Here is a 41,442-nt window from a genome sequence, read left to right on the forward strand (position 1 = left end):
GGGTAGTATCTGTTACACGCTCTGTAAGCCTTACCGGCAGTATTTCTGAGAAACAACTACTGTTAATGGCAGGAACTATGCTGCGCGGGGTACTTTCATTGGCCGGCGGCTTGCTCATGACCTCCATACAGATAGAAGGTGCCGCCRGAGTTATCAGGGAAGGTGGGGATGAAATAAAAGCCCGTATTGAACTAACCTTCTCTTTAAATGTAAGCCTTGCCTTTATTATCAGTTATGATTTTACCGAAAAGTTTACTGATGATATTCCTTTTAACAAAATAATACCATGATGTTATGATGCCTCAATCAAAACTATTCGTATTGCCCTTCCCTCAGTTTTTAACTGTAGGGGCCAATTCCGTACTCACTATTAATGCCCTCATAACACCCGGTTTTAACCCGATTGACCCATTGGCTGTTGTGGCTGGTGTATCCTATGATCCTTTTGCTACCGCGGGCCTGCAATTGAATGCCTGGTTGGTAAAAGGAAATACCGATGAAGTGCCCAACCTGGACAGGACTAATGGCGAGTTCATCAAGAGCGATAACATCATAACCCTAAATACCGACCGATCCGCGATTTTCAATCAGGTTGGAGGCTTTTTCACCATTAATGATGCGAAAAATAGGCTGATGTCCATTACCCAGGTTAATAAATATTTACCACAGGCCTACCGCGATTCATTTAATTTCAACAACCCCAGAACAGGCAATGCCAAAACAGACGACAGCTATTTCTGCGCCTTAAAATCAACAACGTTTACGCCGGCCTCTATTGCACCAGATCATACCGTTAACTGGGCCCAGGTTTTTGGCTTTTGTTTGCAACAACCTTTGCTGGCCGAGCAGTTGGGGTTACTACATCGCAAGATCAATATCAATTTGCCTGAAGCAGATTTTTTTAAAGACGGCGGATGGATCTATCTTGAATTTGCGGCAACCGACAGCGCCAGCGCTTATGATAAACTTCCCAATGATCAGGTTCAGTTTTATGCCGCCCGGATACCACCTTCTCCCGTTACTACACATCTTTTTGCACCGGTATTGTTCCCCGTTGTAGAAGAATTAGCGCCTACACAACCCTTTGATGAGGTTTTTGCAGATCTTATTCGCTACGATGATGGGTATGCCAAAATAGTACATGCCAGTCAGGCAGTAAGTATCAATCACCTGGCCGAAACTCCTGATGGACGACCACCTGTTACGGATCAGGGTATCCGGTTGGGCTGGGATGATGAACAGCTATTGGTTTGGTTTAATAACAGCATCAAATTCATTAATGATCCGGCTGTACTGCCTGCCAGTATTTTAAGTGTAAGCCGCTACCGTATTGATGTAGCAACTGTGCCCAATGACAGCGATATAAAAGACCTGCAGGAAGCCCTGCTAAGTTGGGAATCGCAGGTAATTGTTTTTGCCGATGACCTGCAAACAGCAGGCATGCCCCTTGGTGAATTTCATGAAGAATTGGGTATCGAAGTTTCGCCCGTAAAACACAAAGGCCATCCTGATTTTTGGCTGCCGGTGTTTTTCATTAACTGGGCCGGTAATTCACTATGCCTGCCCGACCCGGTTAAGGAAGAGATCTTTTTACTGAAAGCCCAGGGTGATAAGGAAGCCGCCCGCTGGGAAGCCATTACCGGTCAGGCGCCACCTAAGGCAGACCTTGCAGGTGTTTATCGCCAAAAAGAAACAGATTATACCATTGAACTGCACTACGGCAATACCTACGCCTTTAGGGTGAGGCTTACTGATCTGAGCGGCGGCGGCCCTGCTTCTGATACCCTCTCCATTCATCCCGGCGAACATAAAATTGCCTTGTGCCCTTTTAAAAGGCATGTTGCGCCACAAGTACCGCAAACCAAACAAATTGATGTAACGCAACTTACCATAACCCGTCCGCGTTTAAATTATCCGGCTATATTGTATACCGCGTTAGATCAGGATACGGTTATTGCAGAGCTTAAGGCCGACCGCCTGCGCCTTACTGACCTGTATACCAATGCAACATCACAGGCTAACCCGGGTGATCCGGTTACGGTGACAGATCCGGCAGCTTTAAAAGAAGCATCAAGAGAAGTAAGCCTGCCCGATCCTGATGCGGATATGGTTTCAATTATTGTTGAAATAAAAACGCTGGATATGGACCGCGAAGACTCCTATCATGCCATACATGGCATTGACAGCAAGGAGCCTTATATCTTTTTATATGAAACCACCCGGCTATTCCCGGCTTACCAGTTGAATCATAATCCCGTAGCCGACCAGATCGACCTTCAATTTGATTTTCAGGACATTCCCGTGATTAATTTTGGCGCGGATTTGAATGAATTGGGTTTTGCAGGTGACCTTACCCTGGAAGAAGGTACGCTGATATTACCTACAGCAAGAGACATCAGGCTTACGCTGCGCACTTTTTGTAAGGGAGCCGACGAAAACTATTTTGCAGCCGGCGATTTCCGTTACAGCCTCCCCGTTACTATAAATCTCAGGAAAGATCCGGCAGCACTCGAAGAGCTTCCGCTTTTGTCGGCACCTGCAGATGGCCGTGACGATTTGGTCAGCATCTATTTCAGGCCTCAGCAAATTGCAACTCCTATGGTACGAAAAGCAAGCAGCGCCGCAGGTAAAGAAAACCAAACCGATACGGATATTATAGAGCGCCTTGCTAACGAAACCAAACTGGTATCAAAAAGCCTTTCCTTAAGCGGGGTTGATAACATAAGAACTTTGTTTGGATGTAGCCGGGTTATTGGGCATTCCCTGTCGCCCGATTACTCCTCCATAACTTTTGCCAGTCGGGACGATTTGGCCTATAAATGGATAAATGTATTGCAGCTTGACCTTAACCGCGACTGGACATGGGATATGCTGCTGCCCGTTGCGTTTAAAGTTAAACGTACCTGGCGTTTTGAAACAGAGCCCGACCTGCACGAATTGGAAGTTGGCGAAATTGACATATCCAGAGGGCTCAACTGGCAGCAGATGGATGAACCCGACAGGTCAAAAACCCGGTTGGTGTTTATTGACGCGCTTGATCCCAAACCTGCTATGGGGCAATTACCAGAGCCCATAGAGGTACATTACCAGCTCATTCCCCAATTTAAAAATATACCGGGGGCAAATGGGATGCCCGATTTTGAGTGGAACGAAGAGGATACAGAGATCATTGCAGATAATTATCTCCCTATTGCTACCGCTCCTACTCAGGTACCTGAAATTGTTTCGGTAGGTATTGCCCTCACACCCGAAGACGAAGAAGCTAACCTGTTTGATAACCAGTATTCCGAAACATCCTACAGGCGCAGCTATCTTTGGGTTGAATTTGCAAGCCCTGTTGAAGATTATAAGGACACTTATTTTGTACGTGAACTGGCATACTCGGCTGATCCTATGCTGGCCGTGATGCCCTTAAACCCTAACCCCGAAATTGGAAAACCGGAACCCGATATTAACCTGGAACCTGAGTTTATACGGGTGATCAGAAACCTGCAGCCTATCGATTTTTCGGGCCTTGAAGCTATGCAACAAATGATACCCACTGTTGATGGTATACAAAAATCAAGGCACTTTATATTGCCGCTGCCCAAGGGCCTAAATCCTGAATCAAAAGAACTGTTTGGGTTTTATACCTATGAATTCAGAGTAGGCCATTTGCTGAAATGGTCAAAAGCCCAGGATAGGTACGGCCGGTCTATTCCTGTTACGGGGATGCAACATCCAGCACCTTCTATGGCGGTCAGTATACGGCGGGAAAATGACGCTATATTGGTCACTTCTGTTCATGCGCAATCATATGCAGATGGAAAAGACTGTACCCCCAAACCACCGCGTACCGATATTTATGCATTGCTTTACGCGCAGGTTATCCAGGCCGATGGCGTACAATATCGCAACGTATTAATTGATGAACTGCATTTGCTGAAACCACAATATGAAGCAGATCCGCAAAGGCGGGAAGAATTGATCCGGCTTCAGCAACAGGCCTATCGCACTATAAATGCACCTCCCTTACCTTACGTATTAGCACCCGAAGACCCGCCTATGGGTTTCTCCTTCTGGAGAATGAACCGGATAAGAAATAAGTTAAGGCATATCGGGATTGACCAGAATGCTCCTTTAAGCATTTTAACCCTTGAGCTGTTGCCGCCAAACGACCACCCCGATTTTGCTAATCTTAACCGGGCAAGGGCACGTTTTGTGGGAGAACAAACCATAGCACTTGATAAAATAAGGATTTTACGGACATCCAGATTGTGCAAGGTCATGGATACCTGCGCCGTACTCTGAATTAACACCTAAAACTTATACTGCAAAGAGGCCGTATCATAAATCATGATCGGCCTCTTTTTTTTACAAGCTGCCCTAAAGTAGCTCCTTAAATATTAATAAGATATTACATGCTATTGGCGCCGGAGTATTGCAGCATCAGGTCAATTTTTCCATCCTTATTAAATTTCCATACCTCGTGTGTGCGCTGTTTAACTTGCTTCCCATTTTTATCAGTAAATTCTTCGGTGCCCCAAACGCAAACCACATTTTCATTCTTGTCTGTGCTTCTTACACTCATCCAGGCATCTAAAGTAACCTTATAGTTTTTTATTGAATTTCTGAATTCCTTTACGCTGGCTAAATTTTGTGCCTTTCCTTTTATCATAGGTCCGGTTGCAAACATTATGCTTACCGTATCCGCAAACATATCCAGATTCTTATCCAGGGTGTTATTTTCAAAATCTTTCCAAAGCATCAGGATTTTGTCCGAATAACTTGGATCGGCAATGGTGAAACTTGATGAATAGCTGGCAGTATAACCACTGTGTGCCTGGCTCATTGCCGCAAATGGCATGGCCAGTAAAACGAAAACAAAAAGCTTTTTCATGGTTTGGAGAGTTTAATTGCTTGTAACTGGTTTGTTACATTAAATATATAACTTAAATAGCTAATAATCAAAAAATTACAAACTATTATTATGAATATTCAAACACATTTTCAATAAAAGGAATAAAGATCATCAGAGCCATAAACACAAGGTTTCATCCAGTAGGTTGTAGTTAATCTAATTATTGTATAAATTACACCAGTAATGTGCTCTGGCTAATCTGTCAAAAGCGCCATCCGTGCCCCAAACTGTTTCTTCAGTTATGACAGGCCCGGGTAAACAACCGGTATGAAAGCCCCTGCTACCGGAAAAGGTAAAAAATACGAAGCATCTTCATGCTAAGCAATTTGCTTAGTGCGAATGGTAAAATAATATTTCAAATTGTATTAGTTTTTATGAAACATCTGTCAGCATTACTTATCCTTGCAATTTTCACACTACCCTTATCGGCACAACAAACGCAAAAACCCATGTTATATGGAAGCAGCTGGATGGCCGTTACCGGCAAACCTATGGCAGCAACCGCGGGCGCTATGATTTTTCAGCAGGGCGGCAATGCTGTTGACGCCGCCTGTGCCATGCTTGCCGCTACCTGCACCATGTGGGATACATTAAGCTGGGGAGGCGAAACCCAGGCGCTGATCTATGATCCTAAAACCCGCAAAGTAATTGCCATTAATGCAATGGGGGTTGCCCCTACCGGTGCAACAGTCGCGTTTTTTAAAAGTAAAGGATATAATTTTCCTCCTGAATATGGGCCATTGGCAGCAACCACTCCCGGCACACCAGGCGGGCTCATTTATATGCTTATTCATTACGGTACTATGAGCCTTGGGCAAGTGCTGGCGCCTGCAATGCATATGGCGGCCGGTTATGCCATAGAAGCACAGGCTGCTAACACCATTGAAAAAGATAAAACCATGCTGAAACAATGGCCTTACAGCAAAAAAGTATTCCTTACCCATCCGGGCGAACAGCGTGAGGCTCCTGAGGCCGGCGAAATTTTTGTACAAAAAGATCTACTGGCAACACTTACCAAAATGGTAGCTGCTGAAAAGGCAGCGCTAAAAAAAGGTAAAAGCCGTAAAGAAGCCCTGATGGCCGCTTATGATCGTTTTTACAAAGGCGATATTGCACAAGAGTTTGTACGCGGCAGCCGGGAACAAGGCGGTCTGATCACCATGCAGGATCTGGCAAAATGGAAACCTGTTGAAGAAGAACCACTGATGGTAAATTACAAGGGTATTGATGTATATAAGTTACAACAGTGGACACAAGGCCCGGTAATGCTGCAGGCGTTGAATATTCTGGAAAACTTTGACCTTAAAAGTATGGGTTATAATAGTTCAAAATATATCCATACGCTTTATCAGGCTATGAATCTTTCATTTGCCGACCGTGATTTTTATTACGGTGATCCTAATGCCAAACCCAGTGAACCTATTAAAGGTTTATTAAGCAAGGAATACGCGAGGCAACGGGCAGCCCTTATTCAATATGATAAGAATGATCCGCGTATTGGTCCGGGTAATCCATATCCCTTTGAGGGAAAGCAAAATCCTTATATAAATCTCCTAAAAACCAGGGGATTTGAAATGGATACTACTAAACGAAATTTTGCACCTACACATGACCTGGGCAATAACTCGCCAAAGGAGGATTATCAGGATAGGTTATGGAGGGGCACTACTTCTATAGAAGCTGCTGATAAAGAAGGTTGGGTAGTTTCTGTTACCCCAAGTGGCGGCTGGCTGCCCGCCTGCATCGCGGGCAACACCGGTATAGGTATGAGCCAGCGCATGCAAAGCTTTGTGCTCGATTCTGCTTTAAATCCGTTTAATGTGGTAGCACCTGGTAAACGGCCAAGGGTAACTTTATCGCCTTCCATGTTTTTAAAAGATGGGAAACCTTTTTTATCTGCAGCCGTGCAAGGGGGCGATACGCAAGACCAAAACCTGTTGCAGTTCTTTTTAAATGTAGCAGAATTTGGCATGACGGTGCAGAAAGCTACTGAAGCGGCTAACTTCAATACCAACCAGCTATGGCTTTCGTTAGGAGGAACCAAAACCGCTGATCGTGAGCCTAAACCGGGTCAGATATTATTAAATAGCAACACACCAGAATCTGTACGTAATGAACTGAAAAAAATGGGATACGTACTTAGTTTTGCCGACCGTACCAGCGGCCCTGTCAATGCCGTTTATTTCGACTGGAAGCATGGGAGCCTTTGGGGTGGTTCCAGCAATCACGGTGAAGATTATGGGATAGGCTGGTAATTATCCGGTGTTCCCGGTGTTCCTGCAAATCCCTCCATAAAATTTATTTCACAAAGATACTAAAATACTAATATTTTTAGCATTATCTTTGCGGGTAATAATTGATGGAAGAATTTTATATCGATGTGGAGTTGAACCAGGGTATTACCCGGATACAGGTGGACGAGGTGCCGCCCGAACAATGGGATATGCCCTTTACGCCACAATTCATCATTGAATTTCATAACAGTAATGGGTTTATTACCCTGACCCTGCAACTGGAACAGGGCAACTGGTATGACCGCAATACACGGGTTTCAGATGATGACGCTTACCTCCGCTATACTGAACCGGACCCCGATGCCCGGAATCCCGATTATCAAAGCCCGCTAAGCGAATCAGCCATCCGGAAGATCGGCCAGGCCATTGGTCGTCATATGGTGGTGCACCTTACGGCCTATATGGGATTATTTATACCTGTTTTTCGCGAACCAACCTTCAACTGATGAACCGGATGCCTGATACAAAAAAAAGAAATCATCAGCCGGCTGCAAAGAACATGATCAGAATTTTATGTTAAAATTGCAAGCGAAAAAATGAACACGATGAACCCCGTAATGGCCCTGGCGTTTGATTATGTGGAATCCACCAATACGGTTGTTTTCCTGACAGGTAAGGCTGGCACAGGCAAAACCACTTTCCTGCAGGACGTAAGGCAGCATTCTAAAAAGAAGCTGGCTGTGGTTGCGCCTACCGGTGTGGCGGCTATCAATGCCGGCGGCATGACCATTCATTCTTTGTTCCAGATCCCTTTCGGGCCCATCATCCCATCGGGAACGGCCAGACCAGAGGTGCATTACAGTCCCGAGAAAAAAGAATTATTATCTACCCTTGAACTGCTGATCATCGACGAAGTGAGCATGGTGCGGCCGGATGTGCTGGATCAAATTGACCTGGTGCTGCGGAACGTAAAAGAATCCGATCATCCTTTTGGTGGCGTGCAACTCCTGCTGATCGGAGACCTCTCCCAGCTAAGCCCGATCATTCGGGACGAGGAGTGGATGTTGCTGAGCCGTTACTATAATACCCCCTATTTCTTCAGCAGCCAGGTCATGCAAAAGGCGCCCTATGTACGGATAGAACTTGACCATGTGTTCAGGCAAAAGGAACAGGTTTTTGTTGACATTTTAAACGAGGTGCGCAACCAAACCATCAGCCCGGTGAATCTGGAGCTCCTGAACGCCCGGCATCAGCCTGATTTCCGCCCAACTGCCGAAGAACCTTATATTACCCTGACAACCCATAACGGGATTGCCCGGCAACTTAATAGCGAGTTTGTAGAAGCACTGCCGGGACAGGAGTTTGAATTTAAAGCCACCATCAGGGGAGAGTTCCCTAAGGATGCCTACCCGACCGAAACCAGCCTGAAATTAAAGACCGGTGCCCAGGTCATGTTTGTCAAAAACGATAACTCCGCCGAAAAACTTTTTTATAATGGAAAAATTGGCATCATCACCCGGATAGAAACAGACACGGTATTTGTTCAATGTGGCGAGGAAAGCCGGGAGATCGCGGTTCAGGCGCTGGAATGGACCAACATCAAATATCAGCTGGAAGAGCAACAGATTAATGAAACCAATGCGGGCAGTTTTACCCAGATGCCCCTAAAGCTGGCCTGGTCTATCACCATTCACAAAAGTCAGGGCCTGAGTTTTGACAAAGCCATTATCGATATCAGCGAAGCTTTTGCCCATGGCCAGGCCTATGTGGCGTTGAGCCGCTGCCGGACCCTGTCGGGCATGGTGCTCCGTAACCCGATAGCCCCGCATAACATCATCGGCGACCCAGCTGTTGCTCATTTTAACGAACAAGCAAAATCCCTTAAACCCGGTACAGAACAACTGGAACGTGACCGGGAACTGTACCGACAATTTCTCCTCGCGGAATTGTTTAACTTCAGCGGCCTCAAAAGCAGGACCAGCAGTTTCGACGACTTGGTGCCCGATTTTCAAAAGGATATCTTTGACGTAGCGGAGAAATTTGTAAGGCAACTAAGTTCTCATAATACCGAACGTACCCAAAAGGCGGCTGCCTATTTTCTGACAAAAATGACTGAAGCCACAGAAAGTCTGCATACCCAGCTGCCAGCCCTGATCAACCAATCGGGTGCCGTTAAAGAAAAGGCGGCGAAGGCTGACAAACTGATACAATGGCTCATGGCCCGGATCAGCCTGATGGCTCATTTTTCCAAACAGGAATTTGATGTTACGGCCTACCTCGAAGTTAAAAAGAACGCTATGGCCAACTCAACCGCCGATCAGTCCCGGTCATACGTTAAAGCCCTGAATGCCAAACCCAACGAAAAACTTTTTAACCAATTGCTCATCTGGCGGGATGCCGAAGCTGAAAAAAGCGGCATCATGCCCAATATGGTCCTGTCTGAAAAAACGATAGCCGCTATAGCCGAAAAAATGCCACCAACTCTCAAAGCCCTCGGCGCTATTAAAGGAGTTGGACAACATAAAGCCGTACAATACGGTCAGGAGCTCATTGCGATGATCCGCTCCTACCAACAGGAGTTACAGGGACCGGAAACCGAGCAGCGAAGTTTATTTTAGATACACCTTTCCGTATCATCAAACAGTGTCTCCTACTGTAACAATTTAACTTTTCCTTAAAAATTTCAGATTGGTATAAGAACAATACACATGAATTTGCTATCTTGACCCATCATCAAATTATCTTATGAAGAAAAGCCTTACCTTAAGTCTACTTTTATTATCATCAGTATCATTTGCACAGCAAAAAACGCTTAACGGCTATACCGTTTCATCATCAGCCAACCAATTAAGTGCAGAACAAACCTTTGATGCTTCATTAAGTGCACAGCACATAGGTGAAACCATCAAGGAGCTGTCAGCCTTCCCGCATAATATCGGTTCGCCCGGTAGTAAAGCTGTAGCCGAAAAAATACTGGCAAAATATAAAAGCTATGGGTTTGATGCCCGTATGGAAACCTACAATGTACTTTTCCCTACACCTAAAACACGTTTACTTGAATTAACCGGTCCGTCAAAATATACCGCACTGTTAAAAGAACCGGCATTAACAGAAGATGCCACATCTGGTCAGGCCAACCAATTACCTACCTACAATGCCTGGAGCGCCGATGGCGATGTAACCGGCGAACTCGTATTTGTTAATTATGGGCTGCCTGACGACTATGAAAAACTGGCATCATTGGGAATTGATGTTAAAGGAAAAATAGTTATTGCCAAATATGGTCACTCCTGGCGCGGTATTAAACCCAAAGTAGCTTATGAACATGGTGCTATAGGCTGTATCATTTATTCGGACCCTGCTGATGATGGTTACACAGCTGGTGACGTATATCCTACAGGGGCATTTAAGAGTGAATTTGGTGTGCAGCGTGGTTCTGTGATGGACATGGTGATCTATCCGGGCGATCCGCTAACCCCTGGCATAGGCGCTACAAAAAATGCAAAACGGCTGGACAGGAAAGATGCGGCCACTATATTAAAAATACCGGTGTTACCTATTAGTTATCACGATGCGCAACCCCTGTTAGCGGCACTGAGCGGCCCTGTTGTTCCAAAAGGCTGGGCTGGTTCATTGCCTATTACCTATCATATTGGCCCGGGTAAGGCCATGGTACACCTAAAGCTGGAATTTAACTGGGATATGGTACAGGCTTATAATGTGATAGCAAAAATAAAAGGCTCTGCTTACCCTGATGAATGGGTAATGCGCGGCAATCACCACGACGCCTGGGTAAATGGCGCAGGCGATCCCATAAGCGGTCAGGCTGCCATGCTGGAGGAAGCAAAAGCATTAGGCCAGTTACTTAAAACCGGTTGGAAACCAAAGCGCTCCATTGTTTACTGCTCCTGGGATGGCGAAGAGCCAGGTTTAATAGGATCAACAGAATTTGCTGAAGATCATGGAAAAGAGCTACAACAAAAAGCGGTAGTTTATATCAATTCAGACGGTAATGGCCGTGGCTTTTTAGGCGCCGGAGGTTCACAGGCCTTAGAAGGATTTACTGATGAGATAACCCAGCAAGTAGTTGACCCGGAAACCAGCGTAAGTGTTTTTGACCGTAAAAAGGCTTCGCAGTTGATAAATGCAAAAACAACAAAAGATAAAAAGGAAATATTGGAGCGTAAGGGGCAACGGCTGGATGCGCTGGGTTCGGGATCTGACTTTTCATCATTCCTGCAGCATTTGGGTATAGCTACCCTTGATTTTGGTTTTGGTGGTGAGGATGAAGGCGGAGAATACCATTCTATTTATGATTCTTTTGATAATTATAAACGTTTTAAAGACCCTGATTTTAAATATGGTGTGGCCTTATCACAAACTGCCGGGCATGCTGCCCTGCGTATGGCCGATGCTGAAATACTTCCTTTTGATTTCCGGAGCTTACAGGCAACCATTAGCAGGTACGCTGCCGAGCTCACCGAACTGGTAAATAATACGCGGGAAAGTACGGTAGTAGAAAATCAGTTAATAAAGGCCAAAGATTACACTATAGCCGCCAATCCAACAAAAATCTTTAAAGCCCCGGATGCCAAAACCGATGTGCCCGAGATTAATTTTAAACCACTAACCGGCGCGCTTGATTCATTAAAGAAAAGTGCTGATAAATTAGCTACCAATTGGGCAGCTGATATGCTTAAAAACGAGGATCATGATAAGTTAAATAAATTGCTTTATCGTGCCGAACAGCAATTGCTGTCGGCAGATGGATTGCCACGCCGCAGTTGGTACAGGCACACCATTTATGCCCCGGGCTTTTATACCGGCTATGGAGTAAAAACCCTTCCCGGCATCCGCGAAGCTATTGAACAGCGTAACTGGCCTGAAGCACAGGCACAAATTACTGTGGTAGCCGAAAGGATAAACGCGTTGGCAGTTTACTTGAATGCTCCATCCAATTAGGTAAGGCAGTTTTATAAAAGCTGTCTGCAACTGGAGATTAACCCCACTTATTTATTACGGAAGTTTTCTAAATATTTTGAAAACCTTTTCCTTCGGCGAATATATCCGTAAACTGCGGATAGAAAAGACCATGCATGTGATGGAGAAACCACTCTTTATTCTTTAACCGAGATCGCTTACTTCATCGGCTTTTCTGACCAGAGTTACTTTACCCGGATCTTTAAAAAAAACCGGTCAAACACCTACACCTTATGAAAAAAAACAGCAGGAAAAGTAAAAAATATACCAATAGTTAAATCCGTACTATTTTTCGCGTTTGGGTTTGGTTAGTATTGTTTAAGCAAATACATAACCACCATGCAAACAAATAAATTCACCCGCAGGCAAGCCTTACAGGCAACCGCCATGTTAGGAACAGCATTGCTGTTGCCTGTTGATAAAGTGAAGGCAATAGCATTGCCTCCTGGTAAAACTCCGGCCTTAACTGCAACAGAAATGGCGGCCATTGACAGCGCTTTAGGCAAAAAAGGCAGCTATAAAGAATCGGAAGCCGTTTATACCACGCCGCTACCCCGGAACGATCTAAAAATGAAAATTAAGGGTGAACCAGTTCCCATTCCTTTTGGATTTGGTGGCTGGGTATCATTCAAAAAAACGGTTGACGGTAAATTAGCAATGGTAATGAGCGATACGGTTTTGCAGATGGAGGAGGTTAACCCTTTAATATCCGCAGCACATGCCAACGGTTTGGAAATCGCGGCTATCCATAACCATTTCTTTTACGAGGAACCGCGTATATTTTACATGCATATCCACGGCATGGGAACCGTGGCTGAACTCGCTAAGAAATACGCTGATACCATCCGGGACAGCAAGCTCTTCCCGGCTAACCAACCCGCGCCATCTGCGCCCCCGGCGGTTACCGGCAAAGATAATTTTGATATACCGGCACTGGATGCTATCATAAAATATACCGGTACAGTGAATGGCCCAACCTATAAATATACAGTCGGGAGAGCTGATTTGAAGGTAATGGTGATGGGTGTTGAAATGACGACCAATATCGGGCTTAATACCTGGGCATCCTTTGCAGGCAAACAGGATGACGCCCATATAGCGGGCGATGTGGCCATGTTACAAAGCGAAGTGAATAGCGTTATTAAAACGTTGCGTCAGCATAATCTGGAAGTAGTTGCCGTTCATAACCACATGTTGGGCGATGATCCGCACATGATCTTCCTGCATTATTATGGCCGTGGCAATGCCGCTACACTGGCACAGGGCTTTAGGGCTGCATTGGATGTATTAGGTAAACAATCCGATAAATTGGGCGGGATGAAAATGTAGTCAATTAACAAGCTTTTAAACTCAATTCTGATGAAATGGGTCACCCCTGAGCGGCCAAAAATTGATTGTATTGCCTGTCCCTGGCCGATAAAAAACTTTGTTAACCAGCAGGCCGAATTTATTTACGTGACAAAAGAAGAAGTTTTTGAGAAGGCCTGTATAGCTGGGCTAAATATGCACAGGAGGAAAAACATATATGGAAAAACAAATGATTAAACAGCAGCCTGCCTATTCTTTATGGGACATCACTAAATATTTTTTAAAACTGGGCACCTGGGGTTTTGGGGGGCCGGTGGCTTTGGTGGGATATATGCACCGCGACCTTGTGGAACAAAAAGGCTGGCTAACCGAGGAAGAATATAAAGAGGGATTAGCTTTAGCGCAACTTGCACCGGGGCCCTTAGCAGCGCAATTGGGTATTTATATTGGTTTTGTGCATCACGGGCTGATCGGCGCGACACTCGCGGGTCTGGCCTTTGTTGTCCCTTCCTTTATAATGGTGGTATTATTAGGGATGGCTTACCAGCTTTATGGTGGATTGGCATGGATGCAGGCTGTTTTTTATGGAGTTGGAGCTGCTGTAATTGGCATTATTACCATGAGTGCATATAAATTGACGGTTAAATCTATCAGTAAATTTGAACTCGCCGCGATGAAATCCAGATGGCTGCTGTGGCTGTTTTATATTGCAGGCATCGTAATTACGGTTATTACGGAAAGAGAAGAAATACTGTTGTTTCTGGCTTGCGGTATATTGTATATGCTGCTTAAAGCCCCGCCGCAATGGATAAAAAAACCAGCCGTATTGCCTGCCGGGATCTTGATCAGTACCGGGTTCTGGAAATATGACGGAAAGACCTTGCAGGAGATCGCCTGGTTCTTTGCTAAAGCAGGGGCATTTGTATTTGGCAGCGGTTTGGCTATTGTGCCTTTCCTGCATGGTGGGGTAGTAAAAGAATTTGGGTGGCTTACTGAACACCAATTTGTGGATGCCGTTGCCGTAGCTATGATCACTCCCGGACCTGTTGTAATTACCGTTGGATTTATAGGTTATCTGGTAGCTGGGTTCCCCGGTGCTTGTGTAGCCGCATTAGCTACTTTTTTGCCCTGTTATTTATTTACAGTAGCCTTAGCCCCCTCTTTTAAAAAGATTGCTAAGAATGTAAGTATAAAAGCGTTTGTGGATGGCATTACAGCGGCGGTGATTGGGGCGTTGGTAGGTTCAGTTATTATTATCGGTTTACGTTCCATTACTGATATACCTACCGGATTGATTGCCGTAGCTGCTGTCTTAGTGCTGATTTACATCAAAAAAATGCAGGAGCCTTATATTATCGCTTTAGCTGCCATTATTGGTGTACTTATTAAAGCTTTATAATATTTATCCTAAGAAGTTACGAAGGGCCACATTTTCGCGCTCTTTTGAACGCAACCCGAATGTGATGATCCAGTTGGAAACTAACGAAATCATAAAGATTAATCCGATAAGCAAAGAGTTGCCTAAATCGCTAAATATAACCATCATAGCAATTAACAATATGTTAATGGCCGATAAGCAAAATGTAGTTTGAACATGCGTAAGTCCCAATCTTAATATGCGGTGATGCATGTGGTTACGATCGGCCTCAAAAGGTGATTTCTTGTTAAATACCCTTAAGGTAAAAACCCTTAAGGTATCAAAAACCGGCCCTATTAGTATGGCAACTGTAAGCGCTGGCGCACAGGTAATAGCCGGGATATTAGTCCCAGAACTGTTACTTAGCTCAATAAATTTAACAGCCATCACCGCTGATATAAGGCCAATTAACAACGCGCCGGTATCGCCCATAAATATTTTGGCGGGTGTAATATTAAAACGTAAAAAACCTGCAGTAGCCCCTACTATGGCCAAACAAATTGCAGCCAGCTCATATTGTTTTATATATATAAACAGGAAAGCAAAAGCGCCGTTAACAAGGATGCCTGTTGTGGCTGCTAAACCATCTATGCCGTCGATCAAATTAAAGGAATTAACAATAAGCATGATCAGCAATATGGAGAGTACAGCACTTGGTATATACGGGAGGTTAAAAATATCAAATATGCCATACATACTGGTTATGCGTATATCACCCAGTAATACCAGTATAGCGGCTACAATAAACTGTATCAGGAATTTGGTACTTGAATTTACACCAGACAGATCGTCCTTTAAACCCATTGCAAATAAAATTATACACGAAATAAGCAGGTAACTGATGGGTAATTCCTTATCAATCAGGCTAAATAAAAGCGTTGTGATCATGAAACTAATAAATATGGCCACACCACCTAAACGCGGTATACCATGATCATGCTGTTTTCTGAAATGCCCCACATCATCATACAGGTGCCTTGCCCTGGCCACGTGTAAAATGGAGGGGATGGCTAATAATGTTATCAACGCGGATATTACAACTATTAAAACATAATAAATAAAGTGATAAGTGTGTATAAGTTCTGTCATATGAATTTCTGTTGTTCTGTTAGCGGGGGGCTGCTACCTTAAACAGTTTTTGTTCATTTATAGGTTCTTATACGTATAAAAAACAGATAGGTTAAACTTGAAGTTAAAAAAATTGAATTATTTTTCGAAGTGGTTTTAGCATCAGGGCCAACAAGGGGAACATGAGCTTGTTTTTACGCATAGCTTTTAAATCAAAAGCCCAGGCCTTTGTCCGGTTCTTTAAATTTTTACTACTCACGCCGCCAACACGCATTTTAACCATTACTTTTTTTAAATAAAAACCCCTGATCTTATCCAGGTGTATAAACCGTAGCATCAATTCATAATCAGCCGCCGAACCATATTCAAGGCTGTAAAAACCAAATTGTTCAAACAAGTTTCGCCTACAATAAAACGTTGGATGGGGAGGCATAAATCCCAGGTTAAATGAACCGCTTTTACATTGGCCGGAGCGCCATTTACGAACAATCTGATGGTGCTGGTTTATGATATCAAGATCACCATACACCGCTTCAATATCCTGTTGTTCAAATGCTTTAGCTATTGATAGCAAAACCTCATGATCGGCAAAATAATCGTCGGCATTTAACGTGCCCACAATTTGCCCCGTGGCCAGTTTGATGCCTTTATTCATCGCATCGTAAATGCCTTTATCTGGTTCAGAAATTAAAATACTGATGTGCGAACGGTATTGGTTAATGATTTGAAGCGTGTTGTCGGTTGAGCCGCCATCAATAATAATATACTCCAGGTTATAATAATTTTGACAGATAACTGATTCGATACATTGCCCAATAGTATCCTGCGCATTATAAACTACTGTAACCAGGGAGAGCTTCAAACCGTACAAGTTGGAAAAGAATACAAATGTATATGCCGCAAATTATGTATTTTTAAAACCAATGCCTAATAATTTATTTAGCCTCCCACTCTTTATATGCGCTTTTTAACCTTTACTATTTCGTTTTTGGGAATACTTTTTGTTTTAACTTCATGCTCCAACAAACAATATCAATCACTTTTTGAACAAAAGAACAGCGCTAAGGATAGTTTGGCACAACAACCGCTTTTAAGCAATTTTACTTATCGCATAAAACCTCAGGACATATTACAGATCAGGAATCTGCAAAACGTTAAATACATCGTTGATGAAGCGCCATCAAACGTAGGTAATACATCGGGCGGAAATTCTGCAACCGGACAAACTTTTCAGGTTGATGATGATGGTACGGTAGCCTTACCGGTTATTGGGCATGTAGGCGTAGCAGGCCTTACACGTACCGAAGCAGCAAAACTTATTGAAGGTCTTTACCGTAAAAGTCTTTTAAAAGACCCTATAATTGAATTAAAAATTGTAAACCTGAAGGTAACATTACTTGGTGAAATTAAGGGCCAGGGAAATTACACTTTAACAAAAGACAGGACTACTTTAGTTGAAATGATTGGTGAAGCAGGCGGCCTTACAAACAAAGCAAATGAAACAAATGTGGAAATTATACGCGGCGATCAGGCAAACCCGCAGGTAACGGTAATTAATCTCAGGAATATCCAATCCATAAATGATCCTCGTGCTGTTCTTCAAAACGGGGATGTTATTTATATAGCTCAAAATAAACGTGCTGTACGTAATGATAACTTACAAAACCTGTCGGTTATTACCCAGCCTGTGTTGCTTTTATTGAATACAGCCTTAATTATTTTCACGCTTTCTCATCGCTAATGGAAGAAACAGAAAAAATTCAGCGCAAACTACCCAACCAGGAAATCGATTATTTCAAGATCTGCAAAATATTACTAAGCCGCTGGTATTGGATCGCGACAGCTGTTAGTTTAACCTTCCTTATATCGTATTCCTACCTATGGTATACACCAAAAACCTATGCTACATCAGGAACTATAAAAATTGAAGAAAAAAAATCAGAAATACCTGATTTGATTGCGGTGATGACCGTTCCAGACCGCGGGCCATCAAAAATACAAAGCATTACATCAGTTTTGCAAAGCCGTAACCTCATACTCAGTGCCATAAAAGACCTTGATTACCGGGTAAGTTTTTACCTTATGGGAAGGGTGCGCACCTCCGAGATCTACCCCTCAAAACCGTTGAATATTGAACTGATCAGGTTTGATAGTTTAAATTTTTATCATGACCAGGTAGGTTTTAAGCCGATTGACAGGCATTCTTTTAAGCTATCCTACACAGTTGCGGGTAAAGAGGTTCAAAACACTTTTAATTATGATGCCCCTGTAAATATTGGGCCCACAAGTTTTAGCATAAAATATCCCGGGGCATTGGATAAAAACACCGTTTACTTATTTAAGTTTAATATCCCCGAAGATTTTGTAGACCGTGTTAGGGGTGGTTTACAAACCGGCGAAACCGCAAAAAACTCTAACATTATTGCCCTGCAGGAAACGGACTCTAACCCGCAGTTTGCTGCTGATATATTGAACAGCATCATGAATGAGTATGTGATTTTTGACCGCAATCAAAAAGCACAATCGGCCTCACAAATGATCGATTTTATTGACAGTCAGTTGTCATTCCTGTCTACCCAGGTTAAAGGCTCTGAAAATTCTATTGAAAAATATAAACAAAAATCAAAGATCCTTGATGTAAGCACAGCATCAACCGCCTCGGTTGGCAAGGCCGCAGAGATCGAATCAAGTAAATCATTATTAAAAATACAGCTGATCGCTATTGACCAGCTCAGGGATCAGGTTGCTAAAGAAAAGGATAATGTTAATTTAAATTTCACCACCGGCGGCACAGCTAACCCTGATCCCTCGTTAGAAATACTGGTTGGAAAGCTGGATAACCTGATACAGGAAAAAAGCGCATTATTAAAAACGTACAATAATGATTCGCAACCTATTCGGGATGTTAACCAGCAGATATTACAAATTAAATTAACCGCTTTAAATAATATTAAAATTTTACGCGTCGGCATTGAAAAGAACATGGCCTACCTTGATAACCAACTTGCGCAGATTAATCAAACAATTATGGCACTGCCCGCAGCACAACGCGATATGGTGAGCCTGCAGCGTGATTTTGAGATCAATGATAAGGTATATTCATTTTTATCAGAAAAAAAATTAGAAGCGCAAATAAGCAGGGCTGGTATATTACCCGGGGCAACGGTTATTGAACTTGCACAACCCAACTTAAATGCCGTATCGCCCAATGAACATGATATACATCGTACAGCAATTATTTTGGGTTTGGCCATAGGCATGGGCCTCATTATTATTGTACGTGTGCTAAATCCCTATATTTATGATAAGGAGACCATTGAAAGCCTTACATCAATACCTATACTTGGAGTTATACGGAAATTCCCTGAGCCTATTGACGAAAATAACAAGCAAATTTTGGCGCTTATCAAACCAAAATCCATATTTGCAGAATCGGTACGATCTGTACGTACCAACTTAAGCTTTCTTTCGTCCGAAAAACAAAGCAAAGTTATATGTATCACATCCGAGGTGGCCGGCGAAGGCAAATCATTTGTGGCTGTTAACTTATCAAGTACACTTTCCCTTATCGATAAAAAAGTGATCCTTATTGGTGCAGACCTGAGGCGCTCCAGGCTTCACAAAACATTTCATGTTCCTAATGATGTGGGGTTAAGCAACTACCTGGCGCATCAAAACGAGATGGACGAGATTATTTTGCATGCTGAATATGAAAATCTTGACTTTATAATTTCAGGGCCGGTTCCCCCCAACCCATCCGAACTGCTGCACAGCGAACGGATGAATACTTTAATTGCCAATTTAAAATTAAGATATGATATTGTGATGATTGATACCGCCCCAATTGGCCTGGTATCAGATGCTATTCCGCTTATCAGAATGAGCGATATCAATGTTTTTGTAATACGGTCAGGAAAATCAAAATTTTATGCGGCTACTGTACCCCAGCGTATTGCTCAGGAATATCACCTGGATAATACGGTGATTGTGCTGAACGCCTACGAAGAAGAACTATTACACTCCAGGTATTATACAACTAAGTTTACCGGCGAAAGCGCTGGTGCACGTTACTATTATTATTCTGATTATAGTGGTTATGAGGGCTCTGGTTATTATTTAGATGATAATAAAACCAAATGGTGGGATGTAAGAAGATGGTTTAAATAAAAGTACTTTTTGTTAAATATGGATCTAAGGACAAGTGCGGCAACACATAAATGGTACCCGGTTTACACGAGTGCGCGAGCCGAAAAAAAAGCATACGAAGCGCTAACAAATAAGGGAATTTTAGCATATCTTCCGCTGCACCGGCAACTTAAGCAATGGAGTGATCGTAAAAAATGGGTGGAAGAACCTTTTATTAAATCATACGTATTCGTGAACGTTGCCGAACATGAACAAACGGAAGTATTAATGACAAAAGGAATATCCCGTTTCTTATATTTTTCGGGTAAACCAGCCTCCATGCCCGACCGCCAGATAAATGAATTGAAACTATTAATGGCAAGTTCGTTTGAGTTAGAAATTACAGAAGAGGATCTGCAGCAAGGGGAAAAAATTATTATAAAAGCAGGCCCGTTAAAAGGGATGACCGGTGAGGTAGTATCATTACGGTCGCAAAAACAATTGATATTAAGACTTGAAAGTATTGGCTGCTCCATTATAGTGCACGTTGCCGCATCATACATTGAAAGATTTTAAGTTGGGTCATACTTTAAACCAACAAAAATGATGGCTTATTTATAGGCTAAAAATACAAAAACACACTTATAGATTATTTTATAAGTATCTGTTAAATAATAAGTTACATGAAAAAAATGTGACTTACGAGGCGAAGCTGTGAAAATATATGAACTATGTGCCGGATAGCAGGCATTATTAATAACCGGCTACAACCCGAAGAAATCCGCGAAAAAGTAAAAGCTATGTGCAGGGTGCTGCAACATGGAGGGGCTGATGATGAAGGTGTGTTTTTTGATGAGAAAGCCCATCTGGGATTTGGGCATCGCAGGCTTGCTATCATTGATCTGAGCAGCAATGGACATCAGCCCATGAGCGATACTGACCAAAAAGCCTGGATAACCTTTAACGGCGAAATTTATAATTATCCGGAATTAAGGGATGAACTATTGAAATTGGGAGCGCAATTCAAATCAGTTACCGATACCGAGGTGATTTTATTAGCCTATTTATACTGGGGCACTACTGCATTCTCCAAATTAAGGGGCATGTTTGCCTTTGCATTATATGATAAGGCCCAAAAATGCACCTACCTGGTACGTGATACTGCCGGTATAAAACCAATATACTATTTTGCTCAAAACGGAACTTTAAGCTTCGCATCAGAAATAAGAGCTTTTACCGCCGCGGGTATAGCTACAGAGAAAGACACGGGCTGGCCTATCAGGTTTTTGGCTTTCGGTCATATCCCGGAGCCATACACTACTTTAAAAAATGTTTTCAGCTTACCCAAGGGTCATTTTTTATGCTGGAACAATGCATCATCAACTTATACCATAAGAACATATAAGGAAACATCAGTGATAGATTCAATTACTGATATTAACGAAGCCCGGCAACGTGTAAAAGATGCTTTAATAAAAGCAGTGAACCGGCAAATGATAGCCGATGCTTCGATAGGTGTATTTTTAAGTGGTGGTATTGATTCAAGTGTGATCACCTTATTGGCTGACCGGCAAAAAAAGCAGCAGCTTAAAACCATATCCATTTATTTTAACGAAAAAAGCTATAATGAGCAGACTTATCAGCGTATAGTTTTGGATAAAATTAATGGCGAAAGTTTTTCGCACCTGGTACAACAGCAAGATTTTGAAACGTTTTTCCCACAAATTACCCATGCTATGGATATGCCAACTACTGATGGCATCAATAGCTGGTTCATTAGCAAATATGCGCATGAAAATGGGTTAAAAGCAGTATTATCAGGTATTGGCGCAGATGAACTTTTTGGAGGATACCCTTCGTTTAACCGGATAAAATATTTAAAGTATCTTAAAAAAATATATCCTTCTGTATTTTCGGCCCTTACCGGTCTGGTACCTGATCATTATAAAAAGCTTACATTTTTAGCTAATGATCATCCTTTAGCTGATTATCTTTTATTAAGAGGGTTGTTTTCGCCAGGTGATATTGCCTCATTGCTGGATACCGACAATAAACATGTTGAGGGTACGCTTTTTGATACCAACACTGTACCTAACTTGGATTCATATAACCAGGAACACGCCTCCTGGTTTGAAACTAATTTGTATATGCAAAATCAATTACTGAGGGATACCGATGTAATGAGTATGAGCCATGGTCTGGAGGTAAGGGTACCCTTTTTAGATGAAGATTTCACCAGTACGATTGCAAGTATTGATCAGGCAATAAGATTTGATAAGCGTCAACCCAAGAAATTATTGATCGATAGCTTTAATGAACTATTACCATCTGCTATATGGAACCGGCCCAAAATGGGCTTTACCTTTCCGCTGCAACAATGGATGATGGCGCATGATGAGGTAAGTAACAGCCAATTTTATAAGGGTAAACCAGCACAAAACATCATCAGGAAATTCAAAAACAAGGGAATGCACTGGTCAAAAGCTTTTGCGCTTTATCAGATACAGCCTCATGTCTAAAAAAGTGATACTATTTACTTTGCAAACATTTAGTACTACAGGTGGTATTCAAAAAATGACCCGTACTTTAGGACACTCCTTACACCAGATAGCCAAAGCAAATAACTGGGATTTTGAACTATGGTCGGCCTATGACAAGCCCGGTGACGTGATGACCCAGTACTTACCTGCAAAAAACTTTAAGGGTTTTAACATAAACAAACTGAGCTTTGTTTTAAAAGCCATAAGCAGGCCAGCGAGGTCAAACGTTATTATACTCAGCCATATTAATCTTGCCATTGTAGGTTTGGCTATTAAATTAATTAACCCCAAATGCCAGATATGGCTTATAGCGCATGGCATTGAGGTTTGGCGGCCATTTTCGTTCATTAAAAAACGTTTCCTGAAACAGTGTGATAAAGTAATTTGTGTAAGCAACTTTACCAAACAACAAATGGTAACCAGGCATTATATACATAATGATATTTGCATAGTGCTGAATAACGCGGTTGATCCCTTCATTCAGCTACCAGCAAGCTTTGTAAAACCACAATACCTGATCGACCGTTATCAGCTGAGTAACAACCATCCAATCATATTTACGTTAACCCGTATGGCCTCTACCGAAAAATATAAGGGTTATGAGCAGGTAATACAAGCTATTAGTATGTTAAAGGATCAATTTCCTAAGATAAAATACATCCTATCGGGAAAATATGATTCGTTGGAGGAGGCTCGGATTAATAAATTGATAGCCGATTATCAGATAAAGGATCATATAACGCTAACCGGCTTTATAGAGGAGACCGAACTTACAGACCATTTTTTATTGGCCGACCTGTTTGTGTTACCAAGCAAAAAGGAAGGTTTCGGCATTGTATTTATTGAGGCTTTAGCTTGTGGCTTACCGGTTATATGCGGAAATGCCGACGGCAGCATTGATGCGATACGTAATGGTGAATTAGGCAGAGCCATTGATGCCGATGATCCTATTGAATTGCATAATTGCATCATTGAATATTTGGCAACCCCATTAACAGCAGCTAAACGGAAACAGTTGCAGGAGCAATGCTTACTGCATTTTAACGAAAACAACTACATGAATAAACTACAACTATTACTAAATAAATGAGCGCATTGGCAGACGAAGATTGGGATATTGAAATAAGCGCGAAAAACAATCTTCTCGACTTAAAGCTTAAGGACGTATGGCATTACCGCGACCTGCTTTTGTTATTGGTAAGACGTGATTTTGTTTCATTTTACAAGCAGACCATTTTAGGACCCATTTGGTTTTTTGTACAACCTGTTATCACGATATTATTTTACACATTGGTATTTGGCAACCTGGCAGGCATACCTGTTGATGGACTGCCCAAGCCCTTATTTTACCTGGCAGGTACCATTATATGGAATTATTTTGCAGAGTGCCTTACAAAAACGTCAACCGTTTTCAGGGATAATGCAGGGTTACTCGGTAAGGTTTACTTTCCACGGTTAATCATGCCATTAAGTATAGTACTATCAAATTTGATAAAGTTTGGTGTACAGTTTTTACTTTTCACCATCCTGTACATCATTTATTTATTTAAGGATGCCGGGATATCTCCTAACGCTTTCGTATTGCTGCTGCCTTTACTCATTGTTATGATAGCAGCGTTAGGTTTAGGCTTGGGGATGATTATATCGGCAGTAACTACCAAGTACCGCGACCTTGCGTTTATTGTATCTTTCGGCGTACCATTATTAATGTATACCACAACCGTAATATTTCCGCTATCAGTAGCCGAAGCAAAATATCCGGCCTATAGCTGGCTCGTAAAATTCAATCCTATCACTGCAATCATTGAAACTTTCAGATATAGCCTTTTAGGTAAGGGAAGTTTTAGCTGGGACCTGATGGGTTATAGTTTAATAATCACGGTTATCATTTTAATAACCGGTACCATTATATTTAATAAAGTAGAGAAAACCTTTGTTGATACCGTATAAATGGCCAAAGTAATTAAGGTAGAAAACCTGTCAAAAGCTTATCAACTGGGTGATTTTGGTACAGGTACCATATCACGCGACCTGGAACGATACTGGGCAAGACTAAAAGGAAAAGAAGACCCATTTTTGAAAATTGGCGAAACCAACGACCGGACAACAAAGGGAGAAAGTGATGTGGTTTGGAGCTTAAAAGATTTAAACTTTGATATTGAGCAAGGCGATGCAGTTGGTATAATTGGCAGGAATGGTGCCGGTAAGAGCACTTTGCTTAAAATTTTAAGCCGCGTTACCTCTCCTACCACGGGTTCCATAAAAGTAAAGGGGCGCATAGCCAGTTTACTGGAAGTAGGAACCGGTTTTCACCCCGAACTAAGTGGCAGGGAAAATATTTTTCTTAATGGCGCCATCCTGGGGATGCGCAAAGCCGAGATCAAAAGAAAATTTGATGAGATCGTAGATTTCTCAGGAGTTGAAAGATATATCGATACACCTGTAAAAAGGTATTCATCTGGTATGTATGTACGCCTCGCCTTCGCAGTAGCGGCCCACCTGGAATCGGAAATATTAATAGTAGATGAGGTATTGGCTGTGGGCGATGCCGAATTTCAAAAAAAATGCCTTGGCAAAATGGGCGAGGTAAGTAAAGGCGAAKGAAGGACGGTTTTGTTTGTAAGCCATAATATGGGGGCGGTACAAAAACTTTGTAATAAGGGTATTTTACTTAATAACGGCAAAGTTAATGCTATCGGTGATAGTAATTATATCATCAGTACATACTTAAACCATGCATCGCTCCATGAATCTGTTTTTGAAATCGTTCCTTCTGAGTATACTGATGAGTTACCGGGCTATGCTTATAGGATACAGATAGAGGATGCAGACTCAAACCTTATCAATGAAATAGCAGCCGGACAAGCATGGCAGGTAAGGGTGTTTTTCAAAATAAATAAACCAATTAGGCACTTTATTATTGCCTTAGGGCTTACGAACTCTATGGATATTAATTTAAGAACAACCTGGAGCAAAGAAATTGATATTGACAAAGGATACTACGAGTCAGTTTTTAAAGAGGACACCTTACTGTTTTCGTCCGGGACATATAATCTTATTCTCGGTTTGTCTTCATATGAACGGTCATTTCAATATCTTGAAAATGCGGCTTCCTTCACTATCTCTCAAATTGCTCATCAATCGTTAAATAAAGCTATAATAAGATTAAGTGATGCTGGCATTATTTTAAATCCGATGAGCATTGATATTTCAAACACATCAGGTTCCTGAGAATGTATAACCGCCTGAAGATATTAAGCACGGACTTACCTATTAAAAAGGAGCTTTTAGGCCTTTTTAAGCAAAAGGAAAGGTTATTGGTATTTGATATTGGTAGCTGTGAGGGGGAAGATTCCATCCGATATGCAAAGCTGTTCCCCAATGCTTCTATTTTTAGTTTTGAGCCTTTACCCAAAAACCAAGATTTAATAGTTCAAAATATAATTCGTTATAATGCGGCGAATGTAAGGTTATTTAAAATGGCGCTTTCTAATTATGAGGGTTGGCAAAACCTGCACGTCTCATCAGGACATCCTGATAATGAAGCAGATAACATTAATTGGGAATTTGGCAATAAATCAAGTTCTTTGCTGGAACCGGATAATGTTTTGGATACTATCAAATGGCTCAAATTTAAAACCATAATTCCTGTTTATACCACCACTTTAAGGAATATTGTAATTGAAAACAAAATAGATGTGATTGATTTTATTCATATGGATGTACAAGGAGCTGAACTTCTTGTATTAACCGGCGCTGGCAATCATATTGAAAACATAAAAGCCATATGGCTCGAAATAGCTGAAATCCCCCTCTACAACACGCAGCCGTTGCGAAGAGATGTAGAACAATTTATGATGAATAATAAATTTAAGCTCATTAAAACGGAGATTGAAAATGGAGTGGGCGATCAGTTATATATTAACACTAGGTTTTATAGAACGTCTCGCTTTTTCGGTATTCAAAGATTCAAACGTGTGAAACCTGTTACCGGATAGATAAATTTAAAACATAATAAAGTGCCTTTTTTCAAAGCCCCCAGAGGAAAGAAATGGACCAAAATATCTTATTCCCAATCAGGAGAAGACCTGATTATAAGGTTTATTTTTGATCAGTTGCAAATAAAAAACCCTACCTACATTGATATTGGGGCACATCACCCTTTTTATTTAAGTAATACAGCTTTATTTTATGAATCTGGTAGCAGGGGGATAAACATTGAGCCCGATCCCTTGCTTTTTACGCTTTTTCTTAAATACCGTAAAAAGGATATTAATTTAAACATTGGCATTGGTGAGCGCCAAGGCGAGGCTGATTTTTATATTATTTCAACGCCTACGCTGAATACTTTTTCTAAAAAGGAGGCAGAAAACTATAATAACGAAGGGGATTACAGCATCACCCAAGTTATTAAAACGCCTGTTAATTCCGTTAAAAATATTATCAGCGAAAACAACAATGGCCTTTTTCCTCAATTATTAAATCTTGACGCAGAAGGCATCGATGAGCTGATAGTAAGATCTATTGATTATACACAAAACTTCCCACTCGTGATGTGTATTGAAACCATTTCCTTCTCTACATCGGGCAATGGTATTCAAAATACGTCATTAATAGATTTTGTGATCAGTAAGGGCTACATTCATTATGCCAATACTTATATAAATTCCATTTTTGTCAGAAAAGATATTTGGCGACAAAGACAGCTATGATCATAACTAAGCTTCAGGGAGGATTAGGCAATCAGATGTTTCAGTACGCTGCCGCCAGGAGCATATCACCAGATAAACCTGTGTATCTTGACGTTTCTTTTTTAAAAACAAACAATCAATCAACCGATAAATTTACTGCCAGGGCATTTGAGCTAAGCATTTTTAAAAATCTGCAAGGGAAATCTTTAAATAAGGTTTCACAATATCTGATCTCAAAGCCGACGATATTTAATCATTTTTTAAAAAAAATACTGCAGCCAAGCTTTCAAACCATTTATGAAAATGATCTTAAAACTGGCGTACCTGTTAATGAATTTAAAAGGACTGCTATTTACCTTGACGGATATTTTCAGGATAAAGATTATGTTAAAAGCATAAGGCCGCAGCTTCTAAAAGAATTTACTTTTCCGGATTTGAAAAATGACGCCAAACTTTGGTTTAATAAAATATCGGAATCGGTAAACCCGGTAAGCGTTCATGTGCGCAGGGGAGATTATTTAAAAACCGCCATATTACAATATCATGGCATTTTACCCATTTCTTACTACCAAAAAGCGGTAAACATCATGAGTGAGCAATTCAAGGATGCTCACTATTTTATTTTCTCTGACGATATCGCATGGTGCCAAAACAACTTTGATTTTTTAGGCAACAAAACGACTATAGTAGACAGTACCCCTCTTGAAAACTGGACAGATATGGTCCTTATGAGCCACTGTAAGCATCATATCATTGCTAACAGTTCTTTCGGTTGGTGGGCAGCCTGGCTAAATGTATCACCCAATAAAATGGTAATTGCACCGCAGAACTGGTTTGCGGGTGAAAAGTCTGCAGGTAACACCAGTAACATAGTCCCACAAGATTGGATAACAATTTAACCAATACTGCAATTTTGATAAGCGTGATCATGCCAGCATATAATGCTGACGCATTTATTGAGCAATCTATTATTTCGGTGCTGGCACAATCATATACCAACTGGCAACTTATTGTTATTGATGACGGATCAACAGATGGTACGGCTGCAATTGTGAAGCAATACCAAAAAAAAGACAACCGGATCACGTATCATTTTCAAAATAACCAGGGACTTGGGGCTGCTCGTAACACAGGCTTTAAACTGGTAAAGGGTCAATGGATAGCATTCCTGGACGCCGATGATCTCTGGCTGGAAAACAAACTGCAGGTTCAAATGGCTACTGCAATCAATAGTAATGCCGATGTTGTTTTTACGAGTGGGTATTATCTTGATAAGGCCAATGTAAAGCCGTACGAAAGTCTGACCGGAAATTACAACGGTCATGCCCTGTATAAAATACTTTTAAACCATAACCATATAGCCATTCTATCAGTATGTATAAAAAAGGCTTTAGCCGATAATTTGGGTGCCATGGATACCAACCTGTTAGTTTTTGGGAATGAGGACTGGGATTACTGGCTACGTGCCTGTAAGTTTAATGCCGTTTTTATCGGGCTTAAGGATAAATTGTTTAAATATCGTGTGCATGATAAAGGTATATCTGCTAATACGCAAAGGATGCTTATGGGTAGCTATTATTTGATTTGCAAAAATTACGATAGCTCATTATTAAACAACCAGGAACAGCGTTACCAACAATTTAAACTTTTAACGGCGATACCCTTTATCCTAAAAAGCATGTTTAAATGGTCTGGAAATAAACCAAAAAATGATTTTGCTGCCCTGGTATTTAAAATACTTGCTGCTTCATTTCCCGTCTTACCTGCTTTTTCATATAATTTATTCAAAAGCAGATTCAACAAGACAGCTATCCTTAACAACTGCTTAACTGATGTTGGCCCATAAAAATAATTATATTTCATATAGCCTGTGGGGCGATAAGCCCATTTACAATACAGGTATAATCAGAAACATTGAACAGGCAAAAAACATTTATCCTGGCTGGCAGGTTATTGTTTATCACGACAATACTGTTCCTGAGCCTATCATTAATAGCATGAAAAAGGCCGGTGCTTTAACCACTGACATGACTGGAGGAGTTTATGGTATGTTCTGGAGGTTTCTGGCAGCTGATTTACCTGACTGCAATCATGTAATATTCAGGGATGGCGACTCGCGGTTATCGATCAGAGAAAAACTGGCTGTTGATGAATGGACGAGCAGCGGTAATGCCATTCATATCATGCGTGATCATCCCTATCACCAGGATCCTGTTGACGGCATAAGACATTATATATTGGGTGGTATGTGGGGCATAAAAGGACAATTGTTTGATATGAAAGCCCTTATTGATGACTATTGTAGTGAAAAAAAACTTGACTACGGGAGTGATCAGATTTTTTTAAACCAGGTATATTACCGGTTCAAAAATTCGGCCACTATACATGATGAATTTTTCTCCGACCTTTCATTCCCTGTTAAAAGAGATGGCTACAGGTTTATTGGCGAACGCATTGATGAACATGAAAAGCCTGCCGATAACGATTGGAAAGCTATAAAAAAATTCTATGCATCCAAAAAGCCTCAAAACATAGTGTTAAATCAAATAAAAAAGGCTATTCGCAGTATATTACGTTAAAAAGCAGTACGACATTGGAATACCCTAAAATATCAGTAGTTACACCGTCATTTAACCAAGGTGAGTTTATTGAGCAAACCATCCTCTCGGTTATAGGACAGCAGTACCCTGAACTGGAATACATCATTATTGATGGCGGAAGCACCGATCAAACTGAAAGTATCATCAGGAAATACGAAAAACATATAGTCTATTGGGTCAGCGAAAAAGATAAGGGTCAAAGCCACGCCATAAATAAGGGATTGGAATATGCTACCGGTGATATTTTATGCTGGTTAAATTCTGACGATTATTACCTGCCCGGTACCCTGCTTGAAATAGGACAGATACTATCAATAGATAAACCCGAATTATTGCATGGCAATTGTATTCATTTAAATGAGGACAATAATTTTGCGCATGGCAGCTATTTTGACTCTTTTAAAAGCTGGGATATAAGCAAAGGGACACACATCGTACAGCCCAGCAGTTTCTGGACGAGGAAGGCCTATGAACTTGCCGGACCGCTGAGGGATGACCTGCATTTTGGGTTTGATTGGGAATGGTTTGCCCGGGCACAAGCCCGGGGGGTAATTTTCACTTCGTCTCCAAAGTATTTTTCGGTTTACAGGATACACAACGGGCAAAAATCTGATGATAAAAACAATGCCCGTTTTGTTGAATTAATACAGATTGAGAAACAGTTGAACGATGCAAAGTTTGATTATATTGATACCTATCTAAAAAAGTATTCAGGCAATATTCGACTTATTTATGACATTACATCAAACAGGTTCTTAAATTTTTTGGAATACCGGCTGTTAAAAACCTTCCATCCTGAATTAATAAAACTGATGGACAGGGTTAGTTTAAAAAAGTATATCCGGTATTGTTACCAGCCGCAAAAAGGTTTATAATTTATAGTAAATGTTACTTCCCAACTTACGTGCATATAGATCAGGATTTGAAGAGAAAGGAACAAAGTATCCCCTGCCGTCAGTTCCTGCTCCAAAACGAGGTTTACTTAGTGTTTTGCCCCAGGTTAAGGACGGTAAACAGGGCTGGCCATGGACACAGGAAACCTCGCCATCAATCTATGATGAAAGACAGCTTTGGCCCAGACTGACTATTGTTACACCATCTTTTAACCAAGCTGCTTTTTTGGAAGAAACCATCAGATCAGTGCTTCTGCAAAATTATCCCAATCTGGAGTATATTATAATGGATGGCGGCAGTGCAGACGGCAGCCTGGAGATGATTGAAAAATACTCGCCATGGATAAGCTATTGGCAAAGTAATAAAGATAGAGGGCAGTCAAATGCTATAAACTTGGGCTTTAGCCTTGCGAGTGGCGATTATTATGCATGGCTTAATAGCGACGATTTCTATTTAAAAGATGTTTTTAATTTAGTGATCAATACATTTATCAAACACAAAACTGATTTTATTTACGGCTATGCTTATTCATTGAACAAGGGGCAGCAGCAGTTAATGACCGTACCGCCATTGCTTGATTATTTTATAAAGATACCTTCACTTGCGCAGCCGTCCTGTTTTTGGAAAGCTACGATTAATCAGCCTGTTTGGGAAGAAATGCATTGCGCGCTCGATTATGAATTATGGATAAGAATTGTAAAAGGGAATAAACGTAAACGTATCAGACAGCCACTATCTGTTGCTCACGTGCACGATGGGGMCAAGACCCATAACCCGGACTTAAAAATAAAATGGCACAAAGACCATGTAAAAATGTGGTCAGAAGAAGGGCATGGCCCAGTGCCAGAATGGAAGAGAATTGTTTTTTTAAATCGTATAAGGTTGAAACTTTACAAGCTGCTCAACCTGATATAACCCAAAACTAAATAACTAAAATATGAGAAAGGAAAATATAGGGCGATTAAACACCACTCATATTGCATTAGATGACCAATATTACCTGCATTATAAATATTACCATCAGGATTTATTTAATGCATTTAGTAAATATGGCAGTGGTAAACTGCTTGATATAGGCTGCGGTAATAAACCCTATGGCGAAATTTTAAAACCCTATATCACTGAATATATTGGCTGCGACATCATACAATCAAGTGAAAACCGGGCTGATATTATATGCCCGGCAAATAATATTCCTCTATCAATCGGCTCTTTTGATACGGTAATTTCTACCCAAACAATAGAGCATGTTGAAGACCCCCAGGGTTTGGTGAACGAAGCCTACCGGCTTTTAAAAAAAGATGGTCACTTTATAGTAAGCGGCCCTATGTATTGGCCCTTGCACGAAGAGCCGTATGATTTTTTCAGGTTTACCAAGCACGGGTTTAAATATATTATGGAAAAAGCCGGATTCAGTGTTATTACCATTAATTCAAACGGGGGCAAATGGTCTGTCGTTGGCCAGGCTTTTATACATGCATTATTTCCGCTTATTTATCAGATTCAAGGGATCAAAGGGAAATTTGCAAGGTTTTTTTTTAAACTTACTGGGGGGGTTAAAACCATTAACAAGATATTTTCTTACCTGGATAATAGGTTTAAAGACCACACCAACACCATGAACTACGTTGTAGTTGCTAAAAAACAATAAAGTAATCTTATAATGGTTTCCGTAATTATACCTTGTTATAACGATGGTCATTTTTTACATGATGCGGTTAACAGCGTTTTAGATTCATCCTATAATAATATTGAAATCATTATTATTAATGATGGGTCGACGGATTTAAACACCCTAAAAGTACTGGAACAGCTTGAGCAGAAGGGTATAAAAATATTACACCAATCAAATAAGGGGTTAGGATTTTCAAGGAACAGGGGGATACAGGAGGCAAAAGGAAAATACATACTGCCTTTAGATGCGGATAATAAAGTAACAGCCGATTATATAAAAAAGGCTGTAAAATGGCTCGAAACATTGGATTATGATATTGTATATGCCAAACCCTTTTTCTTTGGTGAGGATTTGCCTGAAAGAAAATTCATCACTTATGCGTTTAACGGTAGTGATTTATTATCCAGAAATTATATCGATGCATGTGCAGTATTCCAGAAAACGGTTTGGGAACAGGTTGCCAATTATGACGAGCATATGCCCTTTGCCGGCCATGAAGATTGGGAATTTTGGGTACACAGTTTTTTAAAAGGATTCCGCTTTAAATTTATAGATGAAGAACTATTTGGTTATCGGATCAATAAAAAATCGATGATTGGTAATATGACGGACGATCGATTCGAAGCTAATCAAAATTATATCCTTTTGAAACATAAGGTTGCTGTTTTAGATCAGGTTCGGAAAGGGATATACTATCAGAAATTTTATGAAAATGATCAGAAAAATTATTTCAGAACAACCTTAAAATACTTTGTAAAGGCTGTAAAGAAGCTGATAAAGTTAAAATGAGCATCCATATTTCAGTAATTATCCCCAATTATAATCATGCCAGGTTTTTACAACAGCGTATTGAAACCGTTTTATGCCAGTCATACCAGAATTTTGAGCTTATTATATTAGATGATGCCTCAACCGATAACAGTAAGGATATTATTGAAACATACCGGTATCACCCCAAAGTGAGTCATATCATATATAATTCCGTTAATAGCTGCAGCACATTTAAACAATGGAACAAAGGTATTGAATTAGCCTCGGGAAAATATATCTGGATAGCCGAAAGTGATGATTATGCTGATTGCGAATTTATAAATACCTGTATGACTAAGATGCTTGCTGATGATACCATTGGCTTAGTTTATACCGACTCCACAGAGATAAATGAAAACAATGCCCCCTTAGGCAGATGGAGCAGATGGATGGAATATCTGGATATAAATTTATGGCAGGCAGATTTTGAATTAGACGGCCGGGAGATTAATTCAAAATACAACCATATAATTTGTGCCATTCCCAATGCCAGCTGCTCTGTATTTAAAAAATCAGCATACTTGAACACCCCATTTGTTAAGCTAATTGAAAACCTGAGGTTCACAGGCGATTGGTGGACATGGTTTTCTTTGATGCAGGAATCCCGTGTATACTACTGCCACCTRCCCCTAAACTACTTTAGGTATCATGCACATACCACGCGTTCCAATGTCAACGCGCGCCTGGTCAAGGTAAAAGAACTGTATCGAGCTATCCTGAAGTTTAAAAAAATGGTTGACGCACATCCTGACAAAAACATTCGGCAGAAAAGACTTTCAGAAATATACGCGATATGGAATCCGTCTTTAAGGCACTTTTTTATAAAAGAAAACATGGAAGTGTTAAAACTTGCATTGTCATGTGATGCAAAAGTCCCCTACAAACTTTTTAAAACAGTATTAAAAAGATTAAATGCTGTTTAACTCACTCCTGTTCCTGTTTTTCTTTTTAATAGTTACCAGTGCATATTATCTGCTTTCGCCAAAACTGCGATGGATATGGCTGCTCATATCCAGCTGTTACTTTTACATGTATTTTAAACCTGAGTATATTTTAATTATACTCTTTACTATCATTGTCGACTACGTAGCGGGTATATTAATTGAAAAAGCACAAAGCAAAACCAAAAAACTGTTCCTGCTAATAAGTTTGGCAGCCAATATTGGCGTGCTGGCTTTTTACAAATACTTTAATTTTTTTACCGGAAACATTAATTATATCACTCAAACATTTAACGGTCCGCAGATACCGCTTATAAATATATTATTACCCATTGGCCTGTCATTCCATACGTTTCAAGCCATGAGTTATACCATTGAGGTTTACAGAGGCAACCAGAAGGCCGAAAGACACCTGGGCCTGTATGCTTTATATGTACTTTTTTACCCGCAAATGGTAGCCGGTCCCATTGAAAGGCCCCAACATATTTTACCACAATTGCACCATCCGCGCAGGTTTAATAAAAAAACCTTTATAAAGGGGCTGTTCCTAATAACAATAGGCTTGTTTAAAAAAATGGTGATCGCTGATCGATTAGGTTTATACGTTGATCCTGTATTTAACAACCCGCACGGTCATCCTGGCATTGATCTACTTGTGGCAATTTATTTTTTTGCATTTCAGATATACTGTGATTTCAGCGGCTACTCAGATATTGCTATTGGCACCGCACTAACACTGGGCATTGAACTGATCCGCAATTTTAATATGCCCTATCTTTCCAAAAATATTTCAGAGTTTTGGCAGCGCTGGCATATATCGCTTTCAACCTGGTATCGGGATTACATATACATTCCGCTTGGCGGCAGCAGGAAAAAATTTTCAATAACCTGCGCCAATATCCTCGTCGTTTTCATCATTAGTGGCTTATGGCATGGTGCAAACTGGAAATACATTATGTGGGGCTTGATACACGGATTGCTGCTAATTGGCTACCAGCTACTCAAAAAATTCCGGGTCGAAATAAAAGGCCCCTATTTTTTTAAGTGGTTGCTCACTTTTAATCTGGTTTGCCTAAGCTGGACATTTTTTAGGGCTAATACTATTACCGACGGTTTTTACATTCTGAATAAAATTTTCTCTATGAATGGTTTTACCTATACAGCTGCAAATATCATGCAGTTAAAAGAAATTTTTTATTGCATATTTATTATTATTGGTTTATTGGCGGGCGAGTGGTATTTACAGCGTAAGGTCCAACTTTCAAACCGCAAAATGCTATTAACATCTTTAATATTTTTTATAGCTTGTTATTTTCTTGGCGTATTTAATGAGGCTCAGTTTATATATTTTCAGTTCTGATGAAAAAAACAGCAGATATATTGATACTGACAATTAGCTCGATAATCTTGCTGACCGCAATGAATCGCTCGTTTATTAATCGTATAAAACAGGATAGGTATTTTGATCACCTGAACACACAGGATACAGCAAGATCTTTATACCAGCGCATCCTCATCAGGTCAGATCGTTGGGGATACGGAGATCTTTATGGTTTATCTTACCTTACTCCATACCGACATAAGCTTGAGCCTTTTAAAACGTACCCGTCAAACAACTTAAAGTTATTAACAAATCGCATACTATATATTATCGGCGATAGCTTTTTGGCTGACAAAACCCTTACAAGTGCATTTGATGGTTTTGATAATATAATTTTTTTAGATAGGCGCTTTCCCTTTGGGCCAATCAAATTGGATAGTACCAAACAAAATTACTTGATATTGGAGTTTGCGGAGCGCAACCTTAACGGATATAATCCCAATCAAACCGGCGAAATAAAATGGACAAAAGCTGATATTAAAGCCAAGCATAACTATGGCCTGTCTTACCCTGTACCAGGAAACAATAATGATCAGCCGGCTTCAATTTTTAAGCGTATTAGCAATGTTATCTTTAATAAAGACTTGAGCAGAAATTTAGACCTGCTACTGTTTGATGATACATTATTTACACCGATAAAAGAGTTGAAGGCCGACTTAAACTATAATTTATTTGGCAGGGTAGCTAAAGAAGTAGCAGTGAGTACCGATAAGAAGCGATTGTTGCTGAACATAACAGTTGATACTGCCGATGTTCATTCGGCCTTCAATTACAAATCAGCAAAACAGATTGACAGTACAGTATTCAATCTGCAAACGGCAAAAAATTACTATACATCGATAGGCTTTAAAAAAACATGGCTTACCATTATCCCAAACCCGGTATCCCTCTATGATGATAAACGCATGCCTTATAATCATTTACTGGAAAGAATTGAACAACAAACCACCCTGCCATTGATCAGTGTTTATAAAATTTACAGATCAAACAGCCAAAATCTGTATTACCTGAGCGACGCGCATTGGAACCCTAAAGGATTTGGACTTTGGGTGAATGAAACCAACAGAACTTTGAAAAAAATTAATTGATGCCGGCAATATCAGTAGTAATGCCTGTTTATAATGGTTCCGCTTATTTAAGAGAAGCTATTGACAGCATACTGAACCAGACATTCACCGATTTCGAATTTATTATCCTCAATGATGGCTCAACGGACGAATCAAAAGAGATCATTTTATCGTATCATGACCCAAGAATCCGATTCCATCACAGCGAACTGAATATTGGGTTGCCTAAAACTCAAAATTTGGGATTGCAGCTTGCAAAAGGCAAATATATAGCTCGTATGGATAGTGATGACTTATCATTACCAGACCGGCTTGAAAGGCAATTTGCATATATGGAAACACATAAAGATATTGCTTTATGCGGTGGTTTTTTTGATTTTATTGGCCAGCAGGATACCATACGCAATTTTAACTGGGTTTCCTATACAGATCCTGAGCTTATAAAAATCAATCTGCTATTTGATTGTGCAATTTGCCAACCCACCGTAATGCTAAGAAATAGTACAATACAAGAAAACAACCTGTTTTATAACGAAGATTTTGAGGTGAGTGAAGATTATGAACTATGGGTTAGCATATCAAAAAAGTTTCAGATTGCCAATATTAACCATAAGGTACTCCATTACAGAATAAGTAACAATCAAATTTCAAGCAGGAAAAACCGCTTGCAAAGGGAGTATAAATTTAAAATTATAAAAGATCAGTTAAGCGTGCTTGGAATTGAACCAAACAATAGCGAGCTGAGGATACATGACTACATGTTTTATACCGCGATTATTATATCCTATGATTATTTGCCCAAGGTAAATGCCTGGATAAATAAACTAATTAAGGCAAATAATATTCATCATATTTATGATGAAACTAAATTCAAATCATTTTTAAATGAATTGTTACACTTAAACACAATRGCATTCAATGAGGGATTAATGACAGTGAGCACTAAGCAAAAACTCCTGTATTTGATTAAAAAATCATTGAAATGGGCTTCGATAAGATAAGCCACATAAAATAATCAAATGATCGTCGGTCTGCTTACACCCTACTATCCGGATGAACAAACTATCAGCAGTGGTATAGCGAACCATTTTTTTACTCTTGCAAATGCCTTGATAGATGAAGGTCATTATGTGGTTGTCATTCATATAAGGCCATCTTATGGTGAAAATGATCCTATTCGAAAAAAACAGCATCATCCGCAAATAACCCAGCTTACTTTTCCGGTACGTTTGTCAAAAAAAACCAATAAGTTTTGGGGTCGTAAATGGGCAGTACGCAGTTTTTTGCTCCAATTAAAATGTATGCTGATAACATTTAAAAGACTGGATAAAATTATTAAAGAGTATAAGATTGACGTTATTGAAACAACTAACTATTACTCGTTATGTTATTTAAATCTTTTTTTAAAAAAACCAAAAATCCCTGTTTCAATACGGGTAAGTACCACTTTTTTGCAAATAGCGGATGAGTTTTACCCATTTAAATCCCGGCTTTTGAACAAACTGGGTAAAATAGAAATCGCCATGATCAGGAAGAGTCGTTACCTTATTACCCACGCCCAACACCATGCACTGGAAATGGAACGGACCTATAGTATTAAAGCCGGCCGTTTTACCGTCATTCCGCACGGGCTCCCTTTGCCTTTATTACCTTCCCATCAACCCAATAATTCTAACACTACAACAATATTATTTGTTGGTCGGTTTGAATATCGAAAAGGTATTGACTTGCTGTTAAATGCTATTCCCATTGTCTTAAAGCAATATACCAACATAATTTTTAAGCTAATAGGATCTGATAATGAGCTCTTTTACGAGAAATCCTTTCAGGTTCAGCATCAGACGGATATCATTGAAAAGGTAATATTTTATGGTTCTTTAAGCCAGACAGAAACCAGGGCAGCATATGCCACATGTGATATTTTTGTTGCCCCATCCCGCTACGAATCATTTGGGTTGATATACATAGAGGCAATGAGTTACGGCAAACCCGTTATTGGTTTCAGAGTTGGTGGCGTTACAGATGTAATTGAAGATGGTTACAATGGTCTGTTTGCAGATACAGGTGATGTAGTAAGCCTGGCCAACAAGCTCATGGTATTAATAGCAAACGTGCATGCCAGAAAAACTATGGGTTTAAACGCCAGAAAAACAGTTGAAGCTAAATTCACAGCTAAACAGTTAGCCATTAGTTCTGCCATCTATTATCAGAAAATCATTAATAGCTATAATTGATGTTCATTTCTTTAATTATACCTACCTACAATCCCGATTTAAATAAGTTTAGTAGCGTATTAAATGCGCTTAGGCATCAATCACTGCATATTTCATTATGGGAAATAATAATCATTGATAATAATTCCACAAACAGCTTTCAACACCAACTTGATCTAAGCGGTTTTCCAAATTTAAAAATCGTAAAAGAATACCACCAGGGGCTAACGTATGCGCGGATAAAAGGCTTTAATGAAGCTAAGGGAGATATTATTATAATGGTCGATGATGATAATATTTTGGAGGCTAATTATCTCCAAATTGCTTTAAATACCTTTGCGGCGCATCCGCAATTAGGTTGTGCAGGCGGTAAATCCTTGCCCGAATTTGAGTGCACGCCACCTCATTGGTTAAAAGAGTTTTACATAAATCTCGCATTAAGGGATTTGGGAGATAAAGAAGTCATTAACCGATGGGCAAAAAATTATCCTACAGCGGCGCCGATAGGCGCTGGTATGGTTATTAGAAAGGTGGCTTTGCAATCATACGTCAACAGCATCACTTCAGGACAAAATATTATAGCAGACCGCACCGCGACCTCATTAATGTCGGGGGGAGATAACGAGATTGTAGTGGAAATCTTAAAATCAGGCTGGCAAGCAGGCTATTTTCCGGAGTTAGTGCTTTGGCATATCATCCCGGAAGAAAGAATGAAGGTAGATTATCTTTCAAAGTTAATTCGCAACACCAATAAGTCTTGGGTTCAATTGCTTGAAAAACATAACATCAATCCATGGGATAACATCAGTAAGCGGACCTTAGCATTTAGAAAACTAAAGGCGTACTTCAGCTACAAACCATGGAAAAACGAGGTAAACTTAATCAAATGGCATGGTGCATGCGGCATGTTTGAGGGGATGGTTAAATAGTGTTTCAACAGGTAATAAATACATTTTACAGATACCCAAAATCCAAGCTAAACAGCTACAAACGCTTCGGCGGGTATTTTAGCTATCAGGCAATGATGAGGGGACGCAGGCAAATGGCTAAGATGTCGCAAAATTTAACACCAGTTCAAAATTATGACGATGGCTTACCTGTTCATTTTTTAACAGGTAAAAATTATCTTTATCAAACTTTGTTCTGTATCCATTCGCTTACGAAAGTTGCTTCCGAAAAATTTAAATTTATTCTGGTTGATGACGGTAGTTTTGACAAGGCTATGATTGCACAGATTGAAAAACAACTACCTGGCTCTAAAATAGTTACAAAAAAAAACATTGCTAATAACCTGGATAAATATTTACCAGAAAGTACCTATCCCTGTTTGCGACAAAAAAGGAAAATATACCCTCATCTGAAAAAGTTAACAGATATCCATACGATTCCCGGCGATAATTGGAAACTGGTCATGGACTCGGATATGTTATTCTGGAAAAGACCCATGGAAGTTATAAGCTGGTATAAAAATCCGACACAACCTGTATATATGTTAGACTGTACGGAGAGTTATGGATATTCAAAACAACTTATGCAGGAACTTAGCGGCAACCCTATACCTGATCTACTAAATGTTGGGATTATCGGTCAAAAAAGTGCAGATATTGACTGGATAAAACTTGAAAACTGGATAAAAACGCTTGAAGAAAAAGAAGGAACCTCTTATTACCTGGAGCAGGCGCTGACAGCCATGCTTATCGGAAATAAAAAATCAATTATTTTAAACGCAGATCTATACAAGGTAAATCCGGTAATTATTAACGATAGCACGCCTGTTCTGCATCATTACGTTGATCTTTCAAAAAAAATCTACTACACAAAGGCATGGAAGAAAGTGTTAAGTTGAGCACTTATAAAAGGAACGTATTTAAAACATCTATTATGTTAAATCGTCATTGTTTATCACCAATTTATGAGAATAGGCCCACTAATTTATAAGCTTATTTTTGAACCTACCCTGCCTATCAGGTACAATCTAAAGCACTTTGGGCTGGTAGGTTGGCATAAAATTTATCAGGGGGAAAAACGAATGGAAAAAGCTGCCACAAACCTTACACCTGTTAAATTAACGGCTGATTTTATATTGGAGGTAAGTTACCTCACCGGTGCTAAATATTGGCACCAGACTTTGTTTTGTGCTTATTCTCTTGCCAATATTTTACTGGGACGTGTTAGAATAAACATCTATTCCGATGGAACACTTGATAACGGACATAAAGCATCGATAGAAAAAATCATTCAAGGTGTTATATTTATTTCTGATCATCAGGTAAGTGCACATCTCAACCATTTTCTTCCCAAAGAAAAATATCCTACATTAAGATACCTCCAGGGATGGCATCCATTTTTTAAGCGCTTAATTAATATTCATTCACGGCCGTCCTGGTCTGTTCACTTAGATAGTGACATGATCTTTTTTAACTATCCTGCACAACTTATAGATGCTTATACACATAAAAAATCTATCTATATGAAAGAGCAATTGGATAACTCATATTTTGTTGATAATGAAGATACATTAAAAGATAAATATCATATCCCATGCATAAGCTTTGTAAATGGTGGTATTATTGCTTACGACAGTGATAAGGTAGACTA

The 41,442-nt window shown here is 40.3% G+C and carries 36 protein-coding genes (1 of these 36 running past the window's edge); 33 read left to right on the forward strand and 3 right to left on the reverse strand.

The features are described from left to right. Both AC1DRQ_RS04530 and AC1DRQ_RS04535 read left to right on the forward strand, forming a co-directional pair. Positions 1–290, forward strand: the 3' end of a protein-coding gene (locus AC1DRQ_RS04530) for a hypothetical protein (RefSeq protein ID WP_477422455.1). It extends 4,873 nt beyond the left edge of the window; 290 of the gene's 5,163 nt are visible here — the last part of the coding sequence; its start codon lies off the left edge, out of view; the stop codon is at positions 288–290. 4 nt (positions 291–294) lie between these two features. Next, positions 295–4,290: a hypothetical protein gene (locus tag AC1DRQ_RS04535; protein ID WP_477422457.1), complete on the forward strand. Its 3,996-nt coding sequence runs from the start codon at positions 295–297 to the stop codon at positions 4,288–4,290. A gap of 106 nt (positions 4,291–4,396) precedes the next feature. Here AC1DRQ_RS04535 and AC1DRQ_RS04540 read toward each other — a convergent pair whose 3' ends face one another. Further along, positions 4,397–4,879 carry a nuclear transport factor 2 family protein gene (locus AC1DRQ_RS04540; protein ID WP_477422459.1) on the reverse strand — a complete coding sequence of 161 codons (483 nt, stop codon included), beginning with the start codon at positions 4,877–4,879 and terminating at the stop codon, positions 4,397–4,399. 395 nt (positions 4,880–5,274) lie between these two features. Here AC1DRQ_RS04540 and AC1DRQ_RS04545 point away from each other — a divergent pair, with 395 nt between their 5' ends. The 7 genes from AC1DRQ_RS04545 (at position 5,275) to AC1DRQ_RS04575 (ending at position 14,821) form a co-directional block, all read left to right on the forward strand. Further along, positions 5,275–7,155 (forward strand): gamma-glutamyltransferase family protein, encoded by a 1,881-nt coding sequence (locus AC1DRQ_RS04545; RefSeq protein ID WP_477422460.1) that lies wholly within the window; start codon positions 5,275–5,277, stop codon positions 7,153–7,155. 104 nt (positions 7,156–7,259) lie between these two features. Next, positions 7,260–7,640: a hypothetical protein gene (locus AC1DRQ_RS04550; RefSeq protein WP_429395318.1), complete on the forward strand. Its 381-nt coding sequence runs from the start codon at positions 7,260–7,262 to the stop codon at positions 7,638–7,640. 90 nt (positions 7,641–7,730) lie between these two features. Continuing rightward, a complete protein-coding gene (locus AC1DRQ_RS04555; protein ID WP_477422462.1) occupies positions 7,731–9,752 on the forward strand; it encodes an HRDC domain-containing protein in 2,022 nt (673 codons plus the stop codon). A gap of 127 nt (positions 9,753–9,879) precedes the next feature. After that, entirely contained in the window at positions 9,880–12,096 is a 2,217-nt protein-coding gene (locus tag AC1DRQ_RS04560; protein ID WP_477422464.1) for a transferrin receptor-like dimerization domain-containing protein, read from the forward strand. A 357-nt stretch (positions 12,097–12,453) separates the two neighbouring features. After that, the gene (locus AC1DRQ_RS04565; RefSeq protein ID WP_477422466.1) at positions 12,454–13,443 is read left to right on the forward strand and encodes a DUF1259 domain-containing protein; all 990 of its coding nucleotides are present in this window, start codon (positions 12,454–12,456) and stop codon (positions 13,441–13,443) included. Between the two features lie 30 nt (positions 13,444–13,473). Next, positions 13,474–13,659 carry a chromate resistance protein ChrB domain-containing protein gene (locus tag AC1DRQ_RS04570; protein WP_477422467.1) on the forward strand — a complete coding sequence of 62 codons (186 nt, stop codon included), beginning with the start codon at positions 13,474–13,476 and terminating at the stop codon, positions 13,657–13,659. After that, a complete protein-coding gene (locus tag AC1DRQ_RS04575; RefSeq protein ID WP_477422469.1) occupies positions 13,640–14,821 on the forward strand; it encodes a chromate transporter in 1,182 nt (393 codons plus the stop codon). The genes AC1DRQ_RS04570 and AC1DRQ_RS04575 overlap by 20 nt, the downstream gene beginning before the upstream one ends. 3 nt (positions 14,822–14,824) lie before the next feature. Here AC1DRQ_RS04575 and AC1DRQ_RS04580 read toward each other — a convergent pair whose 3' ends face one another. Next, on the reverse strand, positions 14,825–15,928 hold the full coding sequence (locus AC1DRQ_RS04580; RefSeq protein ID WP_477422471.1) for a glycosyltransferase family 4 protein: 1,104 nt from the start codon (positions 15,926–15,928) through the stop codon (positions 14,825–14,827). 103 nt (positions 15,929–16,031) lie between these two features. Then, a complete protein-coding gene (locus tag AC1DRQ_RS04585; protein ID WP_477422472.1) occupies positions 16,032–16,769 on the reverse strand; it encodes a glycosyltransferase family 2 protein in 738 nt (245 codons plus the stop codon). Between the two features lie 96 nt (positions 16,770–16,865). Here AC1DRQ_RS04585 and AC1DRQ_RS04590 point away from each other — a divergent pair, with 96 nt between their 5' ends. From AC1DRQ_RS04590 to AC1DRQ_RS04705, 24 genes are all read left to right on the forward strand, one after another. Beyond that, positions 16,866–17,648, forward strand: coding sequence for a polysaccharide biosynthesis/export family protein (locus tag AC1DRQ_RS04590; RefSeq protein ID WP_477422473.1), 783 nt, complete (start codon positions 16,866–16,868; stop codon positions 17,646–17,648). Continuing rightward, positions 17,648–20,074 carry a GumC family protein gene (locus AC1DRQ_RS04595; protein ID WP_477422474.1) on the forward strand — a complete coding sequence of 809 codons (2,427 nt, stop codon included), beginning with the start codon at positions 17,648–17,650 and terminating at the stop codon, positions 20,072–20,074. The genes AC1DRQ_RS04590 and AC1DRQ_RS04595 overlap by 1 nt, the downstream gene beginning before the upstream one ends. 18 nt (positions 20,075–20,092) lie before the next feature. Then, on the forward strand, positions 20,093–20,608 hold the full coding sequence (locus AC1DRQ_RS04600; RefSeq protein ID WP_429395301.1) for a UpxY family transcription antiterminator: 516 nt from the start codon (positions 20,093–20,095) through the stop codon (positions 20,606–20,608). A gap of 155 nt (positions 20,609–20,763) precedes the next feature. Beyond that, positions 20,764–22,551, forward strand: a complete 1,788-nt coding sequence (gene asnB / locus AC1DRQ_RS04605) for an asparagine synthase (glutamine-hydrolyzing) (RefSeq protein WP_477422475.1) — start codon at positions 20,764–20,766, stop codon at positions 22,549–22,551. Then, on the forward strand, positions 22,544–23,662 hold the full coding sequence (locus AC1DRQ_RS04610; RefSeq protein WP_477422477.1) for a glycosyltransferase family 4 protein: 1,119 nt from the start codon (positions 22,544–22,546) through the stop codon (positions 23,660–23,662). The genes asnB and AC1DRQ_RS04610 overlap by 8 nt, the downstream gene beginning before the upstream one ends. Then, positions 23,659–24,522: an ABC transporter permease gene (locus tag AC1DRQ_RS04615; RefSeq protein ID WP_477422478.1), complete on the forward strand. Its 864-nt coding sequence runs from the start codon at positions 23,659–23,661 to the stop codon at positions 24,520–24,522. Before AC1DRQ_RS04610 ends, AC1DRQ_RS04615 begins: the two co-directional genes overlap by 4 nt. Beyond that, positions 24,523–25,803, forward strand: coding sequence for an ABC transporter ATP-binding protein (locus AC1DRQ_RS04620; protein WP_477422479.1), 1,281 nt, complete (start codon positions 24,523–24,525; stop codon positions 25,801–25,803). 2 nt (positions 25,804–25,805) lie between these two features. After that, complete coding sequence (locus AC1DRQ_RS04625) at positions 25,806–26,570, forward strand: FkbM family methyltransferase (RefSeq protein ID WP_477422481.1); 765 nt, start codon at positions 25,806–25,808, stop codon at positions 26,568–26,570. A gap of 21 nt (positions 26,571–26,591) precedes the next feature. Further along, positions 26,592–27,284, forward strand: coding sequence for an FkbM family methyltransferase (locus AC1DRQ_RS04630; RefSeq protein ID WP_477422483.1), 693 nt, complete (start codon positions 26,592–26,594; stop codon positions 27,282–27,284). Next, a complete protein-coding gene (locus AC1DRQ_RS04635; protein ID WP_477422484.1) occupies positions 27,281–28,162 on the forward strand; it encodes an alpha-1,2-fucosyltransferase in 882 nt (293 codons plus the stop codon). Before AC1DRQ_RS04630 ends, AC1DRQ_RS04635 begins: the two co-directional genes overlap by 4 nt. A gap of 29 nt (positions 28,163–28,191) precedes the next feature. After that, positions 28,192–29,109: a glycosyltransferase family 2 protein gene (locus AC1DRQ_RS04640; RefSeq protein WP_429395283.1), complete on the forward strand. Its 918-nt coding sequence runs from the start codon at positions 28,192–28,194 to the stop codon at positions 29,107–29,109. After that, positions 29,096–29,842 carry a hypothetical protein gene (locus tag AC1DRQ_RS04645; RefSeq protein ID WP_477422486.1) on the forward strand — a complete coding sequence of 249 codons (747 nt, stop codon included), beginning with the start codon at positions 29,096–29,098 and terminating at the stop codon, positions 29,840–29,842. Before AC1DRQ_RS04640 ends, AC1DRQ_RS04645 begins: the two co-directional genes overlap by 14 nt. Before the next feature lie 14 nt (positions 29,843–29,856). Beyond that, complete coding sequence (locus AC1DRQ_RS04650) at positions 29,857–30,738, forward strand: glycosyltransferase family 2 protein (protein ID WP_477422488.1); 882 nt, start codon at positions 29,857–29,859, stop codon at positions 30,736–30,738. Positions 30,739–30,748: 10 nt separating this feature from the next. Continuing rightward, on the forward strand, positions 30,749–31,672 hold the full coding sequence (locus AC1DRQ_RS04655; RefSeq protein WP_477422490.1) for a glycosyltransferase family 2 protein: 924 nt from the start codon (positions 30,749–30,751) through the stop codon (positions 31,670–31,672). A gap of 22 nt (positions 31,673–31,694) precedes the next feature. Next, on the forward strand, positions 31,695–32,408 hold the full coding sequence (locus AC1DRQ_RS04660; RefSeq protein WP_477422492.1) for a class I SAM-dependent methyltransferase: 714 nt from the start codon (positions 31,695–31,697) through the stop codon (positions 32,406–32,408). A 12-nt stretch (positions 32,409–32,420) separates the two neighbouring features. Then, positions 32,421–33,221, forward strand: coding sequence for a glycosyltransferase family 2 protein (locus AC1DRQ_RS04665; RefSeq protein WP_477422494.1), 801 nt, complete (start codon positions 32,421–32,423; stop codon positions 33,219–33,221). After that, entirely contained in the window at positions 33,218–34,165 is a 948-nt protein-coding gene (locus AC1DRQ_RS04670) for a glycosyltransferase family 2 protein (protein ID WP_477422495.1), read from the forward strand. Before AC1DRQ_RS04665 ends, AC1DRQ_RS04670 begins: the two co-directional genes overlap by 4 nt. Then, a complete protein-coding gene (locus AC1DRQ_RS04675) occupies positions 34,155–35,543 on the forward strand; it encodes an MBOAT family O-acyltransferase (protein WP_429395269.1) in 1,389 nt (462 codons plus the stop codon). Before AC1DRQ_RS04670 ends, AC1DRQ_RS04675 begins: the two co-directional genes overlap by 11 nt. A gap of 59 nt (positions 35,544–35,602) precedes the next feature. Beyond that, positions 35,603–36,652: a hypothetical protein gene (locus tag AC1DRQ_RS04680; RefSeq protein ID WP_477422497.1), complete on the forward strand. Its 1,050-nt coding sequence runs from the start codon at positions 35,603–35,605 to the stop codon at positions 36,650–36,652. After that, positions 36,652–37,632, forward strand: coding sequence for a glycosyltransferase family 2 protein (locus tag AC1DRQ_RS04685; protein ID WP_477422499.1), 981 nt, complete (start codon positions 36,652–36,654; stop codon positions 37,630–37,632). Before AC1DRQ_RS04680 ends, AC1DRQ_RS04685 begins: the two co-directional genes overlap by 1 nt. A gap of 18 nt (positions 37,633–37,650) precedes the next feature. Beyond that, positions 37,651–38,865: a glycosyltransferase family 4 protein gene (locus AC1DRQ_RS04690; protein WP_477422500.1), complete on the forward strand. Its 1,215-nt coding sequence runs from the start codon at positions 37,651–37,653 to the stop codon at positions 38,863–38,865. Then, entirely contained in the window at positions 38,865–39,773 is a 909-nt protein-coding gene (locus tag AC1DRQ_RS04695; protein ID WP_477422501.1) for a glycosyltransferase, read from the forward strand. The genes AC1DRQ_RS04690 and AC1DRQ_RS04695 overlap by 1 nt, the downstream gene beginning before the upstream one ends. A gap of 122 nt (positions 39,774–39,895) precedes the next feature. Further along, positions 39,896–40,690 (forward strand): hypothetical protein, encoded by a 795-nt coding sequence (locus AC1DRQ_RS04700; RefSeq protein WP_477422503.1) that lies wholly within the window; start codon positions 39,896–39,898, stop codon positions 40,688–40,690. A gap of 66 nt (positions 40,691–40,756) precedes the next feature. Continuing rightward, positions 40,757–41,442: hypothetical protein (locus AC1DRQ_RS04705; RefSeq protein WP_477422504.1), on the forward strand; the 686-nt coding region annotated here is incomplete at its 3' end.

The organism is Mucilaginibacter sp. P4_E8 (genome assembly GCF_056401495.1).

Coding starts and splice junctions, on each gene's coding strand:
- AC1DRQ_RS04535 (WP_477422457.1), top strand. CDS start 295: ATGATGCCTCAATCAAAACTATTCGTATTGCCCTTCCCTCAGTTTTTA.
- AC1DRQ_RS04540 (WP_477422459.1), bottom strand. CDS start 4,879: ATGAAAAAGCTTTTTGTTTTCGTTTTACTGGCCATGCCATTTGCGGCA.
- AC1DRQ_RS04545 (WP_477422460.1), top strand. CDS start 5,275: ATGAAACATCTGTCAGCATTACTTATCCTTGCAATTTTCACACTACCC.
- AC1DRQ_RS04550 (WP_429395318.1), top strand. CDS start 7,260: ATGGAAGAATTTTATATCGATGTGGAGTTGAACCAGGGTATTACCCGG.
- AC1DRQ_RS04555 (WP_477422462.1), top strand. CDS start 7,731: ATGAACACGATGAACCCCGTAATGGCCCTGGCGTTTGATTATGTGGAA.
- AC1DRQ_RS04560 (WP_477422464.1), top strand. CDS start 9,880: ATGAAGAAAAGCCTTACCTTAAGTCTACTTTTATTATCATCAGTATCA.
- AC1DRQ_RS04565 (WP_477422466.1), top strand. CDS start 12,454: ATGCAAACAAATAAATTCACCCGCAGGCAAGCCTTACAGGCAACCGCC.
- AC1DRQ_RS04570 (WP_477422467.1), top strand. CDS start 13,474: ATGAAATGGGTCACCCCTGAGCGGCCAAAAATTGATTGTATTGCCTGT.
- AC1DRQ_RS04575 (WP_477422469.1), top strand. CDS start 13,640: ATGGAAAAACAAATGATTAAACAGCAGCCTGCCTATTCTTTATGGGAC.
- AC1DRQ_RS04580 (WP_477422471.1), bottom strand. CDS start 15,928: ATGACAGAACTTATACACACTTATCACTTTATTTATTATGTTTTAATA.
- AC1DRQ_RS04590 (WP_477422473.1), top strand. CDS start 16,866: ATGCGCTTTTTAACCTTTACTATTTCGTTTTTGGGAATACTTTTTGTT.
- AC1DRQ_RS04595 (WP_477422474.1), top strand. CDS start 17,648: ATGGAAGAAACAGAAAAAATTCAGCGCAAACTACCCAACCAGGAAATC.
- AC1DRQ_RS04600 (WP_429395301.1), top strand. CDS start 20,093: ATGGATCTAAGGACAAGTGCGGCAACACATAAATGGTACCCGGTTTAC.
- asnB (WP_477422475.1), top strand. CDS start 20,764: ATGTGCCGGATAGCAGGCATTATTAATAACCGGCTACAACCCGAAGAA.
- AC1DRQ_RS04610 (WP_477422477.1), top strand. CDS start 22,544: ATGTCTAAAAAAGTGATACTATTTACTTTGCAAACATTTAGTACTACA.
- AC1DRQ_RS04615 (WP_477422478.1), top strand. CDS start 23,659: ATGAGCGCATTGGCAGACGAAGATTGGGATATTGAAATAAGCGCGAAA.
- AC1DRQ_RS04625 (WP_477422481.1), top strand. CDS start 25,806: ATGTATAACCGCCTGAAGATATTAAGCACGGACTTACCTATTAAAAAG.
- AC1DRQ_RS04635 (WP_477422484.1), top strand. CDS start 27,281: ATGATCATAACTAAGCTTCAGGGAGGATTAGGCAATCAGATGTTTCAG.
- AC1DRQ_RS04640 (WP_429395283.1), top strand. CDS start 28,192: ATGCCAGCATATAATGCTGACGCATTTATTGAGCAATCTATTATTTCG.
- AC1DRQ_RS04645 (WP_477422486.1), top strand. CDS start 29,096: ATGTTGGCCCATAAAAATAATTATATTTCATATAGCCTGTGGGGCGAT.
- AC1DRQ_RS04660 (WP_477422492.1), top strand. CDS start 31,695: ATGAGAAAGGAAAATATAGGGCGATTAAACACCACTCATATTGCATTA.
- AC1DRQ_RS04665 (WP_477422494.1), top strand. CDS start 32,421: ATGGTTTCCGTAATTATACCTTGTTATAACGATGGTCATTTTTTACAT.
- AC1DRQ_RS04675 (WP_429395269.1), top strand. CDS start 34,155: ATGCTGTTTAACTCACTCCTGTTCCTGTTTTTCTTTTTAATAGTTACC.
- AC1DRQ_RS04680 (WP_477422497.1), top strand. CDS start 35,603: ATGAATCGCTCGTTTATTAATCGTATAAAACAGGATAGGTATTTTGAT.
- AC1DRQ_RS04690 (WP_477422500.1), top strand. CDS start 37,651: ATGATCGTCGGTCTGCTTACACCCTACTATCCGGATGAACAAACTATC.
- AC1DRQ_RS04695 (WP_477422501.1), top strand. CDS start 38,865: ATGTTCATTTCTTTAATTATACCTACCTACAATCCCGATTTAAATAAG.
- AC1DRQ_RS04700 (WP_477422503.1), top strand. CDS start 39,896: ATGTCGCAAAATTTAACACCAGTTCAAAATTATGACGATGGCTTACCT.